57 protein-coding genes, 1 tRNA gene and 4 pseudogenes (2 of these 62 running past the window's edge) are annotated in these 57220 nt (G+C 50.4%); 30 read left to right on the top strand and 32 right to left on the bottom strand.

The genetic code is table 11. From position 1 onward, the window contains the following. The 6 genes from FD744_RS17515 to mrdA all read left to right on the top strand — a co-directional run. A protein-coding gene (locus FD744_RS17515; protein WP_160833663.1) for a TatD family hydrolase crosses the window boundary here: on the top strand, window positions 1-3 show its final stretch. Its footprint begins 774 nt before the window's first position; the window shows 3 of its 777 coding nt (coding positions 775-777); its start codon lies off the left edge, out of view; the stop codon is at window positions 1-3. 292 nt (window positions 4-295) lie between these two features. After that, window positions 296-1075, top strand: coding sequence for a deoxyribose-phosphate aldolase (deoC, locus tag FD744_RS17510; RefSeq protein ID WP_160868852.1), 780 nt, complete (start codon window positions 296-298; stop codon window positions 1073-1075). 79 nt (window positions 1076-1154) lie between these two features. After that, entirely contained in the window at window positions 1155-2477 is a 1323-nt protein-coding gene (gene deoA / locus FD744_RS17505; RefSeq protein ID WP_160868851.1) for a thymidine phosphorylase, read from the top strand. 91 nt (window positions 2478-2568) lie between these two features. Further along, window positions 2569-3792 (top strand): phosphopentomutase, encoded by a 1224-nt coding sequence (gene deoB, locus FD744_RS25380; protein WP_034828490.1) that lies wholly within the window; start codon window positions 2569-2571, stop codon window positions 3790-3792. 33 nt (window positions 3793-3825) lie between these two features. Further along, window positions 3826-4539, top strand: coding sequence for a purine-nucleoside phosphorylase (gene deoD / locus FD744_RS25375; protein WP_034828492.1), 714 nt, complete (start codon window positions 3826-3828; stop codon window positions 4537-4539). Between the two features lie 286 nt (window positions 4540-4825). Next, window positions 4826-6703 carry a penicillin-binding protein 2 gene (gene mrdA, locus FD744_RS17495; protein ID WP_160868850.1) on the top strand — a complete coding sequence of 626 codons (1878 nt, stop codon included), beginning with the start codon at window positions 4826-4828 and terminating at the stop codon, window positions 6701-6703. A gap of 101 nt (window positions 6704-6804) precedes the next feature. Here the strand turns inward: mrdA and FD744_RS17490 are convergent, their stop codons facing one another. The 5 genes from FD744_RS17490 to FD744_RS17470 form a co-directional block, all read right to left on the bottom strand. Further along, window positions 6805-7515 (bottom strand): GGDEF domain-containing protein, encoded by a 711-nt coding sequence (locus FD744_RS17490; protein ID WP_080748190.1) that lies wholly within the window; start codon window positions 7513-7515, stop codon window positions 6805-6807. Continuing rightward, window positions 7512-7898, bottom strand: coding sequence for a DUF1987 domain-containing protein (locus tag FD744_RS17485; protein ID WP_034828496.1), 387 nt, complete (start codon window positions 7896-7898; stop codon window positions 7512-7514). Before FD744_RS17485 ends, FD744_RS17490 begins: the two co-directional genes overlap by 4 nt. A gap of 7 nt (window positions 7899-7905) precedes the next feature. Beyond that, window positions 7906-8457, bottom strand: coding sequence for a SiaB family protein kinase (locus FD744_RS17480; protein ID WP_097118104.1), 552 nt, complete (start codon window positions 8455-8457; stop codon window positions 7906-7908). Window positions 8458-8467: 10 nt separating this feature from the next. After that, window positions 8468-9691 carry a SpoIIE family protein phosphatase gene (locus tag FD744_RS17475; RefSeq protein ID WP_034828500.1) on the bottom strand — a complete coding sequence of 408 codons (1224 nt, stop codon included), beginning with the start codon at window positions 9689-9691 and terminating at the stop codon, window positions 8468-8470. A gap of 102 nt (window positions 9692-9793) precedes the next feature. Next, on the bottom strand, window positions 9794-11116 hold the full coding sequence (locus tag FD744_RS17470) for a PAS domain-containing methyl-accepting chemotaxis protein (RefSeq protein ID WP_160868849.1): 1323 nt from the start codon (window positions 11114-11116) through the stop codon (window positions 9794-9796). A 194-nt stretch (window positions 11117-11310) separates the two neighbouring features. Here FD744_RS17470 and FD744_RS17465 point away from each other — a divergent pair. After that, window positions 11311-11386 (top strand) — tRNA-Phe (locus tag FD744_RS17465). 261 nt (window positions 11387-11647) lie between these two features. Here the strand turns inward: FD744_RS17465 and FD744_RS17460 are convergent. Both FD744_RS17460 and FD744_RS17455 read right to left on the bottom strand, forming a co-directional pair. Further along, window positions 11648-11890 (bottom strand): TIGR03758 family integrating conjugative element protein, encoded by a 243-nt coding sequence (locus FD744_RS17460; RefSeq protein WP_160868874.1) that lies wholly within the window; start codon window positions 11888-11890, stop codon window positions 11648-11650. A 27-nt stretch (window positions 11891-11917) separates the two neighbouring features. Further along, a pseudogene (locus FD744_RS17455) lies at window positions 11918-12208 on the bottom strand (RAQPRD family integrative conjugative element protein); the annotation flags it as partial. A gap of 102 nt (window positions 12209-12310) precedes the next feature. Here FD744_RS17455 and FD744_RS17450 point away from each other — a divergent pair. Then, a complete protein-coding gene (locus FD744_RS17450; protein WP_160868848.1) occupies window positions 12311-13111 on the top strand; it encodes a hypothetical protein in 801 nt (266 codons plus the stop codon). 128 nt (window positions 13112-13239) lie between these two features. Here the strand turns inward: FD744_RS17450 and FD744_RS17445 are convergent, their stop codons facing one another. The 3 genes and pseudogenes from FD744_RS17445 to FD744_RS17435 form a co-directional block, all read right to left on the bottom strand. Then, window positions 13240-13731: a type VI secretion system tube protein TssD gene (locus FD744_RS17445; protein WP_160868847.1), complete on the bottom strand. Its 492-nt coding sequence runs from the start codon at window positions 13729-13731 to the stop codon at window positions 13240-13242. Between the two features lies 1 nt (window position 13732). Continuing rightward, window positions 13733-14008 carry a hypothetical protein gene (locus tag FD744_RS17440; protein WP_160868846.1) on the bottom strand — a complete coding sequence of 92 codons (276 nt, stop codon included), beginning with the start codon at window positions 14006-14008 and terminating at the stop codon, window positions 13733-13735. Continuing rightward, window positions 13974-14492, bottom strand: a pseudogene (locus tag FD744_RS17435) (DUF2778 domain-containing protein). Before FD744_RS17435 ends, FD744_RS17440 begins: the two are co-directional and overlap by 35 nt. Before the next feature lie 482 nt (window positions 14493-14974). Between FD744_RS17435 and FD744_RS17430 the strand changes: the two are divergent. Continuing rightward, a complete protein-coding gene (locus tag FD744_RS17430) occupies window positions 14975-16156 on the top strand; it encodes a DUF2235 domain-containing protein (protein WP_160868845.1) in 1182 nt (393 codons plus the stop codon). 122 nt (window positions 16157-16278) lie between these two features. On the opposite strand, the gene FD744_RS17425 is transcribed toward FD744_RS17430, so the two are convergent. The 6 genes and pseudogenes from FD744_RS17425 to FD744_RS17400 form a co-directional block, all read right to left on the bottom strand. Next, complete coding sequence (locus FD744_RS17425; RefSeq protein WP_160868844.1) at window positions 16279-17499, bottom strand: nucleotidyltransferase domain-containing protein; 1221 nt, start codon at window positions 17497-17499, stop codon at window positions 16279-16281. 467 nt (window positions 17500-17966) lie between these two features. Further along, window positions 17967-18709, bottom strand: a pseudogene (locus FD744_RS17420) (TIGR03747 family integrating conjugative element membrane protein). Window positions 18710-18725: 16 nt separating this feature from the next. Further along, window positions 18726-20810, bottom strand: a complete 2085-nt coding sequence (gene traD / locus FD744_RS17415; RefSeq protein WP_160868843.1) for a type IV conjugative transfer system coupling protein TraD — start codon at window positions 20808-20810, stop codon at window positions 18726-18728. Between the two features lie 161 nt (window positions 20811-20971). Beyond that, window positions 20972-21478, bottom strand: a complete 507-nt coding sequence (locus FD744_RS17410; RefSeq protein WP_160868842.1) for an integrating conjugative element protein — start codon at window positions 21476-21478, stop codon at window positions 20972-20974. Continuing rightward, complete coding sequence (locus FD744_RS17405) at window positions 21475-22110, bottom strand: transglycosylase SLT domain-containing protein (protein WP_160868841.1); 636 nt, start codon at window positions 22108-22110, stop codon at window positions 21475-21477. Before FD744_RS17405 ends, FD744_RS17410 begins: the two co-directional genes overlap by 4 nt. Continuing rightward, window positions 22089-22616 (bottom strand): TIGR03759 family integrating conjugative element protein, encoded by a 528-nt coding sequence (locus FD744_RS17400; RefSeq protein WP_237449409.1) that lies wholly within the window; start codon window positions 22614-22616, stop codon window positions 22089-22091. The genes FD744_RS17405 and FD744_RS17400 overlap by 22 nt, the downstream gene beginning before the upstream one ends. 579 nt (window positions 22617-23195) lie before the next feature. Here FD744_RS17400 and FD744_RS17395 point away from each other — a divergent pair. The 3 genes from FD744_RS17395 to FD744_RS17385 are packed head-to-tail and all read left to right on the top strand — an operon-like array spanning window position 23196 to window position 26589. Beyond that, window positions 23196-24365 carry a dsDNA nuclease domain-containing protein gene (locus tag FD744_RS17395; RefSeq protein ID WP_237449407.1) on the top strand — a complete coding sequence of 390 codons (1170 nt, stop codon included), beginning with the start codon at window positions 23196-23198 and terminating at the stop codon, window positions 24363-24365. After that, window positions 24362-24838, top strand: coding sequence for a hypothetical protein (locus FD744_RS17390; RefSeq protein WP_160868838.1), 477 nt, complete (start codon window positions 24362-24364; stop codon window positions 24836-24838). Before FD744_RS17395 ends, FD744_RS17390 begins: the two co-directional genes overlap by 4 nt. Further along, window positions 24835-26589, top strand: a complete 1755-nt coding sequence (locus FD744_RS17385; RefSeq protein ID WP_160868837.1) for an AAA family ATPase — start codon at window positions 24835-24837, stop codon at window positions 26587-26589. The genes FD744_RS17390 and FD744_RS17385 overlap by 4 nt, the downstream gene beginning before the upstream one ends. 34 nt (window positions 26590-26623) lie before the next feature. Here FD744_RS17385 and FD744_RS17380 read toward each other — a convergent pair whose 3' ends face one another. The 3 genes and pseudogenes from FD744_RS17380 to FD744_RS17370 all read right to left on the bottom strand — a co-directional run bounded on the left by FD744_RS17380 (window position 26624) and on the right by FD744_RS17370 (window position 28451). After that, complete coding sequence (locus FD744_RS17380; protein ID WP_160868836.1) at window positions 26624-27115, bottom strand: STY4534 family ICE replication protein; 492 nt, start codon at window positions 27113-27115, stop codon at window positions 26624-26626. Between the two features lie 580 nt (window positions 27116-27695). After that, window positions 27696-28186, bottom strand: a pseudogene (locus tag FD744_RS17375) (Hcp family type VI secretion system effector). Between the two features lies 1 nt (window position 28187). After that, the gene (locus tag FD744_RS17370) at window positions 28188-28451 is read right to left on the bottom strand and encodes a hypothetical protein (protein WP_237449406.1); all 264 of its coding nucleotides are present in this window, start codon (window positions 28449-28451) and stop codon (window positions 28188-28190) included. Window positions 28452-29086: 635 nt separating this feature from the next. Here FD744_RS17370 and FD744_RS17365 point away from each other — a divergent pair. After that, window positions 29087-29254, top strand: a complete 168-nt coding sequence (locus FD744_RS17365) for a DUF4223 family protein (protein WP_072050557.1) — start codon at window positions 29087-29089, stop codon at window positions 29252-29254. Window positions 29255-29385: 131 nt separating this feature from the next. Here FD744_RS17365 and FD744_RS17360 read toward each other — a convergent pair whose 3' ends face one another. From FD744_RS17360 to FD744_RS17310, 12 genes are all read right to left on the bottom strand, one after another. After that, window positions 29386-29727, bottom strand: coding sequence for a hypothetical protein (locus tag FD744_RS17360; RefSeq protein WP_160868835.1), 342 nt, complete (start codon window positions 29725-29727; stop codon window positions 29386-29388). A gap of 87 nt (window positions 29728-29814) precedes the next feature. Continuing rightward, window positions 29815-30069, bottom strand: a complete 255-nt coding sequence (gene yfaE / locus FD744_RS25630) for a class I ribonucleotide reductase maintenance protein YfaE (protein ID WP_237449405.1) — start codon at window positions 30067-30069, stop codon at window positions 29815-29817. Beyond that, on the bottom strand, window positions 30066-31856 hold the full coding sequence (locus FD744_RS17355; protein WP_237449404.1) for a pyridoxamine 5'-phosphate oxidase family protein: 1791 nt from the start codon (window positions 31854-31856) through the stop codon (window positions 30066-30068). Before FD744_RS17355 ends, yfaE begins: the two co-directional genes overlap by 4 nt. Before the next feature lie 10 nt (window positions 31857-31866). Further along, entirely contained in the window at window positions 31867-32484 is a 618-nt protein-coding gene (locus FD744_RS17350) for a glutathione S-transferase family protein (protein ID WP_160868872.1), read from the bottom strand. A 345-nt stretch (window positions 32485-32829) separates the two neighbouring features. Then, window positions 32830-33330, bottom strand: coding sequence for a fimbrial protein (locus FD744_RS17345; RefSeq protein WP_160868834.1), 501 nt, complete (start codon window positions 33328-33330; stop codon window positions 32830-32832). Beyond that, window positions 33323-33871: a fimbrial protein gene (locus tag FD744_RS17340; protein WP_160868833.1), complete on the bottom strand. Its 549-nt coding sequence runs from the start codon at window positions 33869-33871 to the stop codon at window positions 33323-33325. The genes FD744_RS17345 and FD744_RS17340 overlap by 8 nt, the downstream gene beginning before the upstream one ends. A gap of 84 nt (window positions 33872-33955) precedes the next feature. Further along, on the bottom strand, window positions 33956-34726 hold the full coding sequence (locus FD744_RS17335; RefSeq protein WP_160868832.1) for a fimbria/pilus periplasmic chaperone: 771 nt from the start codon (window positions 34724-34726) through the stop codon (window positions 33956-33958). 51 nt (window positions 34727-34777) lie between these two features. Then, window positions 34778-37285, bottom strand: a complete 2508-nt coding sequence (locus FD744_RS17330) for an outer membrane usher protein (protein WP_373424429.1) — start codon at window positions 37283-37285, stop codon at window positions 34778-34780. A 20-nt stretch (window positions 37286-37305) separates the two neighbouring features. Then, on the bottom strand, window positions 37306-37854 hold the full coding sequence (locus tag FD744_RS17325; RefSeq protein ID WP_160868830.1) for a fimbrial protein: 549 nt from the start codon (window positions 37852-37854) through the stop codon (window positions 37306-37308). Window positions 37855-37930: 76 nt separating this feature from the next. Further along, window positions 37931-38470, bottom strand: coding sequence for a fimbrial protein (locus FD744_RS17320; protein ID WP_034823335.1), 540 nt, complete (start codon window positions 38468-38470; stop codon window positions 37931-37933). A gap of 534 nt (window positions 38471-39004) precedes the next feature. After that, the gene (locus tag FD744_RS17315; protein ID WP_160868829.1) at window positions 39005-40399 is read right to left on the bottom strand and encodes an MFS transporter; all 1395 of its coding nucleotides are present in this window, start codon (window positions 40397-40399) and stop codon (window positions 39005-39007) included. A 153-nt stretch (window positions 40400-40552) separates the two neighbouring features. Next, window positions 40553-41326: a hypothetical protein gene (locus tag FD744_RS17310; protein WP_160868828.1), complete on the bottom strand. Its 774-nt coding sequence runs from the start codon at window positions 41324-41326 to the stop codon at window positions 40553-40555. 430 nt (window positions 41327-41756) lie between these two features. Here FD744_RS17310 and FD744_RS17305 point away from each other — a divergent pair, with 430 nt between their 5' ends. From FD744_RS17305 to fabF, 12 genes are all read left to right on the top strand, one after another. Then, window positions 41757-42719, top strand: a complete 963-nt coding sequence (locus tag FD744_RS17305) for a LysR family transcriptional regulator (RefSeq protein ID WP_034823330.1) — start codon at window positions 41757-41759, stop codon at window positions 42717-42719. A 412-nt stretch (window positions 42720-43131) separates the two neighbouring features. After that, complete coding sequence (locus FD744_RS17300) at window positions 43132-44586, top strand: NAD(P)-binding domain-containing protein (RefSeq protein WP_160868827.1); 1455 nt, start codon at window positions 43132-43134, stop codon at window positions 44584-44586. Beyond that, window positions 44583-45065 carry a hypothetical protein gene (locus FD744_RS17295; RefSeq protein ID WP_160868826.1) on the top strand — a complete coding sequence of 161 codons (483 nt, stop codon included), beginning with the start codon at window positions 44583-44585 and terminating at the stop codon, window positions 45063-45065. Before FD744_RS17300 ends, FD744_RS17295 begins: the two co-directional genes overlap by 4 nt. Continuing rightward, window positions 45062-45628, top strand: a complete 567-nt coding sequence (locus FD744_RS17290; RefSeq protein ID WP_045814738.1) for a peroxidase-related enzyme — start codon at window positions 45062-45064, stop codon at window positions 45626-45628. The genes FD744_RS17295 and FD744_RS17290 overlap by 4 nt, the downstream gene beginning before the upstream one ends. 12 nt (window positions 45629-45640) lie before the next feature. Continuing rightward, window positions 45641-46378 (top strand): amino acid ABC transporter ATP-binding protein, encoded by a 738-nt coding sequence (locus tag FD744_RS17285; RefSeq protein ID WP_160833014.1) that lies wholly within the window; start codon window positions 45641-45643, stop codon window positions 46376-46378. Window positions 46379-46398: 20 nt separating this feature from the next. After that, entirely contained in the window at window positions 46399-47214 is an 816-nt protein-coding gene (locus FD744_RS17280; RefSeq protein WP_039327144.1) for a transporter substrate-binding domain-containing protein, read from the top strand. 79 nt (window positions 47215-47293) lie between these two features. Beyond that, window positions 47294-47983, top strand: a complete 690-nt coding sequence (locus FD744_RS17275) for an amino acid ABC transporter permease (RefSeq protein ID WP_197080186.1) — start codon at window positions 47294-47296, stop codon at window positions 47981-47983. Window positions 47984-47999: 16 nt separating this feature from the next. Continuing rightward, window positions 48000-48692 (top strand): amino acid ABC transporter permease, encoded by a 693-nt coding sequence (locus tag FD744_RS17270; RefSeq protein ID WP_034823323.1) that lies wholly within the window; start codon window positions 48000-48002, stop codon window positions 48690-48692. Between the two features lie 166 nt (window positions 48693-48858). Beyond that, on the top strand, window positions 48859-49401 hold the full coding sequence (locus tag FD744_RS17265; protein ID WP_160868825.1) for a helix-turn-helix domain-containing protein: 543 nt from the start codon (window positions 48859-48861) through the stop codon (window positions 49399-49401). Then, window positions 49398-50438, top strand: coding sequence for an HlyD family secretion protein (locus FD744_RS17260; RefSeq protein WP_160868824.1), 1041 nt, complete (start codon window positions 49398-49400; stop codon window positions 50436-50438). Before FD744_RS17265 ends, FD744_RS17260 begins: the two co-directional genes overlap by 4 nt. Beyond that, window positions 50435-51991, top strand: a complete 1557-nt coding sequence (locus FD744_RS17255) for a DHA2 family efflux MFS transporter permease subunit (RefSeq protein ID WP_237449403.1) — start codon at window positions 50435-50437, stop codon at window positions 51989-51991. Before FD744_RS17260 ends, FD744_RS17255 begins: the two co-directional genes overlap by 4 nt. Before the next feature lie 10 nt (window positions 51992-52001). Continuing rightward, window positions 52002-53276 (top strand): beta-ketoacyl-ACP synthase II, encoded by a 1275-nt coding sequence (gene fabF, locus FD744_RS17250; protein WP_160868823.1) that lies wholly within the window; start codon window positions 52002-52004, stop codon window positions 53274-53276. Window positions 53277-53342: 66 nt separating this feature from the next. Here the strand turns inward: fabF and uxuA are convergent, their stop codons facing one another. Next, window positions 53343-54407: a mannonate dehydratase gene (uxuA, locus tag FD744_RS17245; RefSeq protein WP_034823371.1), complete on the bottom strand. Its 1065-nt coding sequence runs from the start codon at window positions 54405-54407 to the stop codon at window positions 53343-53345. 294 nt (window positions 54408-54701) lie between these two features. Here uxuA and FD744_RS17240 point away from each other — a divergent pair, with 294 nt between their 5' ends. The 5 genes from FD744_RS17240 to FD744_RS17220 form a co-directional block, all read left to right on the top strand. Beyond that, window positions 54702-55448 carry a GntR family transcriptional regulator gene (locus FD744_RS17240; RefSeq protein WP_160868822.1) on the top strand — a complete coding sequence of 249 codons (747 nt, stop codon included), beginning with the start codon at window positions 54702-54704 and terminating at the stop codon, window positions 55446-55448. Between the two features lies 1 nt (window position 55449). Beyond that, the gene (locus FD744_RS17235; protein ID WP_160868821.1) at window positions 55450-56316 is read left to right on the top strand and encodes a class II aldolase; all 867 of its coding nucleotides are present in this window, start codon (window positions 55450-55452) and stop codon (window positions 56314-56316) included. Next, complete coding sequence (locus tag FD744_RS17230; RefSeq protein ID WP_160868820.1) at window positions 56297-56770, top strand: PTS sugar transporter subunit IIA; 474 nt, start codon at window positions 56297-56299, stop codon at window positions 56768-56770. Before FD744_RS17235 ends, FD744_RS17230 begins: the two co-directional genes overlap by 20 nt. Beyond that, the gene (locus tag FD744_RS17225) at window positions 56767-57051 is read left to right on the top strand and encodes a PTS sugar transporter subunit IIB (RefSeq protein ID WP_034823315.1); all 285 of its coding nucleotides are present in this window, start codon (window positions 56767-56769) and stop codon (window positions 57049-57051) included. Before FD744_RS17230 ends, FD744_RS17225 begins: the two co-directional genes overlap by 4 nt. 78 nt (window positions 57052-57129) lie before the next feature. Further along, window positions 57130-57220: the 5' portion of a PTS galactitol transporter subunit IIC gene (locus FD744_RS17220; RefSeq protein ID WP_160868819.1), read on the top strand. Its footprint extends 1268 nt past the window's final position; the window shows 91 of its 1359 coding nt (coding positions 1-91); it begins with the start codon at window positions 57130-57132; its stop codon lies off the right edge, out of view.

Raw genomic sequence — 57220 nt, 5'->3', positions numbered from 1 at the left:
TGATCTCCTCCCGACACAATCTGGATTTCCCGCGGTTTTGGCGGGTATTGGCTACAGTAATAAAATCGGCATTACCCTTTTCTGCCCTTTTTTGTGATAATATTCACAACCTGTATTGCGCCTGAAAACGGGTGTGCTGGCGGTTATTTGTTACTTGAATCACTAAATAATTGTATTCATATGACGAATTTTCTTTTTTCATGTGACATGAAGCGCAATTCATTCAGGTGTGGTTTGTTAGAATTATCACATTATCCGGTGGGCGTCGTCTGCCGGTCACCTTTTGGAGAGCATCATGACCGATCTTAAAGCGGCCGCACAACGCGCCCTGCAACTGATGGATTTGACCACCCTGAACGACGATGACACCGATGAGAAGGTGATCGCGCTGTGTCATCAGGCGAAGTCGCCAGCCGGTAACACTGCGGCCATTTGCATCTATCCGCGCTTCATCCCTGCGGCACGTAAAGCACTGCGCGAGCAGGGCACGCTTGATATTCGCATCGCCACGGTCACCAACTTCCCGCACGGCAACGATGACGTTGAGATCGCGCTGGCAGAAACCCGTGCGGCGATTGCATACGGTGCAGACGAAGTGGACGTGGTCTTCCCGTATCGCGCGCTGATTGCCGGCAATCGCGACATCGGTTTTGCGCTGGTGAAAGCCTGTAAAGAAGCCTGCGCCGCTGCCAACGTGCTGCTGAAAGTGATCATCGAAACCGGTGAACTGAAAGAAGAAGCGCTGATTCGCGCCGCTTCTGAAATCGCTATCGATGCCGGTGCGGATTTCATCAAAACCTCAACCGGTAAAGTGCCGGTTAACGCCACGCCAGAAGTGGCGGCGATCATGATGCAGGTGATTCACGATAAAGGCGTGCAGCAGCAGGTGGGATTCAAGCCTGCGGGCGGCGTGCGCACGGCGGAAGATGCCGCGATCTATCTGAAGCTGGCGGATGACATTCTGGGCGAAGGCTGGGCGGATGCGCGCCACTTCCGCTTTGGTGCTTCAAGCCTGCTGGCGAGCCTGCTGAATACGCTGGGCCACGCGACAGCGACCAGCAAAGCGGGCTACTGATCCCAGCCTCAGGGTCGCCATCAATGGCGACCCAAATAATGTTTGGTGCATTTCACAGCAATCTCCCGGGGAGGCAACCTTGTTCCTGCCACAAGAAATTATTCGAAAAAAACGCGACGGCCAGCCACTGAGCGAAGCGGAGATCCGTTTCTTTATCAATGGCGTGCGCGACAACAGCGTATCAGAAGGTCAGATTGCCGCGCTGGCAATGACCATCTACTTCCACGATATGAATCTTGAAGAGCGCGTGGCGCTGACCATGGCGATGCGCGATTCCGGCTCGGTGCTCAACTGGAAGTCGTTGAACCTCAACGGCCCGATTGTTGATAAGCACTCCACCGGCGGTGTGGGCGATGTGACTTCGCTGATGCTCGGCCCGATGGTGGCAGCGTGTGGCGGTTATGTCCCGATGATCTCCGGGCGCGGCCTCGGCCACACCGGCGGCACGCTGGATAAGCTGGAGGCCATCCCCGGTTTCGATATCTTCCCGAGCGACGATCGTTTCCGCCAGATCATCAAAGATGTCGGTATCGCGATTATTGGCCAGACCAATTCACTGGCCCCCGCCGATAAACGTTTCTACGCCACGCGTGATATCACCGCTACCGTTGACTCGATCCCGCTGATCACCGCCTCGATCCTTGCCAAAAAACTGGCGGAAGGACTGGATGCGCTGGTGATGGATGTGAAAGTCGGTTCCGGTGCTTTTATGCCGACCTTTGAAGCTTCGGAAAATCTGGCGCAGGCGATTGTTGGCGTGGCGAACGGCGCGGGCTGCAAAACCACCGCGCTGCTCACTGACATGAATCAGGTGCTGGCATCCACCGCCGGTAATGCGCTGGAAGTCCGCGAAGCAGTACAGTTCCTCACTGGCGAGGCGCGCAACCCGCGCTTGCTGGAAGTGACGATGGCGCTGTGCTCGGAAATGCTGATCTCCGGCAAGCTGGCCGACAACGACGCCGAAGCACGACAGAAATTGCAGAACGTGCTGGATAACGGTAAAGCGGCGGAAGTGTTCGCGCGCATGGTGGCGGCGCAGAATGGTCCGGTGGATTTCATCGAGCGGATGGATAGCTATCTGCCTGCCCCGACCCTGAGCAAAGCGGTGTATGCCGATCGCGCCGGGATTGTCAGCGCCATGGATACCCGTGCGCTGGGCATGGCGGTGGTGTCGCTGGGTGGGGGGCGTCAGCGTGCCAGCGACAGCATTGATTACAGCGTGGGCTTAAGTGACATGACCACGCTCGGCACGCAGGTTGATGCACAGCGCCCGCTGGCGGTGATTCATGCCGCGTCGGAAGCGCAGTGGCAGCAGGCTGCGGAAGCGGTCAAAGCGGCTATCACGTTGAGTGATAGCGCGCCTGCGGAAACGCCGGTGGTCTATCGCCGCGTCAGCGAGTAACGCTTCTTCGTGCCAGGCAGCGGCCATTCGGGTATACTGATCTGATCGCTTTTTTTTGACTTGTCATCGCGCCATTGCGCAGGAGACTTGCATGAAACGTGCTTTTATTATGGTTCTCGACTCCTTCGGGATCGGCTCCAGCAAAGACGCCGATAAATTCGGTGATGAAGGATCGGATACGCTCGGCCATATCGCCGAAGCGTGCTTCGAAGGCCGCGCCAATGAAGGTCGCGAAGGCCCGTTGCATCTGCCCAACCTGACCGCGCTCGGTCTGGGTAAAGCCGCTGAACTCTCTACCGGCCGCTTCCCGCCAGGCCTCGACGCCAATGCTGAAATCATTGGTGCCTACGCTTACGCCAGCGAACTGTCATCCGGTAAAGATACGCCGTCAGGCCACTGGGAAATCGCCGGCGTGCCGGTACTGTTTGACTGGGGCTACTTCAGCGACAAAGAGAACAGCTTCCCGCAGGAGCTGCTCGATGTGCTGGTAAAACGCGCCGATTTGCCGGGTTATCTTGGTAACTGCCATTCGTCCGGTACGGTGATCCTCGACCAACTGGGCGAAGAACACATGAAATCCGGCAAGCCGATTTTCTACACCTCGGCGGACTCGGTGTTCCAGATTGCCTGTCACGAAGAGACCTTTGGTCTGGATCGTCTGTATGAGCTGTGCGAAATCGCGCGTGAAGAGCTGACCAACGGTGGCTACAACATCGGCCGTGTGATTGCGCGTCCGTTTGTCGGCGACAAAGCGGGCAACTTTGAGCGTACCGGCAACCGTCACGATCTCGCCGTGGAACCCCCTGCGCCAACCATGCTGAAAAAGCTGGTGGACGAGAAGGGCGGCGAAGTGATCTCCGTGGGTAAAATCGCGGATATCTACGCCGAGCAGGGCATCACCCAGAAAGTGAAAGCTACCGGGCTGGATGCACTGTTTAACGCCACCATCGAGCAGATGAAAAAGGCGCCGGACAATTCCATTGTCTTCACCAACTTCGTTGATTTTGACTCCACCTGGGGCCATCGTCGCGATATCGCCGGATATGCGGGAGGTTTAGAGTTCTTCGACCGTCGTTTGCCGGAGCTGATGGCGCTGGTGAAAGAGGGTGATATTCTGATCCTCACCGCCGACCACGGTTGTGACCCAAGCTGGAAGGGCACCGAGCACACGCGCGAGCACATCCCGATTTTGATTTACGGTCCAAAAGTGAAGCCAGGATCGCTGGGTTATCGCGATACCTTTGCGGATATCGGCCAGACCATTGCGAAGTATTTTGGCCTGTCCAGCATGGACTACGGCAAAAGCCTGCTGTAAAACAGCCCACCAATTTTAAAAAGGAAAATAACCATGGCAACGCCTCATATTAATGCAGAAATGGGTGACTTCGCGGACGTGGTGCTGATGCCGGGCGATCCGCTGCGCGCTAAGCACATCGCAGAAACCTTCCTGGAAGATGCGGTTGAAGTGAACAACGTGCGCGGCATGCTGGGTTACACCGGGACGTACAAAGGCCGTAAGATTTCGGTCATGGGCCACGGTATGGGTATTCCATCCTGCTCGATCTACACCAAAGAGCTGATCACCGATTTCGGCGTGAAGAAAATCATCCGTGTCGGTTCCTGTGGCGCGGTGCGTGCCGATGTGAAACTGCGTGACGTGGTGATTGGTCTGGGTGCTTGCACCGATTCCAAAGTGAACCGTATGCGTTTCAAGGATCACGACTTCGCGGCGATTGCGGACTTCGACATGGTGCGTAACGCGGTTGATGCCGCCAAAGCGCTGGGTGTGGACGCACGCGTTGGCAATATCTTCTCTGCTGACCTGTTCTACACGCCAGATCCGCAGATGTTCGATGTGATGGAGAAATACGGCATTCTGGGCGTGGAAATGGAAGCGGCCGGTATTTACGGCGTGGCGGCGGAGTTCGGTGCTAAAGCGCTGACCATCTGCACCGTGTCGGATCATATCCGCACGCACGAGCAGACCACGGCGGCTGAGCGCCAGACCACCTTCAACGATATGATCAAGATCGCGCTGGAGTCGGTGCTGCTGGGGGATTAATCCCGTCTGTTTTGTTCGGTGCGCTTCAACGCGCACCTGACGAAACGCACCCGCGCACAGGGTCGTCATGGGTGGCGACCTTGTTCTTCTTCGCGCGAAATGAATCCTGCCATTTATCACCACCTCGTTACTCACCGCTCGGAATCAGCGAGACCACTCAGGGCGACCTGAACCTCTTCTCGTAAACATCTGACACACTTTTACCCAGGCTTGTGCATCTTCGTGCTGGCTCTAAAGCCATCTCTGCTTATCATTAGCGTGATAACAAAGAGACTAAGCCCCCCTGATGAATTTCCGTAATTTCGAAGCTGAAGAAAAACTGTTTGTCCGCCGTGCGCTTGTCGCTTTTGCTCTGGTCGTCATCTGTTTCATTATCCTTGGCGTTAACCTGTATCGTCTGCAGGTGGATCAGCACAGCTATTACCAGACGCGGTCCAACGAAAACGACATCAAAATGATCCCCATCGCGCCAACGCGAGGGTTGATCTACGATCGCAACGGTATTCCGCTGGTGCGTAACGTCACCTGGTACGACATCCTCGTGACGCCTTACAGAATCGACAATATGCAGGAAACGCTGAAGCAGCTGACGCCCATTGTCGACCTGACGCCGGAAGAAATTGAAACCTTCGAGCACGAACTCAAACAGAACAGCCGCTATAAGCCGGTCGAGTTAAAAGCAGAACTCACCGATGAGCAGGTGGCGCGCTTCTCCGTCAATCAGTTCCGTTTCACCGGCGTGGCCATCGACACCTATGAGGACCGTGAGTATCCCTATGGCGCCGATTTAGCTCATGTGGTGGGCTATGTTTCCAAGATCAACGATAACGATTTCAAACGCCTGAATGCCGAAGGCGTCGGCGAAAACTATGCTGCTGACCACAACATCGGTAAGCAGGGCATTGAAGGCTATTACGAGTCCATTTTGCACGGCAAAACCGGTTATCAGGAAGTGGAAGTGGATAACCACGGTCGTATTGTGCGCGTGCTGAAAGAAGTGCCGCCGGTTGCCGGCCAGAACGTCTATCTGACGCTGGATTTACATCTGCAGCAGTACGTTGAGAGCCAGCTCGCCGGCCAGCGTGCGGCGGCGCTGATTGAAGATCCGCGCGATGGCAGCGTGCTGGCAATGGTATCTGCGCCGAGCTATGACCCGAATCCGTTTGTAAAAGGCATCAGCTACAAAGCCTACAAAACGTTGCTGCAGGACAAAAATCTGCCGTTGATCAACCGTGTCACGCAAGGCCTGTATCCACCGGCCTCGACAGTTAAACCCTATATGGCGATGTCCGCGCTGCTGACCAAGGTGATCACCCCAAGCTTTACTATTTTTGGCGCGCCGACCTGGACCCTGCCAGGCACCGATCGTAAATATCGTGACTGGAAAAAGTCGGGGCATGGCACGCTGGATGTCACCAAGGCGATTGAGGAGTCGGCGGACAGCTTCTTCTATCAGGTGGCGTTTATGATGGGCATCGATCGTATTCACACCATGCTGAGCCAGTTTGGCTACGGCAAACCCACCGGCATCGATCTCAATGAAGAGTATTCAGGATTGCTGCCAAGTCGTGAATGGAAGCAGAAAGTGCATAAACACGCATGGTATCAGGGCGATACGGTGTCGGTGGGAATTGGGCAGGGTTACTGGATTGCGACGCCGATTCAGATGGTGAAAGCGCTGGTAGCACTGCTCAATAATGGCCGGGTGATTAATCCGCACCTGCTGGAAAAATCGCAGCGTGGTAAGGAACAACAGCTTTATCAACCTAAATTGCCGCAACCGCAAATTGGCGATCCAAAATCACCGTATTGGTCGCTGGTGCGTCACGCAATGTTCGGTATGGCCAATGCACCGAACGGCACCGGTTATAAGTATTTCCACACCGCGCCTTACGGCATTGCGGCGAAGTCGGGGACGTCTCAGGTGTTCAGTCTGAAGCAGAACCAGGTCTACAACGCGAAAATGATCCCGACGCGCCTGCGTGACCACATCTTCTATACCGCGTTCGCACCGTTTAATGATCCGAAAGTCGCAGTGGCGTTGATTCTGGAAAACGGGGGAAGTGAAGGGGTGACGGCAGCACCGTTGATGCGCAATATTCTCGATCACATCTTCCTGCCACCACCGTCTGAGCCGCCGGTAGAAACGGCGCAGAAAAATTAATTTGCGCGAGATCGCACCCAACGTCGCGGTGCGAATTATCGCGCGATCCTGAACGGTAATGCTGATCTCTGCGCTATAAATGCTGTCGCGACAAGGCTCTTCTAGCGGAAGAAAACCCGGTTGCGACCGTGGTTTTTCGCATCATATAGCGCGGCATCAGCATTGTTATACAGGGTTTCGAAATCAGAACCCGGTTTGCCGTAGCTCACGCCGAGGCTGGCCGTCACTAACTGACCCGGCAGCACCGCCAGTGGCGAGGCGTTCAGGGAGGCGTGAATCGCGCCCGCGACAATCACCGCGTCCGATAAACGGTAGTGCGGCAGCAGCACGGTAAACTCTTCACCGCCAATACGGCCAATGCTGGCATCTTCCGGGCAGTGCGTCTGAATACGCGACACCAGGCCGCAAATCACCTTATCGCCCATCGGATGCCCGAACTCATCGTTGATCTTCTTGAAGTGGTCGATATCGAGAATGATCAGCGCCGCCGGGCCATTGCTCAACGTATTCGTAATACGCTGAATGATGGCACCGCGGTTCCAGACAGCAGTGAGTGGGTCGTGGCTGGCTTTGTATTCCAGCTCCTGAGCCAGTTGATGCAGCTGCTCATTGACGCGGTTCAGCTCGCGTTCAGCACGGTCACTGCGCGAGATCATGCGATAGGTCTCGCGCATCAGGCGCTGATAGTGGCGATTAACGTTCAGCAACGCATTACGATAATCATCTGCACTGAGCGAGGTCTGAGCCGCAACATCCTGAGCGCGCGTTAGCACCTCGCTCTCTTCGCGAAACAGCTCATTCAGGTCCATCATGAGGCCATTTCCGCTCGCAGATTCACCTGCAGATCGGTAAAGTCCAGCGCCAGTTCCTGGCCGAACTCTTCAGACACATCATCTTCTTCATCAAAGAACCAGTTGAGTTCAACCTTCTGGCCTTTCTGCGCCAGCTGATTGAACAGATCAAACAGGCTGAACAGCATTTTGGTGCTGGAGCTGTTGAAATAGCGCAGGGCGATATTAGCTTCAATCTGGCCGCTTTGTGCGGGTTGCCAGCTTTCCAGCGCATCCAGCAACGGACGGTAGAAGGCGGCGGCGTTTTCCGGCCAGGATTCTCCGCGCAGGGAAAACTGACCGCTTTCGAAGTCAAAATTGACCTCGGGAGTGCTTTCTGTGGCAGCAATAACAAGGTTTTGCATAAACAATTCAATCCTGGTGAATGGTGGCTTTGAGCCAAAACGTGGCGTAACCACTGGACTCCAGCGGACGCAGTTCATACTCCAGCGGTTCACTGACATCACGGGCAAGTGTCAGTAATCCTATGTTGGCCCCTTTGCTTGTGGCAGGGCTCTCAGCTCGCAGACCTACGCGGTATGCTTGTTTGATCTCTTCATTGCTCATGGTACGCAGCAAATCCAGCCAGTAACGCAGCTGCTCACAGGCGACTTCATCAACCTGATTGCTGCTTTCCAGCACGTAGGTGTCGCCATCTACGCGCAGCGTAACGGTGCCGAAGCGAAAATCCTGCTCGGCGTGGTTCATGACGCGGCTATCCTGCGAATAACGCAGGATATTCTGTACGATTTCAACAAAGCTGGAGAACAAGCGGCGGCGCACTTTCACCGGTGCCTGCTGGTTCTCCAGAAAGACCTTAATCACCTCGCCCATGGCGGTGATGTTCTGCGGCGAGAAGAAGCCAGTATAGTGCAGTGCAACGCTTTCTGGCGGTACGCGGCTAAGGGTTGAACCTGAGTTCATAAGGTGCTCATTAATAACGGAAGCCAAACCAGGTGACGTCATCGCGTCGCGGCTGGTTGCCTTGCCAGTTGAGAAATTCCCGCTCAAAGGTCGCTGACAACTCGTCCATCGGCAGGGTTTGATATTGTGTTACCAGCGTCTGAATGCGCTTTTTGCCAAACATAATATGGCGTTCACCGCCGGGCTGATCGGTCACGCCATCGGTCATCACCAACAACATATCGCCGGGATGCAGCGTGCGTTGATGTTCCGGCCAGATGTAATCCTGCGGCGTATCGGTGTAACCCACACCGACGCGATCGGCCTTGAGCGATTCCGCTTCGCCAGCGGCCGGATGTAACAGCGCATGCATACGTGCGCTGGCCCAGCTGAGTTGATGTTGGTGAGTATCAAGGCGTAGCGCGATAGCATCACAGCCGTCATTGGAGAGCGACGTTTGCTGCGTGGCATTGAGCTGCCCAAGGGTTTGTTTAATATGACGATTCAGTGATTGCAGCAGATCGGACGGTGCCCGACGGTTTTTCTGCAGCGCGTTTTCCAGCGCGGATTGCAGGATCACCGTCATAAAGGCACCCGGAATGCCATGGCCGGTGCAGTCGGCAATCAATGCCAGCCAGCCGTGTTCATCCTGATGGAATGCATAATAGTCGCCGCCTACGCCATCGCGCGGCTGCCAGTGCAGGCACCAGTCATTGAGCTGCTGGGCCATTTGCTGTTTTGAACGATCAAGCATCGCGTCCTGAATCACGCGCGCGTAATCGATACTCTGCAAAATTTGTTGATGCTGTTGCGCCTGCAAATCGGAGACGGTGCGGATCAAATCGATCCCCAAACCGATGCCGATATAGCGGCCCTGTTCGGTCAAAATAAATCCGTCGGTGACCGATTTATCACCGGTTGCCACCACCTGATGCGCCACCTGATCCAACTCGGTATCGGCATCAATCACCAGCGGCTCTTTGTCCATAAAAGCGATGCAGCTTTTGCGGTCATAGAGTTCGCGGAAGAAAGGGCGCGTCATCTGTGACAGGAAGATATGGCGGTTGATCATGCCAAACGGCGTGCCGTTCTCGATCACTGGCAAACCGATCAAATCTTTGTGTTCAGTAAACAGAGCCATGACCGCTGTGTTGTCCATGGCTGGACTGACAAACGGCACCTCAATGCACAGCGAACGCGCACGGGAACGGCTCGACAGGGAGTTTAATCCTGCGCGTAAATCAGGCAGCTGCATAAGAATTATTCTGGCATTGATTAGGATTTATCCTAGATTACTGCACTGCCATGACAGTTTTATGTCACAGCAGTGCAATAGAAGAAGAGAAAGCAGGAAAAATTACTCTTCTTTCAAGGCCTCAGCCACATGACTGATGGCGCGCACCACTTCGCTGGAGCTGCCGCGAATCTCAGAGATCACGCCACCCGCTTCTTTGGCTAACACGACGCCATGATCGGCACGTTTCAGGTTCGATTCGATGCCTTTTAACGCTTTTTCGGCGAGAGTGTGATTATGCTGAACCATATTCTCGATCTCGGTAGTCGCGCGGTTGATGTTTGCCGCCAGCGTGCGCACCTCGTTAGCCACCACGGCAAAACTGCGACCGTGCTGACCCGCTCGGGCGGCTTCCACCGCGGCGTTTAGTGCCAGCAGGTTAGTCTGATCGGCAATGCGGCGAATGCTCTCGACAATCGCACCAATGCGGTCTGAGGATTCGCTGAGGTTACTGATATCGCCGGAAATACCGTGCAATTCGCCCGCCAGTTCATTGATGGTTTGCACACTGTTTTCAATCACCGTGGCACCGAGGCGTGTGCTCTCGCTGGTTTGCAGCGCCGTTTGATACGCCTGCTGTGCCGCCTCGCGCTCCAGATGGTTCTTCTCCACCTGCGCGGTAACATCAGTGGCGAATTTCACCACTTTGTAGAGTTCGCCGGCTTCGTTGAACACCGGGTTATAAGTGGCACGCAGCCACACGGTGCGACCCAGCTTGTTGACGCGCTCAAACTGTCCGGAGATATATTCGCCCTGATTCAGTTTGTGCCAGAAGCGGCGATACTCGTCACTGTTACGCATCTCCGGCGGGCAGAACTGGCTGTGATGGACGCCAATCACCTCATCGCTACGATAACCCATGGTTTTAAGGAAATTGTCATTGGTCATCAGCACTTCGCCTTTGAGGTTAAAGGCGATGACCGCCATCGAACGCTCAATGGCAGTAGTCATGGCGCGCTGCTCTTGCGCATCAATAATCCGTGCGGTGATATCACTCGCCAGCTTAACGATTTTAATCACCCGGCCGCTGCGATCCTGCACCGGCACATAGTTAGCCTCCAGCCAGATGGGACGGCTGTGTTTGGCAACGCGCAGGAATTTATCGCTGAAACCTTCGCCCCGGTTCAGGCGGCGCCAGAAATCGCGATACTGCGGGGATTGGACTAAATCAGCCGTACAGAACATGCTGTGATGCTGGCCGGCGATCTCCTTCAGCGTGTATCCCATGCGCTCCAAAAACAGTTCATTGGCGGTGAGAATGTGGCCTTCCGGCGTAAACTCAACCATTGCAATCGCCTCCTGCAACGAGCTGAGCGTGGCGCTGCTGCGAGCGCGCTTCTGCCACGCCAGGCGTGACATTATTCCCGATGTAATAGTGCTAAACATGGTGGACCTTATAATTGGAATTTGTCGTCAAATCGGTTATCGGCGGCTGTGGTTAAAAATTCACCACTAAAGTTGGTAGTTGCAGAATTTTTTTACCGGATGGTCTGAAGGTTGCTGTAAAAGCCAGCAGTCAGCGGATTTTTGCTGAAAAGCGTTTGACGGTGCGGCCTGAGTAGGGTTTAATGCGCCCCGTTGCCCGGATAGCTCAGTCGGTAGAGCAGGGGATTGAAAATCCCCGTGTCCGTGGTTCGATTCCGCGTCCGGGCACCAACATTCTGAAAACCCAGCCTTTATGGCTGGGTTTTTGCTTTTGTGGGTTTCCGAAATATCTTCAGGCATAAATCCAATAACAGTTCCCCATTTCATCCTCCGCGCTTTAATTATGCACAGATGTCTCCTCCCCCCGTTCGCAGCACAACCAATCGATAATCTGTCCTTATCCAGCCTCCATTTAAAGTGAGGCAAGCAACAAACTCTAATTTCATTGAACACTCCTCTTTGACGGGTAAAGGCACTTCGAAAATGTCTGCGTTAACTGGCGAACATCCAGATGCAGACGAGCAGTAAAGCCACAGAACGGATAACAAATCGGGAAAGCGCGGCATCCCTAACTTTGGTATTTGCCCAGCCATGCCAGACATCTACCGCCGCCCACGCTGCCCAGAGAAACAGCACGCATAGTAGTAGCCCAACAGACACCAGATACAGAACGCTAATATCGATGTTGCCGGATGCCGTTTTAAACGCGTTTATCTGTGCGGCGGTCATCGCCATAGCGGACGGCAGGCATTGCGTGTAGTCGCCGCTGACCTTGCCGTAATCCAGCGGCTGCGCACGTGAAGGCTGCGTGTGGCGGTCTATTCCTGCACGCATGGTGTTGAGGTCTTCATTGGCTTTCTTGTAGTCGAACAGGTAACGGCGGCGGTTATTGGGATCGGACTGCGCAGCGACGGTGCGGGCACGGTCGAGAGAGAGCTGGACTTGGTCGAGTAAGCGTTGGGTGGAGGCGAGTTCGTCGAGTTCGCTGGCACTAACATTTAGACTGATGACAAACAGGCTTACACTCAGTTTGATTAAACATTTATTTGTCATTATTGGCTTCAGAAATGTATCTTCGTAAACCAAACTTAGTTCTTCTTATCAATCGATTTGATAAAAAAATAATTATTAACTTAACAAGTTTTAGAGGTTTTAATGGACGGGTTAGCAGGAATGGTGAAAAAGGCAATGATTGAAAGTATTGAGAAAATACCAACAAATAAAGATAACGTAGATAAGTTTAAGAAGCATGGCGGAAGTGTTTTAACATTCTTGATAATGCACTTCATTTGCTTCCCCTTTGTGACTTGGTGCCTTCTTATTAATTACATGACTAAAAACTCCTTTTTTAGTTATGACATTATTTCAGAAAACTTTTTTGCTGTGTCTATCACTACAACTTTTCTGATGGCGATGCTTGGGTTCTTTTCTTTAGCACTGTGGGGTTGGGTTGGATATAAAATATTAGTATCAAAAGGTATCCTAAACCATGAGAAAGGAGCCAGCATTACTCTTCTCGTTGTGAATGCTTTTTTCATTTTCATCATAATTCTGCAGTGTTTTATAGCAAGTAATCGAAACATAGCATTATCAGCCTCGTTTCTTTCCCTGGCACTTATCATTTATTACAGTTACTATTTTTCATCCAGTTTCAGGGTAAGACTTGTAATGATAGGTTTTCTTGGAGGTCTTTCAGCATTCTTTATTTTTGTTTACGGCGATTTCTCAGCAGCTTTTTTCGGTAAAGCATTAAATATGTTCGGGCTAGGTGGGGAACGTAGAGTGAGTGTTATCTTTAATGACAGAAGTTATGAAAGCCATGATGGTAAACTCTTATTATTAACACCTGACTTTATATATTACGTTGAAAATGACAGAACCATAGTTGTTCCAATGCAAAGTGTAAAAAGCTTGGATATTCCACCTCTAACAAAATCAAAGAAAGACAACAAGTAATTACGGTGAAAGTAAAACTTGTCGCGCCGCAACCTCGAATGACCTGCTGACAACGTCGTACAAAGTCGAAATTTGTACGTCGTTGTCCTGCCTGTTTATAAACATACAGCAAGTAGCAATAGCCGTTACTATGCTGTAGGACGCTCATTCCATGCATCGGTGTACTGGATGTTGCTATCCACAATCCGCCACGTGATTTTCTCATACTGCAGACTGACGCTTTCCGTATGGTTCAGTTTGTCGTTGCCCGCCAGCTTCACGTTGGCTACGCCGCAGTTAACGCCGGTGACTTTAACGTTTTCCATCAGCACCGTGTAATAGCACACCTCTTGGCCTGCATCGCTGATGTTGTAGAAGCGAAGTTCAGCACTTTTTAGCGTCTGTCCGGTGGCTGCAGCCTTGTAGAGATAAGGCGTAGAGCTATCCACCTCTTTCTCAATCATCATTGATGAATGCTGACGAGTACCGGTGATTTTACCGTTAGACCCGTCAACCGGCAGGTTAATGCCGTGGCTCATGCCGATAATTTCAATGCTGCCTTCACGGTCGTGAACATCGACAGATCCTCGAATATCTGCGCCACCATCGTCTTTAAGCCACATATACGGGGGGATTGGCATTTTACTTGCTCCTTGTTTTTTTAATTAACTTCATGATTGTTAAGTAAACAACTGTAGTGATGGACATCACGATGACAAAACCAATGTAGAAATAGGCGTCGTAGAGGGTTTCGATATTGGATTCGCCGCTGATAAATATGGCAACCTTGCGGGCGAAGTCCTGAGAGACGTACGTCTCAGCACCACCGAGCGATCTGCCCACAACAAGCGTTATTAGTATGAAGAAAACGCATTTTGCGGTTCTACGGGCAAGTATTTGAGCTATTGGCCAGAACATCAATTAATCCTCGGGCCATAAGCGAAGGCTTGCTTGGTATAGACACCATTGCAGTGTTCATAAACGCTTGGCGGATTCGTGCATAATCGGAGTTATGGGGAATGGTGATGCAGCCTTCTGATATGGTTCCCGGATGAAGCCTGAATAATTCGCGGCGCACGCCTTCATACCATGTTTCATCGTCTATGGCTGAGTCCTCGCGGTAGAGTGCAAACTATTCACTTCGACCAAAGGCCACGCCGTTCACGTTTTTATTCCAAGTATCCTGTAGTTCAGCCTTACGCTTGCCAAAGAAACCACCCGCACCGCGATCAACAACCCAATATCTTCCCGGTGGCAACGGACCGTCACCCGGAACAGCGCCGCAGCCCCCTCGATTGCGGTAAGCGCCACCACCAGAGAACGCCATGAAAACGCCGACGCCATAGATGTTTAGCGGTGCGTAATCTGCGCCGTTCAGAATAAGTTTTCCATTCAAAGCCATAGCTCACCCCATATCCATATAGTAACTGTGTGTTATGGTGGGTGAGATTGCTTTTTAGGTCCAGTGATTATTGTGTTTATTATGTGAAGACATTTTTGACAGGTCATAGGTGAAGAGCTGACAGCTATGTACTATTCAGACTGATGAGGTGCTAATGCTGTGAAATTTTCTTTAAACTGATATGTCGTTATATGTCAGAAGCCGGGTACTCCTGATTATGCCTAGATCACATTCTGGATCAGGTTCAGAAACGATCGTCGCTAAATCTGCAATGCATTAATTGGCGGAGAGCAAGTCAGACGATCAGTGGAATTAGTCTTATTTTAAATCGCTAGATGAACGGTTTAATCTCCCAATGTTCTATAATATGAGATGCTCCTCGTTAAACAGGATAGTCATGTCTAAGGCGAATTCACTTAACATGCATTTAATAACCTGTTAGCAGTGCTCCTCCCCCTCTTTTCGAATTGTGAGGTTGTGATATGCGCCATTTGTTTGTATGTCTTGATGGTACGGGCAACAGCCCGGGGCAAACCGACATGGAGTACATCGTTAGGAATAAATCCCCGATGAGTACTGTCGAAAGCAACGTGCTAAAAATATGGTGTGCTTTGACCGGAAATAAAGAAAAATATAAGCCAGCGGATCTCATCAACAATGAGGAATATAAATACTATGGTCTGGTTTCTTCCCTAAAACTTGGTGATGAATATTTGGGTGAAGCACTTTATATAAATGGAGTGGGTTCTCAGGGTGATAAAGGAAAAATGAATTTTGAGGGTGCAACGGGCTCTGGGACAAGTGCACGAATTCTCGATGCGTACCGGTTTTTAGCAGAACGTTATACATCTGGTGACAGAATCTATCTCTTCGGGTTTAGCCGCGGAGCATTTTCAGCGAGGAGCCTAGCCAGTTTTATACATCATTTGGGTATGCCAAAGAGTAGAAGGATTATTCCTGAGAAGGAATTACCATCATTGTGGGCATCATACCGTGAAAACCGTTCTTACAACGGTGGACTATCCTCGTCTTTGACAGGGAATAACTCGGTAGAGATTGAGTTTCTGGGGCTTTGGGATACCGTAGGTTCATTGGCATTCCAGGACACTTTTAACAAATTTCACCAGATGTCGCCTAAAGGAATAAAGCATGTTCGGCATGCTCTCGCCCTCGATGAAGTTCGCCCGCATTTTTCACCGATGTATTGGAACAACTTAAATGAGTACGGACAGGTTGTTAAGGAAGTCTGGTTTTGTGGGGTCCATAGTAACATTGGTGGAGGATATCAGGTTGCGGGCCTGTCAAATATCTCCTATGTCTGGATGATCCGTGAGCTTGCCGAAGCCTCTGGGTTTCCAAGGGGGTTGGAAAAGGTGCCAGAATACTCAGCCGAGGCTTATGAACCAGCAGGTGAAATGCGTGACTCATATACAGAATTTTACGGTGGCCTGAAAATTGTTCTTGCTACCCTAAAAGGTGGAATGGAAGTGCGTAAAATCACTGAACGACAGACATTCCATCCCTCTGTGTTCGAATGGATGAAAATGGGTTGGTACAAACCAAGAGCCATCCTACAGGGGGGCGATCCAGTGACAATTGATTATATTAAAAAGTTTCTGATCAGCGCCGCTGACTGGCCTCTGGAGGGAGAATTATTTGAATAGTGCCATACATTTTCTTCCGCATTCGAATACACTCCGCTTTTAGCGGAGTGTATTATATGAATGATTGTTGATTTGATCTCACAATCATATCCTTACATGCTAGGCCACTAGTTTTCTTGTTATCAGTGATGATCCATATAATTAACATCTTTAAATGCATTGAAGTTACCAATCTCCTTGTTTATTTCAATTTCATAACTTAAACTCATACAGGGTATTTCAATGCCATTTAATGATAGTGAATCTTGGTTCTTTTGCCATTTCTTATTTTCAATCCAGCCTGATTCATTTTTGTTCTCCGGGTCTCCCATTATTTCAATGCTGATTCCTTTCAACTTAAAGGTAAAATAAAAAGATTTTATATTTTCTGATGTCGTCTTATATAACTTCCCGTTAGAGCCTGGGTTGACTAGTTTGCATATTTCATTGGCTCCCTTCTCAGTTGTTATTATATCAATATCGTTTGCATAAATTTGAACGCCGCGTAAATATCGATTTGCTCCTCCAGTAATACACCACTCCTCAGTAATACATTGAAATTTCGATGATAATTCCATAAGGGCGTCGATCAATTTTTTGCTTTGAAAATTATTTTTATTATAAAGCCGCATAATCCATGATTTTTTTACTTTGGAACCGTACTTCAAATAAATACTTTTGTTGATGCTGGGAGCTATGAATATTTCATGCTCATACTTTGAATAAACATAAGGCAAGTACTTTGAAGCATTACGGTTATTAATCTCAATGAAGTTGTCGATTTTTTTCATCTCATTATGGGCTCTAAAAAAACCATATGCATCTGAAAATAAATTATAAAAGTTATTAATGACCAATATTCCAAATATGGCACGACTATATTGAAACTCTAAGCCGTCAGTCAACGTTGTATACATAAGTAAAATAAAAAAAGTAAGCAGAAATATCGTCATCAAAAGATGGTATAATTTATACTGAAAAGCCTTGAAATATAAAATAGAGTTCCAATATGCATTTTCTTGGATAAGGAGTGTTAATTTATCAGCATGAACGCCATTGTTACTTTCCGCATTTCCATCAATATAAAGCCTCTCTCGATAAAAGTTCTCTTCGCCTATAACCCCTCTCAACATTTCTAATCTTTTGATTGATATGGCTTTGGTTGCATAATCAGAGCGATAATACATTGCGAACCAAGTTATTAATTGCATTAATAAGGTAAGTGTTGCAATGCCGTAGAGCCAAAATGCATTCAAAAAAATCCCACATATCGCTAAGCATGAAATTATTAATGTCAAATAGCTAATGAACTTAGATAAAAGATCAACTTTGTCAAAATAAAACCCACTATTCTTCAATTCCATTTTTTCTTCACGTTCAATAATTTTCTTTATTTTTACATAACGGTTGACAAAGTCAATCAAGTGTTTAAGTGTAGTTTGTTATTTAACATGTGAAAAATGAAAAATTGAGCTACCTTCTTTAGATCAACTTCCGCAATTTTTTAGCCTGCATTAGAAGATGTTGAGCTGTTTCGGCTCTGGCCTAAGAACTTACCATTACTAACTGCCCGATGATTAGCTCACCCGAGAGTTAGAAATGTCTTCATTAAATATCTGAGACCTTCTGCTTTTCACTCAAAGCATGCACAACTGCATTAATTTATCACCTAAAGCAATATCAAGGCTGCTTAGCTAATGTGATTGGATATATAGGGTCAAATCCACTAAGTGAATCGCTTTATCTTTAGAAAAGAAACTGCCGCGCCGCTTAGGCTGCTTGCCTGCTGACGACAGCGCACAAAGTCGAGCTTTGCACGCTGTCGTCCAGCTTACAAATACTTCTTGAATGAAGCAGTAAGCACCGCTAATGCCATTCCCAGCATCAGCGCCGCAGGCAGCAAAAGCAGGTTTGGGTACACCGCCGATGGCCAAGACAGATACACCATGCAGGGCACATAGAACGCGGGTTTAACGAAGCGTTTGGCATGGTGATATACAAAGCTGGATTCATACGCCGCGCCATAGCGCCGCAGATCTCGCCGCCCCAGACCATCAACCACAGCGACCAGCACCACCATCAGAAACAGCGGAATGGATAACACCAGAATCGTTACACGGATCAGCGTCACTACAGCAACATAAACCGTCGCCAGCAGATACTCCTGTAGTACCGATGCCAGCCAGCGGCTACCGGCACTCACCCCGGCAGCAACTGAATTGCCGCCGCTTTCCATTGCCTGATTTTGCTGAGCGATCCATCCCTGCAGGCCGCTATCGACAACCATCACTGATAAACATGAGTTACCCAGGCAGTGACCGCCACCGTTGGCTGTGACAGCAGCAGGCTGCGCGTAAACTCAGTGGAGAGATAGGCGCTCTCGATCTGCATCACCTGCTGGCTATGCGCCGCACCTTGTTCTGGCCAGAAGAAAGCAATGCCGACGTACTCCATTACCAGGCTGAAAAATAGCGATGCCAGCAGCATACCGATGAGCTTCCACGGCCATCCCCATAACAGATTAAACAGAAGGCCTGCTCTTTGGGCTGCTGCACGCGTGCTGGCGGTGCCGATGTGTTTGGTGGTGGCATCATTCACCTCCCGGCGGTTCTGCACCAGCAGCACCAGACCACCACGCTTCACTGGTGCGGTAATTACGGCGCATCTCAGCAGCGATCTTCTGCAGGCTTTCCGGCATCAAATCGGTTTTATCTGCCGCAGGCAGTGGCATGCGAATCTTCCACAGCTGACCGCCTTCCAGCAGAGCGAACGCCTGACCTTTGGGCAGATTGATGATGTCAGCCGGAGTGAGCATCGGCGTTTTCACCATACTCACGCGGTCCTGAGTATTGGAGGTGAAATCGGTGCCTTGCTCCTGGTTGGTGATATCGGTGTAACCCGAAACCAGCGTCTTGGAATACACATCAACTTCAGGCAGTTGGCTGGTTAGCAGCTCGGCGGTGCGGTTCTTACGCACCCGCAGCATGATTAGCGTGTTGAAATTGCCCGTGACCTGTGCAGCTTTAGCGCTGCTGCCAATGCGCGCCTCGATATCTGAAATCGTTTGGGTGTACGCCGTCACCTCGATGCCTGCACCGCCGCCTTTGTTAATCAGCGGGATGAACTCATCGCCCATCAGCTCATTGAATTCGTCGCAGTGCAGGCTGATTGGCAGCTTGCCGTCGCCATTCTCTGGCAGGCCATCGTTAATGCCGTGCTTATAGATATGGCCCGCGATACTCACCAAATCAGCAAACATGCTGTTGCCAACGGCAGCACCGACTTCACTGTCAGAAAGCGCATCCAACCCGACATAAACGATGCCGCGCTGGCGAATCACCTGTTGCCAGTCAAAAATCGGGCGCGGATCATCGAGGTCTTCATAGTCCGGTGAAAGCAGCGCCGCCGTTTTGCCGGTGGTGAGTTTCTCCAACAGCGGCAGCAATGAGGCGACGATTTTATCGAAGTAGGTTCGGTCATAACGCACTGCCGATCGCAGCCCTTCAAGGATGGGATCATAGAGCTTTTTACCGGCTTCAGAACTCAGCGCCAACTCCATTGCCCAGATGCGCGTGGCGTTTGATTGCCCTTGCATATTGCGCGGCAAATCCTTCTCCTTCAGCACATTGCTGCCATTCTCAATTTTGCTACGCAGCTCTGGCAGATGCTTATCAACCAGATGTTCCACGTAGCGCTGATAGAGCTCACCGATGTTGGTGACGTAGCGAAGGATCAGCGAGTAATCGGGGCGCTGGCCAAGCGCAACCAGCGCACGCGTAACGATGTTGACGAACCGCCAGGCGAACTCGCGGAACGCGGCGCTATTACCCTCTGCGCCCAATTGACCGGCAATGCGCGAAGCCACTTCCGACACGCGCCCGAAGTGGCCAACCGCGTTGTACCGCGCCGAGATCTCTGGCCAGCCAAGATGGAAAACGTGGAAGTCATCCTGACGACCCGCACGGTGCGCTTCAACCCACATGCGTTTTAGCAGATCGGCATCGCCTTTGGGGTCGAAGACGATGGTGATATTGCCGCGCCTAATATCCTGCGTAACCAGCAACTCTTCCAGCCGCGTTTTGCCCACGCGCGTGGTGCCAACGACTAACGTATGCCCAACGCGTTCGCGCAGATCCATAGACACATCGTGCTCATTCGGCTCAATACCGTGCAGCGCCGGATTGCCGCCAACCGGTGGCAGTGGGCGAACCGGATTCAGCGGCGTATCAGCTAAAATCATTGATGATAGCCAGGGCAGAGAATGCTCGCACGCGCGCTCAAGCCTGCGCGCGTACTGATGGACCTTAGCTGGCTGTACATATTTTTCGACTTCAGGACGACGCGTATCGAGCAGGCGCTGAGTATGTTTTTGCTGCCACAGAAAACCTTTCCCTAGGAACAGCCGGTGATTACTTACCGGCACCTGGCGGCTGGTCATCACATAGCGCGGCAAACGGCGCAGATTTCGGCGATACCTGATCACCTGGCATCCCTGACGGGCACGAACGGCGGCCAGCACCGCAAAGCCCGTAGCGGTGACATAACTCACCGAAGGCGACAGCGCGACAGCCCAGGGCGCTGCAACGCAAACATAGCTGGCGGTAGCGGCTACAAGCGTGGTGTTGAACTCCACTGCGGGACGTAGTAACGCTTCAATCACATAGCGATCGCTCATAGAAGTGACTCACTTTTGACAGGATTCAGACGTGCTGCGTGCCAAGTGATGCAGATTGCGCCAGCACCAGTAAGCACTCAGTAGGGCCAGAAAAAGGATGTAGAACAGAGGAAGGGTCATCAGAACTGCATGGGGCATTCCATGCAATCCGACGAATCCCATCACTGAGCTGAAACCTGCTGGCTCAGCGAGTGCTCGGTGATCAGCACCGGGTAATATTCCAAGTTGAGGCGACGTGCCAGATCGCTACCTGATACCGGTGCGAGCTGTAGACCGGGCGCAATCTGGCGCAGCTGCTGCAATGATGCCGAGCTGCTGACGTTCACCACCATCCCAACCGCACCACGTCGCTTGAGCAGTCCAGCGTTTCTCGATAGCCATTCCTGCGATTGAGCATCATCACCTACCAGAAACAGCGCACCAATTCCCGGAAGTTTCAGCGCACGCGGTTCGACGAAGCCGGGAGTGAGTTCAGGTGTTGCCACTGGCAACACTGAACCTTCACTGTAATCAGGTTGGATTGATTGCTGTTGCGGCTGAGGTTCAGCGTTAATGCCTTCATAGAACGGCGCTGTCGATTTGCCGCCGAGATCCGCGATAACGTTGAGTTCGGCATGTGAGATAAATGGCAACGCGACGATCGCGCCAGCCAGCATCAATTTATTCATTGCTGCCTCCGGGGTTCTGTCCAGATGATTTCGGTTGAAGGTGTTTGGTTACTTGCGAGGTTAGCGGGTGCCTGTGTTGCGATTGGACGAGGTTGAGCAGGCGTTAGTGAAGCCAGCTTTTGGCTGACAATCTGCCGATAGCGTGCTGCAGGTTTGCCGCCAGCCGGATGGTGATAGCAGCCAGCCGCTTTCAACCAACTGCCAGGGCTGCGTTCCCAGCACTCTCGAAGAATACGCGCCGCTGCGTTCAGGTTGATATATGGGTCAAACGCATCCCATGTTGAGCTGAAGCGATGGCCATTCCAGCCAAGATTGACCTGGGCGATACCAACATCGATTCTCTTAAGCGGATGGATTTTCATAAACTGCTGCAGCGCCTGCCAGGCAGCTTGTCTGCTTTCATAGCGGTAGCCTTTGCCCGCGACGTTAATTGTCCAGGGCCACGGTCGCGTGCCCTGTGGCAGCTGGCGTGATGATTCAGCCAGCGCCAGCGAATAGAGCGATTCAGCAGGAACGCCGTGTTGCAGTGCAACTTTCTGATAACCCGACGGAACGCTTTGCATGCTGGTTGATGCCTTAGAGCTGGCGGCAATCAGCAACAACGCGACGGTTAGAAGGCTGCGATATGCCATCCGCTTTCCCCCTGCTGGAGAAGAACCGGCATGATGCCGTTGCCGTAGCGCATCCAGCGGCCTGCATCGTGGTTCAGGGTGATACGGCGCTCGCGAACTTGTTCGGCGGGAATGCGGTGCTGTTGTGCCCAGTTACGGAGTTTCTGATCGTTGCCTTCACTATCGACAAGATAGATATCAACTGGACGTTTATCGGCAAGAACGGCGGATAGTCGGGCATCACAGCGTTGGCAATCTGCTTCGCGCACGAACAGCGCGAGACGACCGCCTGAGTCATGCGCGACTCCTGCGGCGTTGCCCATATTCACTGGTAGCATGTTGGGCATCAGGCGCTTCCAGGCTGCATCAACTTCGCGCTGGAATTTAAGCTCCTTTTCGGTGCGCTCGTACTCCTGTTTTACCCAGAGTTCGGCGTAGTGACGGCGTTCGGCGTCGTTGCGGGCTTCAATTCCTAGCAAACTGATTGGATCTAAGTGAGGACTTAGTTTTCCTCTAATTCCAGCCATTAATTTACGATACCGCTCGCTATCAAAATTATTCCCATCAAAATAAATATCCTGAAAAAGCAATTGTTTGTTATTTGCATAAGCAAGGTTAGAGTTGTTGGAATTTAAACTATCAGGTTCTTTGGATGATGTGATAAATGCCACTGAGATTAAGAGTACGAACAATATTGCTTTTGAAAACATAATTAACCTCCTTCATTAGGAAGTGAATAATATGCAATCCGCAAAGTGGGTTCAGTCAAATAATAGTAATTAGAATTTGAGCTTTTACCTAGCTGGAAATAACACCAATATGATTTAAAAACATTACGGATTTTTTAATTCATAAGGCCAATAAATTCATAATCATCATTAATGCACAAAACCCTCTCTCTTTCTGTGAATCACGAGAATTCATATAGATAATGATTAGCTATGAGATTAATCCATAAGTCCTTTTCATTTATCTAATGTGAGGGTAAGATGTTAATTCCAAAAAAAAACTAGCAATATAACTATATTTTTCAATTTGTTATGTTGAATCACTGCATTTTTTCTGTGTATTTTGAGTAGTTTGAGGCTGGAGGCTTGCCAAAACACATGGTTTTACATACAGTAGTGCCTAGAGAGCAAAATGGCCGAGACTCCTTTGGACGTTATCGAGTACAGGTAAGATCAGCTGCAGTTGCAGCTCTTCAAATTCTTTCCGGTGAGTCGATAGATCGTGTTTATTGTGATTTACATGATGATGTTGTTGTAAGGAAGGTTGATGAGAATGGAGTTGCTTACATTTTTTATCAAGTCAAGACGCGGGCTAAACTCAATCAAAATTGGACGCTACTTGATGTCTTTGGTATACACACAACTAAAAAAAATCATGACAATGGCAAAATTCGTGAAAGCTTTATAGGTAAAATGCTGCTCCATACTGTAAACTTCACAAATAATTGTGACTTAGTTGTATTTCAAACCAATATTCATAATGATGACAATATAGACGACCTTCTAGATGATGTTAAATCAGGAAAGTATTTAAATAAGTTCTCAAAAATACTTCTTGAGAATTTTAATTCTATCTTTAATGATTGCCTCCCCTCTACATTAAGTGATGATGAAATAAAATCAAAACTCTCTAAAATTAGATTTGAGAATGATGTTCAGTTCATTAAAACTGACACTTCATTATTTCTACCTATTGTTAGATCAAAGTTATATGAATATAGTGAAATTGAATTAACCCATATCGAATTGGATGATATAACAATAAAGCTACTGGAGCTAATTTCATCAAAATCAGAAGGTGTCATTACTCCATTTAATGAAGAAAATATAGAAAAATCTGCTGGAATATCTATCGATGATCTATTACCTCTTCTTAGTATATCTGAAGAAGCTTATAGAGAGATAATTAAAGGTCAAGATCCTAAAGCTATAAAGTCTACTTCGATTATTCAAAGAACTGTATTAACTGCAGGTGGAAACTTAGATGATGTAACATTTTGCTCTAAATGTAAAACTGATTGGGATATTTGGTATCGTACAAATCGCCATACTGTTTCCGAACTGGACTTAAGGGTAATCATCTCAAAAGCAAGAAATGTTTTAATAGACGTCAAGATGAAAAGCCCTGCAGGAATAACCTTAAGCTCTCTTCATCTACCCATACGAAAATTGTATGATGAACTGAATGCTGATGGATTAATTTTCGATTTAACTCATGAAAAATTATTTGGGGCTATTTTTTCAGAAATAATTAAGGATAGCGTATGAACTTCGATGCTTTTTTTCAAGAGGGAAACGGGAAGGATTTAATCATCCCTTTAAAAAATAATAGCACAAGGGTGGAGTCACTTGACAATGAGGCACTATTTCAACTGCCTCTCATCAGCATTATTATATTAGTTTTAGCTAAAGATCGAAGTAAACCAAGAATATCTGAATTAGGCCAATTGGTTGGAGAATGCATTGAAAAATCGTTCATTGGTTTTAAATCTTCAGATCAACATCTTGGATGGTCTGCAAATTTAAGAATAAGAACAGTCAAAGCAATAAATTTCTTAGAAAAATCAAATCTCATAATTATTAATAATAGGAAAGAAAAAGTTATAATTACTGAGCTGGGAAAAAAAGTAGTCGAAAGAGCTTTGAAATGGGATCATAACTTAGAATACAATTTAAAACTTATAGCAAGAACTTATAGAAATATTCGTGTTTCACGACAGTTAGATTTGGAGTTAATGTGAAATTAAAAAGCATAACAATATTTCCTAAAGGAAACAAAGGTCTTTCATCAGAGGAATACATACTAGGTGAGCATGTAACTCTATTATTTGGACCTAATGGAAGCGGTAAAACCCCATTAATTAAATCAATAAGTTATTGCTTAGGCTATCCCGAGTCATTCAGGAATGATATATACGACAGATGTAGTCATGCGATTCTCCGTGTCGAAATTAATAATCTTGAATATAAATTTAAGAGGTTCTATGAATTAACTCAGTTCAACTTGGAAGTAATAGAGCCCTTAGGGACAGTCCAAAATTTTTATGATGAGAAAACTCATAGCGAGTATATTTTTGATCTTTTGGGATTGTCTAGTGTAAATTTGGTGACGAATGGAAAGGAATTAACGCAGCCATATATGTCAACATTCCTACCTATATTTTATCTAGGCCAGGATGAGGGTTACAGTAGAATATACAGTGCAAAAAATAACTTTATTAAAGATCAATATGTCGAAATGGTGCGTTATGCACTAGGGATTGCACCTAAAAACTCTCCTCATCAGCAGAAATCTTTGAAGTTAGAAAAGCAAAAGCTTGACAGTCTCGACGAAAAAATAAAAAACTCCACTACTCATTATAAAGAGCTAAAAGATCGGACTTCATACATAACTAAATCACGCAATGAACTTGAGTTTGAACTAAATTCATTCACATCCGAATTTGAAAAAATCAAAACCAGTAAAGATAATGTTGGTCAAGCTGGTTTGATTTATAAAAAAATAATAAGAAGCATGCAGGGTGAAATATTCGATGTTGAACAAAATATATTAGATATAATTAAAAGGCAGCATTCGTTTGATAAAATAATATCTGATATAAACATTGAAATTGAAACTCTTTCATTGAATGAAAGAGCGAAAAGAATTTTTTTGTCTTTTGATGAAATTTGCGGATCGAGTAACTGTGGTTTGTTCTCCTCAAGCTCTGAGCAGTATGCGAAAAACTTATTGTATTTAAAAGACCAAATTAAAGACTTAGAAAGAAACAAGGCGCTGGATGAATCAAGGTTATCTCAGTTACATGAAAGAAAAAAAACATTAGAACGGACACTCCAAGAAGTTTTAGACGCTGATGATAATAACAAACAAGACGATGATGTTAAATCTTTGGTAGATTCAATATCAATAATAAAAGACAATGTATTTAATATACAAACTCAAATCAAAGAGATTGAAAGAATTTCCGAACTGGAAAGCAAACTGATTGAATTTCAAAATAATAGAGAGGATGTTATTGAATCAATTGCTAATCTCAAAAGCACAAACAGCACTCCGTTGGATATTCTTAAACTAAGAATCATTCTTAAAAACCTATATATTGATTGGCTGGACTGTATAAATACATCCAATATTAGTAAAGATATTAAGTTCGCAGAGGATTTTGTACCTGAACTTGGCAATGAAAAAATAATTCAACTTAGTGGAAGTACGCGAATAAGAGCTGTCTTGGCTTATCACGCAGCACTTATTGAAACTTTACTAAGAGAAGACAAGTGCCCATTGAAAATCCTTGTGTTAGATACGCCTAAGCAGCACGATATTGATAATGATGATTTAGATCGCTTCATGAATAAACTTAAATCATTATCCAATGAATTTGGACTTCAGGTGATATTTTCTACTACTGGATATCATTACAATGGAGATGATTTTGATAAGGAGTGGAACCCAACCTATCCAGGAGAAGAGCAACTGATGTATCTTTTCTAAATGGTTGAAGGCACTCAAGTGAGTGCCTTTAGTATCAGAAAGAATCATTCGCGTAATCTTTCTTTACATCAGTTCTGTACGGCGGAGTTGATTCTATTTTCTCCGCTTTATAAACCATAGCCTGACCAATCTTGATCCAATCGACTTTAATCAGTCTGGCTTTTAGGCTAACGCGCTGTTCGCCTGCATGATCACCTTTGTTGAGCGTGAATATGTCAGACGTCAGGTTACTGAGAGTAAAACCAAGTAGCACTTTCTGGTCCTCGTCTACGGCTTTCTGGCAGCGGCTTATAAGGTCCGTTGCTTCTTTACCGGCGACAGTGGCATCAAAGCGCACATAGGTAGGGTTGTCAGTGAGGCCGCTCAGCGCATTAATCACCACGCTGAGGAAGCTGCCAGTGAGGGTTTCAATTCTGCGAATGTTGCTCAGATAACCCAGGCCCTTGATGTTTAAATTGAAGTATTCCGCTTTGGTAGAAGTAGTGTTCGCGTTGTTTGCAGCGTTGTTGGTAGTGGTAGCAGTCATGATGTTTACTCCGGGAGTAGGAAATAGTGACGGAGAAACATTCATCCCTGACGGATAAATGCTTTCCGTCAGGAAGCGCGGATAGCTATGCCGCGCTGGCTGGTCAGTACAAAGAACCTCATCACATAGGTGAAATCCGCATTAAGAGGTTGAGCGGATCAACCACTGCAAAGCAGCACTTCTCTCAGGTTATGAAGTTTTAAATGGCAACCGCGTTAGCGTTTCTCTCAGGCCGCTGAAACATTGGCTGGTTGTTGAGACAACAACAATAATGCCGTTCCAGTGTCCTGCCGCTAAAAGCGGATGTCAGCGATAAAGTAGTTTTGCGGATAAGAAAATAAAAAAGCGCCAGCAATTGCCAGCGCTTAGGGCCTGCACGCAGACCGATGGTGTATTCGTTACTCCGGGAGTTGAAGCTCCGGCGCGGTTTTCACGGAGGGCGTGCGCCTTACAGACCAAATCGGATGTGCGGTGATTTGCCTGCCGAACTGATGATTTCTGTCCCCGTAAAAGGCATCCACTCATCCCGCAGTTGCTACGGATATTGCCGTAGCCAGCGGCTGCGTACGCAAAGCCAGCGTTATGCTGTAGGACGTTCGTTCCACGCATCGGCATATTGAATGTTGCCATCCACAATGCGCCAGGTGATCTTCTCATATTGCAGACTGACGCTTTCCGTATGATTTAGTTTGTCATTACCCGCTAGTTTCACGTTGGCCACGCCGCAGTTAACACTTGTGACTTTTACATTTTCCATCAGTACCGTGTACTAACATACCTCTTGGCCCGCATCACTAATATTATAGAAGCGAAGTTCAGCGCTTTTAAGCGTCTGTCCGGTGGCTGCAGCTTTATACAAATAAGGCGTGGAGCTATCCACTTCTTTCTCAATCATCATTGATGAATGCTGACGTGTGCCGGTAATTCTACCGTTTAATCCATACACCGGCAGGTTAATGCCGTGGCTCATGCCGATAATTTCAATGCTGCCTTCACGATCCTGAACATCAACAGACCTTGAATATCTGCTCCACCATCGTCTTTTAGCCACATATACGTAGGGATTGGCATTTTACTTGCTCCTTGTTTTTTTAATTAACTTCGCGATTGTTAAGTAAACAGCTGTAGTGATGGACATCACGATGGAAAAATCAATATAGAAATAGGCATCATAGAGAGTTTCAATATTGGATTCGCCGCTGATAAATACTGCGATCTTATCGGCGAAATCCTGAGAGATATACGTTTCAGCGCAACCGATCGATCTGCCGACAACAAGCGACAACAGTATAAAGAAAACGCATTTTGCGATTCTACGGGCAAGAACTTGAGCCATTGGCCATGACCTCAATTAATCCTCGGGCCATAAGTGAAGGCTTGCCTGGTACGGATACCATTGAAGTATTCATAAACGCCTGGCGGATAAGCGCACAGTTTTCACTGTTTAAAGCCAACTTTCTCTGAAGTGCCATTACCTATCCCTAATTAACATTCATGCAGTAACTGTAGGTAATGTTACATATGATAATTTTTTTGAGCCAGTAAGAATAATAATGTGTTTTCAATTTTGCGTAGTCGCCAACATTATTTGATCGTCTAAAGGCCATATTCGGTATGGATGCTGATTAATCCTTCACAACGAAATAACAAGGTTAAACACTGGTGTAGTCATTTTCCTAAAATTCCTGCTAACTCTTTAATTGATGATTAATATTATCAACCTGAAGGGTTTTCTGACATTAATAGAAGTTGTCAGGTTTTTACTACAAAAGTTTAATCAAAATATGATAACCATGAGATGGTTCGTCATGTTGTCTTTAGTTATATATTTAATTAATAATTTATCGCATAAGCGCTGTAAGGTTCTTATGTCCTGTTACTTGCTATTCTCAGCGATTTCTTGATTTTTAAATGCATGAGAACAGTAATTCAACATCTTCAAAAACACTTTTAACAAATGGACGCGTTATTATGAATAAGCTCATCAAGTTTTCAATTGCCGCTGCGGCAATCGCCTTGTTGTCTGGATGTACTGGAAGCGTATACAACAAAGAAAAGAACTGTGACTACGATTACTTGCTTCATCCGGCAGTATCTATATCTAAAATCATCGGTGGTTGTGGGCCGGTAGATAAATAAATTTTTTGTCATGCGCGGCTGGTTTGAAATCCAAACCAGCCGCGATATTGATAATCTTGTTCGGTTTTCTCGTCTTAATTTCACTTCAACTACAACGCCAATGCTTAAACCCATAAGTATTAGGCATGTCGCTAATAGTAATAAACCTCAAGGTAAGCATTATGCGTACCTGTGGCGGGCATACGATGTAACGTCAGTTGGCCGTGGGTTTCACCAGGTTTACCCCTGGCAGCGGTCATGTCGATCTTCGCGCCATCAGGTGTATAAGCCTGGCGTAATACCGCATTATTTCCCGGCTGACACTGAAACGTATACGGCGTACTGAGTGATGATGCCGACAGTGTTGGCTGAATGACCTGCGTTTTGCAACCTGACGGTTGAATGACGCCCGTGACGCGTAATTCAACACTTTGCGCGAGGGTCAGCCCGCTCGTGCACATGGATAGTAGTAACATCAGTGGTTGAATGCGCATCGTACTGCTCCGATTCAGGTGATGTTTCTGTTATCGGTTACTGTGCGTTATGACTTTAATTTGAATGTCGGGCAGTCGCGCACACTCCTAAATATCCAGATGAATCTCGTCAACGTCCCCATCCTGCTGGGCCGGAACCGCGCAGCAGATCAGCACCTCATCCTCAGCCACACTGGCACTCGGGCGGGTTGTGTAAGTGACTGCACCTCGCAGCAACCGGGTTTTGCAACTGCCGCAATGCCCTTCACGACAGCTGTATTCCGGGCTGAGGCCACGCGCCTCGGCCAGCTCCAGCAGCGAACCACTTTGCGGTGTCCAGCGCGCCTCTTTCAGCGACGTCATAAATTTAATCGGTACGTCGCTCGTTGCGACCGCTGGCAGCGCCAATTCGTGGTCCGCTTCATCTTTGTGACGCTGCAGCGACGAAGACCAAAAGCCTCCGCGTAAATGCGTTTGTCGGCGATATTGTAGCTGCGCAGCCCGTCATATAACGCCTGAGTAAATTGCGGCGGGCCGCACAGGTAAAAGTCGTAGTCGTTAAAGGGCAGCACCTGTGAAAGCAGCGCCATATCGATGCGTCCTGCGGCATCGTAATCGAATCCCTGTTCGGCACCGTCCGGTTGGCTTAACACGCGCACCATTTTGCATGCGCCCTGTGAGGCCGCCAGCAACGCATCCAGTTCTCGTACAAAAGGGCGTTCTGATTTGTTGCGCGCGGACTGGAAAAAGTAGGTCGGGCGCATGCGCTGTTTGCGGCGTCCTTCATAAACCAGATGGCGCAGCATCGCCAGCATCGGGGTGATGCCGACGCCCGCCGCCATCAACACCGCTGGGCGTGTCTCTTGCGCATCGATAGTGAAATCACCGGCTGGCGCACGGGTATCAATTCGATCACCAACCCGAAGATGTTCGTGCAGATAGCACGAGACCACGCCATCACGCTTGACGCTTATGCGGTAAAAACCGTCCGACGGCGCAACCGACAGGGTGTAGTGACGAATCAGCGGTTTGTCTGTACCAGGCAACTTCACGCGAACCGGCAAGTGCTGTCCTGCCTGATGTGGCAGCAAACCGGCGCCATCATCTGGCATCAGATGAAACGAGCGAATCGGCGCGCTCTCATCGACAATCTTCGTCACCCTAAAAGGCCGCCAGCGTCGCGCCAGTTCGCTGGCACGCAGGCGTTCGGCAGCCGATTGCCAGTCACCCGTCATCTCTGACGCCGGTGAGATACCGCCTGCTTCCGTTTCCCAGCGCAAGGCGAGGGCGGCATGACGACGCACGATGCGGCGCGGGCGGAATGTCCACAACCGTTCGGCGCCCTGGAATACAGCGATCTCCGGCGAGTCGAGGATCACGCTGGCATCGCCGGTCATCTGCAACGTATCGCCGCTGCGGTAATCCATAAACAGCATACCTGCTTTGCCGTTTTGCTGGATGTTGCCGAGCGTGGAGAAAAACAGGTTGCCGTTGAAATCGGGAATGGTCAGCAGGCCATCGTCATCGACTCTGACAAAGCCCGGCTTACCGCCGCGATGCGAGGCATCAACCTGATGCCCGGCATAGGTCGCGACGTAAAACGTATCGGCGGTGGCGATGGTGGTGCGGGCTGCCTCATCGAGCGTGCTCAACTCTTCAACCTCACCAATAGCAGGCTCATCGGGCGAACGATCAAAGTGGAAGTCGCGCAACTGAATATAGCGCGGGCAGTTGCCGAAACTCTGCTCGACCTGCACCCGAAAGCCGCCACCAATGGCGCTCAGCACGCCGTTCATGCGGTTGCGGCGACGGGTGTGCAACTCAATGCCGAGCAGGCCAACCGGAGCGCCATCAGTGAACCCGGCTGCAGTCGGATCGCGGGGATCCGGCTGGGCGGCAATATCCAGCGTGGTGGCATTGGGCGAGAAAATAAAACCGGGCTGGCCTTCCAGCAGCGTAACCCAGGCATCCCCTTGCGTATCCACGCTGCCCACCACGATAAAAGGCAATTGCGCGTAGAAGTCGCGGTGCTGGTCGGGCATATAATCGCGAATCACGCGCTGGCCGACTTCCGCCATGCGTTCGGCTACGCCCGCCTGTTGTTGCAGGGCTATTTCACCTGCATGCCATACCGGAAGTTTCTCGCCCATGATAGTTAACTCACGCGATGCTGCGCAGACCGGCAGCAGTTTGCGGGAAGGGAACAAAGCCGGGTAATGCTTCGATGCGGCGTAACAGCGCATTGACCGCCGGATAGCCGGAAAGATCCACATTGCCTTCCGGCGCACCGATCAGGTAGCTGTACTGCGCGATGTCCGCGATGGTTGGGCGATCGCCGACCAGCCATTCACGCCCGGTCAGATGTTGTTCCATCAGCGCCAAAATCGTATGCGCACGGGCGATCACTTCGTCAGGGTTGAACGGGCGGCCAAACACGGTAATCAAGCGTGCCGCACAAGGGCCATAAGCCAGTTCGCCTGCCGCCACCGATAACCAGCGCTGCACCTGCGCCGCGCCCAGTGCATTTTCGGGCAGCCACTCACTGCGGCCTGATTTTTTCGCCAGATAAACCAGAATGGCGTTGGAGTCGGAGATATACATGCCTTCATCTTCCAGCACCGGCACCTGGCCGAACGGGTTGATGGCGAGAAACGCCGGGGATTTGTGTTCGCCGTTAGCGAGATCAACATCAATCACCTCGTGTGGCAGGTCGAGCAGTGACAGGAACAGACGAGCACGGTGCGCATGACCAGAAAGCGGGAAGTGGTAGAGTTTCATCATCAATGTCCTTTAGTGGTGGCCGGGATGATCCCGAACCCTGTCTAAAGGTTGGCACAGCCTGTGGCGCGGCAGAATAGCCGGGTTTGCGAAGTCATTATTGCGGAAAATGGAAGAATGCAGAGCCGTGTTAATGCTGCTTTGAAATTGACTGGTGTTTGCAATTACTAATCCATGTGACGGCATCGCGTGCAATAGGCTTGCGAAGCATCGCTGCTAAGCAGTTTTCCGGAATGCGATGCCTTCACACGGAAACTTAATTACATTTATAGCCATTCCTCTGGATGTTTTTCAATGAAATTGAAAAGATTTAAAAAAGCTTCGTTAACCATACACATGTACCATCTACTGATATTCAACCGTCAGCATGGCTGTCGCAGAGAATGATCCCAGGCTAATCCCGCCGGTACTGTTTCTCACTAAGACCGCCGTTAAAACAGGCTGGTCAGGATAGGTAAAGTTGAACCAATCGTTGACGGGCACCTTAACGCCATCATATTTAAGCTCAATGGCCAGGTTATTTTTGTTAGTACTCAATAGGGTTGAGTTAAACGCAGCTCCCGTGCCTGAAAACTGCATTTTTAGCAGTTTTGATACCGTTGCAGGGCATTCAAGCGTGTACGATAGCGTTCTTTCGTAATTTTTCCCGTTAATCGTCGAAGCGAGAATACCTTTACCAAAATCGACAGCAATGTCGTTTCCTTTGTTGAGATCACAGGGCGGCGCGAGTACTTTAACTTTAACGGTGGCTCCCACAGAAAAAGCATATGCAGACTTAGTCGGAGCCAGGCTCATTAAGCATATGGCAGCACAAGTGTATGCAAATGGAGAGACCTGACTATTCATAGCTTAACCTGAAATTTATATTGGCAGAATAATTCCCGGCACTTAATTCTCCTCGGGTACGTTCCGCAGTAATGTAATAAACGACCTGACTATCATCAGGTTGCAATAACACTGGTTTGCCTCGTTGGCCAATAATAATATTATTGAATGATGCGTCCTTTAAACGTAATCCGATGCCCTTAACCCCCTGGGCCTGAAAAAGCTGTGGATTAGCCGCATCCTCTACGCCAGTGAAAGAAAACGACACAGCCGGTTGATGCGCGCTCCAGGCAACATTATCTCTCTCCCGTTGAGGGTCTGATGCATTACGTAAACAATCATGTAATTTTAGCGACACAGGAATTAATGGGCCCTGGTCACCGACATTATGGAAGTTTGCTGTCGTAATGTTACCTAAATCAATCGACTGGTCGGCTGAATGCATATCCAGATAGCATGCACTTTCAGTTAACGTCCCATAAACGCGCAATACACCAAAGTGGCTCTCAATTGTGCCATTTTTAAACACTGCTAATGCCAGCGGTGAAAATAATAATGCCATGATGGAAACGCATATGTGCAATGCCATGCATTTTTGAGTGGATTTCTTCTTAAACAAATTTATTCTCACATTCATTGTGCCAAATCATCCATTGTGTTGCGGATCCACATGACATTCGTTTCCCTTACAACTGAATATCAGCGAAGGCTGGCCACCGTAATCATTCACGTAAACTAAAACCGGGCTCTTACCCAAAGATGATGCACTTCCCCCCAGTGGAGCCTGACTGAAAGGAGGGATCATAATGGATTCAAAACCTTTAATAACGTTGCCTTCTTTCTTGGCGCTTGCACCAATCAGGGTAATGTAATAAGGAGTGGGATTTTTAACTGTATATTGGTCACCCGATTTTATTAATGTCATTTTTTCCTGAAAAGGCGTTGCATGCTGAGCCGCAGCGGCTTCGGCTAAATCTGCCGGACGATAGAAAAACTTGATCCGTGTTTGTAATGCAATCTGCAGGACATTAGGTTTGTCACTTTTAGGTGGGATCTCTCTTAAATTAAAGTAAAAGAGCGATTCACGATCGTTAGGAAGTTTTTTAAATGCCTCAGATGAGGTTAAAGCCTGAACTTTGACCTGGCTTTCTTCTTTCGGTTCGATACGTTGGATCGGAGGAACGACGATAAAAGGACTGTTATTTTCAAGTTTTTCGTCTTTATCATTCTCAAGCCAACCCTGAGCGAGATAAGGCAGCGATTCATTTTTGTTACTGACCGTTAAACTGACTGATTTTTCTGAACCCGGATAGATGACTCGCGTTCGGTCAAGAGAGACCGCTGCCACGGCAGATTGGATGCCAGCGCTGATTGTTAATGTGATAATGGCTGCTTTTTTAAATGTAAATTTTTTCATGAAAATTCATCTCTTAATTATAAAATTTTATCTTTATAAATGATTTCTTGATTAAACTTTAATGCAAGGAAGCAGTAAGTTTGTGGTTATTTCATGGCTTAGATTCAGTGGAGGCGTTATTGTGCACTGATCGGCATTGTTCCAGCGTACCGTCATTGCTTCGCCAGGCTGAATACCGCTCAGATAAACATTGCCATCATCATTGATAATGCCAGTTTCCTGATTTTTTAGATTAAATACGCTTGCGCCAAATGGCGGTGCTGAACCATCTTCAAGGCGGACCGTAGCGATGGCTTTTCCACCATGGGTGACATTGAACGTGCGGTAGCCAATAGCACCCTCAGTTAAAGTACCTTGTGAAACGGATTTCATTACCTCAATGTCATCAGCTAATTTATCGACGTTAATTCGGATGCTATTACGATAGTAACTATTAATATCCGTAATAACGGCTTTACCAAAATAGTTGGTGTTGATCGAGTGACCGTAGCCGGAAACAGGCACACCTGCAACGCCATCGGTATCAACTAACATACGTGTTCTACCCGCAACGCTGCTACTGTGAAATGCGCCACCCTTTGGAGTGAGGGTTGCACCGCCTTGCAGTGACACACCTAATGCTTGATATTGACTCTCACGGTAACTCACTGACGTGTTTAATTGGGCGAGGCTGCCTTTGTGCGTGTAGTAACCTCCGATATCAGCATCACTGTTAGCCACGCCAGCACTAATCTGATAGGAATCAGCATCACCAATACGATCATAATAACTCACGCTATTCAGGTTATTTCCTTTTGAGTAAGAGTTATTGTAACTGGCGGTGCCAGATTGCCCCCAAGGTAGTGATAATGACATATATACGCCTTTGTCATTGTTTTGACCCAATGCGCTTCGATATGCAGTTAATGACAGGCTGACATTTTTAAACTTCATCAAATCCATGTTTTTTGACAATGAGAAGTCATAGCGGTCATTTGCCTGCTGATTCCAATACGTCTGATGGTTGTAATTGAGATAAGTGGCAAGGTTTAGCGATTCAAATTGCTGGTTCAAAGAAACCGTATACATTTCTTTGCTGCGCCCGTTATCGACATTACCTTTTAAACCATTGAGGTAATCTCCCATCGAACGAAAACCATCATCCGAAAAACGATAGCCAGCGAATGATACCTGGCTACCTGTATCCTCGAATCGTTTGGCATAACTTGCGCGCCAGGCATTGCCTCTCTGCGTGTCACGGTTATGGTCTTTTAAATTTGAGACAGTGACATCTGTGGAAATTGCGCCCAGTGCAAGTAAGTCCCGGCCGACGCCAAGAGACAGGGCATGGTAGTCACCACCGCCCATTCCACCGGTGTACAGGGACCAACCATTACTGATTCCCCATGAAAGTTCGCCCGTCGCGAAGAGTGGCCCTTCAGTGTGATGTGCGAAATTTGAAGGTCTGCCTATTGAGGACTTGTATCTAATCTGTCCTGGGCGGGTCAGGTAAGGGATAGTCGCTGTATTGACCTGAAATTGTTCAATATTGCCATCCTGTTCTTCAATGCGGACATCAAGATTGCCGGAAACGGCGCTATCAAGGTCCTGAATGCGGTACGGGCCTGCCGCTACTTGCACCTCTTTAATGACGCGACCCTGCTGGCTGATGATGACTTTGGCGTTACTTTTCGCCACACCACTGATCTCAGGAGCATAGCCGCGGAGGTTCGGGGGCAGCATGTTGTCATCTGTCGCCAGACTTAAACCCGTGAAACGAAAGCCATCGAAAATCGATGAGTTCAGATAGTCTTCGCCCAGCGTTAATTTGGCACCCAGTCTTTTTATTGCCCTAAACGCATAAAACCGATTCCAGTCCCAGTTCTGCGGAGTTTGTGCGCCGCCACCTGCAGATTGATGGTCATATCGACCCTGCCAATCCGCACGTACGCGCCAGGCACCCAGATTGGCACCGGTCGTGCCATTACCCGATAAATTTGTATGACTTTTACTGCCTACCGCATTTTGCTTAATGGTCTGAAAATTGAGGTTATAGTCAAACAGCGCACCCGCTATGCCTTCTTCCCATCGTGCGGGGGGATCCCATGAAGAACTGCTATATTCCAAAAAAGCTTGAGGAATGTTGATCAGTAACGTTGATTTACCTAAATCAGCTCGCGTTGACATCCCTGCAACACTGTTCAGATTTAAGCATTCCCCGTGATGCCACCATTGAAGCTGCGAGGAGAACTTATCCTTCAAACCCAGAAGAGGAATGAGTTCCTGAGTGATACAGGCTAAGGTTTCATTTTCGTTTTCTTCAGAGGCATAGAAATTGACCACGCGTTCTGGCAGCGTGATTGAATTGATGTTTATTGCGAGAGTATATGCACCAGGTAAAATAAATCCCTTACGTGCAAACTGGCTAATGTCGATATTGCTACGATCTTTAAGATCCAGCACATCAGTATTGAACTGAATGTCTGAGCCAGCGAGCGTGCTTCTCGCTCCCAGGATGCAGGAAAAAAATACTAATATGCTTATTAATGAAATGGCAAATGCATGCCAAAAAAAACGCATCAGCATAATAGTTTCCCTTTTTAATTGTAATCTATTCTAAATCGAAGTGTTAAATGTAGGTCGCCTGAGCGAATGACGTCCTTGTTACCAATCAGGTTTAGTCGGTAGTTAAATTGCATATCACTGTTTAATTTGCTCTGACTCAGATGTTTTCCGGGAAAGGCTAGATTTCCATGGTGATCGCTAATCATCATTGCTATGCCGTTTGCAGAACCTGATACTTTAAAATGCCCCCCATCTTCCTCACCATCGAACATGAGTTTAATCGTGGTTATTTCAGCTTGCTGTGTGTCATTTTCAAACAACATGCAACCTAATAAAGCGATTGAGAAGAAGTGGTTTGGCCCACGACCTACTTTTATCATTTCGCTAACGGGATGGTTTCCGATATTTATCGTCTGGTCGGGCGAACCTAAACTAATACTGCAAGCGGCTCCAACAATGGACCCAGTAATGTGCACTTGTGAGATACTTTCACCCGCGGCAAAGGCACATTTCGCCAGCATCGATATAAGTATGATGGTCAGTAGAATCACGGGTTTAAAACTACTTGAAATCATACGCTTCAAAGATTCGTTCCCAGTTTATCCAGTTGAAAAAACCTGCGACAAAATCGCCGCAGGTTAAGGGGAGAGAAATGGCCGATTAGTTGTAGCTCAGCACAAAGTTCGCAGGCACCTGGAATGTGCCGGGAACGATGGTTGCAGTAGATCCACCACCCTTAACATTGGCGGTGAAGGTCAGGGTATTGCTGCCGTTGAATACTTGCTGGGCGGCAGTTGGGGTATTAATTTTCACTTTCTCACCGTCATTGGTGAACATCTGGATTGATGCACCTCGTGCGGTACCGCCGGTCAACGCAAGGCTTTCTGGATCATAGGAAGAGGTTGCACCGGTGAAGCGTGCAGTCACTTTGTCATTCGTACCGGCAGTGGCGATAACACAATCTTCCAGTTCGATTTTAAAAATCTGAGGGGTTGAGCTACCCGTGTTGCCACTGTCTGCCAGCAGCACGTTAGAAATGGCACCCAGCGATACAGTTTGATCTAATGATCCTGGGGCAATAGAACACGGAGAATCAATGATAGAACCGGTGAAAGTCACTTTACCTGTGTTTCCTGCAGCGTAGACAGAGGAAGCAGTAAACAGGCTTAATACGGACAGGGCGATAATACACTTTTTCATTTAATATCTTCCATTTTGTTTGCCGATGTTTTTATATTTAAAACATGGTATTCACTGATGCTTCATCAGAGGTGTAAGCGATGCATTACGCCTTTATATTGACGAAGTGTCAGTATTTGCACACTGCTATCAGGTGCTCCTTGAATATGCAGGTTAGAAACTGCACGATTCATTTTCGCTCAGCCTTATGATTCTTTTTATTGGCGTCGTTGGAAGGTATTATGAATAGCGAGCAATCTGATGAAAATAAGATTTATTTTCTGATGATGTAGTGAGTGAATGGGCTATTTGTCAGGGATGTATTACAAATGAAGTGATAAAAGGATAGAGGAAACAGGATGTCGATATTTTAATCTGAATAACCTATCGATCCAATTGCTGAAAACTATAACATCGCAAGATAGCATTTAATGTGAACAGCGTCGGAAATATTACGAGAACAGTTAATGATACTTATTAATAAGCCATGATTCTCCTGATGAGCTAGCCATGAATAAAGCCGCCCACGCATTATCCGCGCAGGCAGTTTTATTGTTAACGACTCAGCACCTGTGCTCCGGCATTTTTCTCCAGCCGCCAGACATCAAACAAGGACATCAGCACCAGCAAAGCTACACCCGCGAAAGCGATATGAATGTCATTCTGCTTAATGGTTGCATGTTCGTGCCACAGCATGGCTCCGCGTAAGAACAGGGCGGCCAGCGCAATGCCGGCGCTCATGCTGAACTGGAAGAAAATACTAAACACCACAGACGCATCACTCATTTTCGCTTGTGGCACATCTGCAAAACCCAGACTGTTGTAGCAGCTGAACTGCAGCGAGCGCGACAAGCCCCCGATAAACAGAATCCCAGCAATCGCAAAGTACCCAAGTGAAGGGCTGAGCAGCAGGCAGCCCAGCATTGCGGCCAGGCTGATGACGCCGTTCACCATTAGCACCCGCCGGAAGCCAAAGCGTTTCATCAGCCAGGTGGTCGCGGGTTTCATTGCCAGATTGCCGGCAAATACCCACAGCACCATGGCGCCTGCCTGCGCAGCACTCCAGCCAAATCCAAGCTGAAATAACAACGGCAACAGAAACGGAACGGCATTAATGGATGCGCGGAACAGTGATCCCCCGACAACGGCATTTCGGAAGGTATCAATGGTCATGGCACTGAACGGCAACAGCGGTTGCGGATGGTTGAAGCTGTGGCGATAGGCCAGCACACTGCACAATACGCCAAGTAACAGCAATGGAATGCCAAGGCTGAGATGCATTTGTCCGAGCGCTTCCAGGGAGATAATCAGCGCGGTGCAGGCGGTAGCGGTCAGCACGAATCCGCGCACATCAAACGGACGCGGTTGTTCTGCTTTAAACTGGGGCACCAGATAAACGGTGGCAACAATGGCGATAATGCCGAGCGGGATATTGAGCCAGAAGATCCACGGCCAATGTCCGTAAGTCACTATCAAGCCACCGAGCGGTGGACCGAGCACCGGGGCAATCAATCCTGGCCAGGTAATAAAGGCGATGGTTTTCACCATGTCCTTTTTTTCGGTCACACGAAGCACTACCATACGACCGACTGGCACCATCATCGCGCCGCCAATGCCCTGCAAAACGCGGCTTAACGTGAACATTGGCAGGGTATCGCTGAGCCCACACAGTATCGACGCAACAGTAAATACCAGAATTGCACAGGCAAACACCGTGCGCGCTCCGTAGCGTTCCGCTAACCAGCCGCTCATCGGAATACCCACCGCCACAGCCAGTAAATACGCACTCACACCCACGTTAAGCGCTACCGGGCTGGCAGCGAAATCGCGCGCCATTTGGGGAATAGCGGTGGTGATGACGGTGGCGTCGAGGTTTTCCATAAAGAAGGTGACTGCGACCAGCAGCGCGAGCAACAGGGGGCGGTTAGCTGGGATGCCATTCTGCGTCATAACGCCATTCCTTTCTCTTCCATGCGATTCAGGATTAGGGAGAGAATAGTTTCGGGCGCAATCGTTTTCTATGCAAGTTTAGCGATAAAAAACCCGGCAATTGCCGGGCCGTGAGGACAGGAGCTGATTAGATGCGGTCTCTTTACTTACGGCTCAGGGTAGGTTGATCACAATGGTGCCGCTGCCGCTCTTATCACCGGGCGTGGGATTTGTTGCCCTTAATGTTGAGGATACTGTATGGGTAGAGTTGCCGCTGGACAGATAAATAGAACCTGAGCTGCGCCCATCAAAAGTGAGTGTTGAAGTCACTCCGCCACCCAGGTTTATGGTACCGCCCAGGCTGCCGATAGTGGCTGAGGTGGCGCGATTACAGTATACATTGATAGAAACGCTATCCTGCTTTCCGTTCACTTTGTCAGCCTGCAGTGAGCCATGGTTGATGTTAGGAGATCCAGAGAATGAGCAGCTAGTTGGTACCGGGGGGAGAGAAACTGTGCGGCATGAAGTGCCCGGTTGGTTTCGATACTGAGCGCCAAAAGCATTTGTTCCGCCACCCACACAAATCGAATAGGGTGGGGCTCCTAAAGGTAAACTTGCGGTAAAAGAGGCACTAGCGGGATAATTGCGTAAAAAAGTAATGTTGGCATTTGACCAGGTATCGGTAGCGGGCATTCCGCCGCTGCCACTATGTAACGCATAGCGTGTTGTTGCAGTTGCTCCCGAGCTGTTCACTACCCAAATGCCGAATCCACAATACCTAACGCCACATCCAATGTGTGACGTGGAATTTCCACCGGATGCGCTGTAGCTTATTTCAATTCTGGAGGAACCAGCAGGAATTTCAGCGCGTGTAATACTGATCACTGCCTTCGCACTTAGAGAAATGAGTGAAAGAAATAACAAAATGAATACATATGAGACTTTCATATTATTCCTGGTGGTTAAGATAAGTCCGGAGAAATTGAAACTAAAAAATGTGCAAACTTTTTATTTCATTGGAGTAATAACGAGTAGTTGAATCTATAATGACTTTTTGATTGTAGTTTTTATTTTATTTTAAATATGTCAGTGGATGAGATTGTATATGTCATTATCACCCGCTATTTATGTAATGTATGCCCTACAGCTTGTTAATCCACTGCTTGCTAAACTCCGACTCCAATAGGCTGTGCTTAAATTGTGATTACCCGCAAAGACATTGCATATACTTCTCATTCGACACCTTGGCCTCACTCATTTTTAATGGGCATCGTTGGCGGTATTCATTGAGTGGCTAATTCGCGTAACTCTCACTATGATGGATTTTTTCCCGCGTGATTGTCGGGAACGATCAATGACTTAGGGAAGTAACCACGCGATGACTCTGTTAAACGACCTCGATCTGCGTCAGCTGGAAGCCTTCTCGGCGGTAATTTCAGCCGGCAGCGTGACGGCGGCCGCCAAAGCACTAAACCGCTCGCAGCCCGCCGTTTCCCGCCTGATTCAGGAGCTGGAGCAGTCGCTGGGTTATCCGCTGTTTATCCGCAACGGCCCGCGTATTCATCCCTCGGAAGAGGCGCTGCAGCTGCATCAGTATGTGCAGAAAGCACTGCTGTCGCTGCAACAGATCCGACTCCGCGCACAAGAGATTGCGCATCAACAGCATCGTCCGCTCAGTATTGCCGCCACGCCCGCGCTGGCCGCCGGGTTATTGCCGCAGGCACTGGCCGCACTCAATTTACAGAACAAAGTGCAAATCATCAGTGAGTCTGCCGTACAGACGGCACATGCGGTGATTACCGCTGAAGCAGACATCGGTTTGTGCAGCTTGCCGCTGGAGCATCATGCGGTGGAGTTGCACTGGATTGGGCAATCACAGTGCGTAATTGCGCTACCGGAAGAGGATGAACTGGCGGCACACAGCGCGCTTTCGCTGAGCCAGCTTGCTGGCCGCCGTTTGATTGCACCGTGGAGTCCGCAACGCCTGCGTAGTCGTTACGAAAAAGCGCTGAAGAAAGTCAAAGCGCCGCTGCTGGAAACTATCGAAACCAACTCATCGGCAAATATTCTGGGCTGCGTGCGTGCCGGATTGGGCGTGGCGATCCTCGAACCGGTCACCGGCTGGGGCATGCCGCTGGCCGGTGTGGCGATTCGTCCGATTCAGGAAGACATCCCTTACTTCTTTGGCGTGATCACGCCGCAAGGCCGGCAGATTTCCAGCGCTGCGCAGGCACTGGTGGAAGCGCTGGCAGACGCCGCTACTCAGCTGCTGCCAGGGTTTGAACGTCTGCCTGCCAGTGAACATCCGCGCATCATGCGAGTGATAAACCAGGAGTCATAGCGGGGCAATTGAGTTCATCCAACTGCATTAGCGCTTCAATTAGAGATGAAGCGTATCGCTACGCATCTGAACCGAATGCATTAGGCACGCAATAGCCCTATTACACTACAGCGGCAGGATAAAGTACCGCGGCTTCCTGACTTATCAGGCGCGATGAATCCCTTCATTTTCAACGCTTATAACTTTTTCGGCATAAGATATAAGAAATCCATTGGTCAAATCCTGAGCGAAAATCTTGACTCACATTTAGGGCAAGAGGATTATGCGAAAACTTTGCTCCTATTATGCGTATTGATGATTGTTAGCTACCTATTATGCGTTTTATGGATAATTAAAAAGGTAGGATCATCGGCGTGTTTTCATCGTTTTCGCTCGCTCTCAACGCGATCGCTGACACCAGGGAAATCTCTCTATGACGTATGCCGCCAAAGGTCTTGCTGCATTAGAAGCTCAGCTTCAGCAGGATCTGGAATTTCTGGAACTGCCCGCCAAATCCTGGGTACCGGAACGCACCTTTCAGAGTGCGCCGGTACGCGATGTAGTGGTGATTGGAGCGGGCATGTGCGGTCTGGCGGCACTCGCCAAATTACAGTTCACCGGCATCAGCAATGTGGTGGCTTATGACGCCGCACCCGCTGGGCTGGAGGGGCCGTGGATCACTTTTGCGCGTATGGAAACCCTGCGCTCACCAAAAACGCTGCACGGCCCGGCTCTCGGCCTCGCGCAACTGACCTTCCGCGCCTGGTTCACGGCGCAGTGGGGCAAAGAGGCGTGGCAGGCGCTGGACAAAATCCCTAAAGCGCAGTGGATGGATTACCTGATTTGGTACCGCAAGGTGCTGAATCTGCCGGTGCACAACAACGTGCGTGTCACCAGCATTGCACAGGCCGGGGATTTGATTGCGCTGGATTTGGAAGGTGCCGAAACCGAGCGTGTTTATACGCGCCGGTTGGTGCTCGCCACCGGACGTTCTGGCCTCGGTGGCTTCGCCGTGCCGGATTTCCTGCAGGGCATTGATCGCCAGTTCTGGGCACACTCCGCTGATGACATCGATTTCGCCGCCTTACAAGGCAAGCGCATTGCGGTGATTGGTGCAGGCGCCTCGTCGATGGATAACGCGGCCACCGCGCTGGAACAGGGCGCTGCTGCCGTCGATCTGCTGATTCGCCGCAAAGAAATGCCGCGTATCAACAAGATGACCGGCATTGGCAGTCAGGGCGTGGTGCACGGCATGCATCAGTTGCCGGATGCGTGGAAATGGAAATTTGTCGATTACACCGCCGCGACGCAAACGCCACCGCCGCGCTCTTCCACTCTGCGCGTATCACGTCATGAGAACGCGCGCTTCTTCCTCGATTGCGGCATTAACGCCGTTAAACAGGAAGAAAACGGCCTGCTGATTGAAACCACCCAGGGCGCACTGCACTACGACTTTTTGATCGCCGCCACCGGCTTCACCAACGATTTCCACGGCCGCCCGGAGTTTGCCGCCATTGCGCCGCATATTCGCAGCTGGTCTGACGGTCGCTATCAACCTGAGATGGGCAATCCGCGCCACAGCCTGCTGGAAGCGCCGGATCTCGGCCCTTCATTCGAGTTCCGCGAACTGACGCCTGATGCCTGCCCGATGCTGGCACACATCCACTGCTTCAACGATGCCGCCATGCTGACGCACGGCAAAGTCTCCGGCGACATTCCTGCGGTAAGCGCCGGTGCCGATCGCCTGGTGCGCGGTATTACCGCCTCGCTGTTTGCCGAGGACGTCGAGCAGCACTACGCCAACTTACAAGCTTTTGACACCCCTGAATTACAGGGCGATGAATGGGTGGATTCAACCCCGTTACTAAAACAGGAGAACGCGTTGTGAGCGACGCTATTGATCAAGCAGCTGGATTAACACCAGATGAGGCGTTGTATCAGACGCGCCGCCTGCGTCCCGAATTTGTTGAGGGCGCGGAAGCGTGCCGTGTGTCAGTACTCGCGCCGGAAGAGGATCAGGGTTTACCTGCGGATCTGCGTCTGGCACTGGCGCAGCGTATGGCGGTGTTGAACTACGATGCGCCGCTGCAACGTGATTACCAGGCGCAGCTGGCGGCGTTAAATCCGTCTGAAGCCTTGCTGGCGCTGGCCTCAGGTTGCGCCGTAGCGGAAGAGCCGCTGGCCACGATTGCGCGCCATGCTGACATGGTCACGCAGCAGCCGATTCAGGCTACCGAACAGCATATTCGCTTGCTGGAGCAGGCCGGTTTGAGCAACCCGCAAATTGTTGCGCTCTCTGAGCTGATCGCCTTTGTTAACTTCCAGACGCGCGTGGCGGCTGGCTTACGTTTGATGAGGTCCGCATGATTCCGTCGGTAAATCTCAAGCCGCTGCACTGGCATCCGTACATCACGCCAGTCGATGTAGAACAGGCGACACCGGCGCAGCTCGATGCGATGAAAGTCACGCCGTCCAACAAGAAGATCTCCGAGTACGTGCGCACGCTGGTGCACGATCCCGAGAGTTACACCGCACGTACCGGGCTGTTCAACGCCATTATGTATGTCGAAGGTGGCCTCGATCGTGCCGATCGTGAGCTGGGCGCGCTGGGGGCTTCGATCGTCAACGGCTGCCGTTATTGCGCGGTGGTGCATGCGCGACGTCATGCACAGTTAGCTGATAGTGACGCCGTGGTCAGTGCCATCTATTTTGATAGAGCGGATGTATTAGGTGAACGCGATGCGGCGATCTACCGCTTTGCCCGCCGTTTATCGGTTACGCCTTCTGAGGCCACACCGGAAGATGTGGCGGCACTGCGTGCCGTCGGCATGAACGATCAGGAGATTATCGATCTGATCCACGCCATCGCCATTTTCGGCTGGGCCAACCGTCTGATGCATGTGCTCGGCCATGCTGACCTGAACAAATAAGGGCTGCACCGGATGTTAGAACTCAACAATATTACGCTCTCGTACGGCAGCAATCCGATCCTGAAAGGGGTTGATCTGTCGGTAAAACGCGGCGATGTGGTGTCGATCATCGGGCCAAGCGGCACCGGGAAAACCACGCTGCTGCGCTGCATTAACTATCTGGCGAAGCCGTCAGCCGGGACCATTCAGCTGGATCAGATCCGCATGGATTATCAGTCACCGGATAAAGCGGCGATCCAGGCGATCCGTCTGCGCACCGCCATGGTGTTCCAGCAGTTTAACGTGTTCAAAAACATGACGGTGCTGGAAAACGTGATGGATCCGCTGATCGTCATCCAGCGTAAAACCAAACAGCAAGCGCGCGACATCGCTGTGCAGGAGCTGGAGCGCGTAGGCCTGGGGGCCAAGCTCGATCACTATCCGTCGCAGCTGTCTGGCGGCCAGTTACAGCGCACCGGTATCGCCCGTGCTTTGGCGGTGCGTCCGGATGTGATGCTGTTTGATGAACCGACCTCATCGCTCGATCCTGAGCTGGTGGGTGAAGTGCTGAAAGTGATTAAAGACGTGGCGTCATCCGGCATTACCTCGCTGCTGGTGACGCATGAGATGCAGTTCGCGAAAAGCATTTCGAATCGCATCGTGTTTATGGATCAGGGTGTCGTGGCCGCGCAGGGCAGTCCGACAGAGATGTTTGATAACCCAACCCTGCCGCGCCTTGCACAGTTCCTCAGTTCAGAACGAGCATTCTAATAATTAAAGGAATCAAAGACATGCCTGCAATCAAAACCACATTACGTCGCCTGGCCGCGCCTGGCATCATCGCCCTGGCTCTGATCAGCGGTAACAGCTTTGCTGACGCGGTACGCACCATCAAAATCGCCACCGCTGCGGAATCCAAACCGCTGTCATGGGGCGCGATCGGTCACGAACCTCAGGGTTACGAGCCGGACGTGCTGAAAGCCATCAACGCCAAACTGCCACAGTACAAGTTTGTGATGGAAGGCGCGGCGGATATCGCACAGGAAACGGGCCTGGTGACCGGCAAGTACGACATGGCGACCGGCGGTTACTATAAAGCGCCAGCGCGCAGCAAACAGTTCCTGATTCCGGATGCACCGATCGGTGCCAGCCTGATGAAGATCTACAGCCGCAGCGATAGCAATATCAACGGCATGAAGGATCTGGTCGGCAAGAATATCGTGCCGGTGACCGCAGGCGGCGGCGTGTATAAATTCGTCACTCAGTGGCAGCAGGATAACCCGAACGACAAAATCACCATCAAAGCGTCCAGCGCGGGCGTGCCTTACCCGGATCGCCTGAAAGAAGTGCAGAACGGGAAATACGATGCGCTGATCCTGCCTTCAAACCTCGGTGAGCAGACGGTGATCGACAACCAGAAGCTGGCGATCAAAGCCAGTGAGCCAGTGGTGATCAACAATACCTATGTACTGATCCACCGCTCTGCCGAAAACCAGGCCCTGAACGATGACGTGAACAAAGCGCTGAAAGAACTGAAAGACGACGGCACGCTGGATAAGCTGGCGCAGAAGTGGTTTGGCGAAGAAGTCACTAAGTACATGAAGTAATAGATTCACTGCGCCCGGTGCTGAGCCGGGCGCATGCTGTCCTTTTTAGCAGGAGTGTTTCACCGTGAATCTATCCTCCATGATTCCAGAACTGCTGTCGGCGCTGCCACTGACGCTCGGCATCATGTTTGTCGCGATGATTGCCGGGTTCTTTCTGGCGCTGATCGCCACCGTTTTTCGCGTGCGCCGTATTCCCGTGATCAGCCAGCTGGCCGATCTCTACGTTTCCTATGCGCGCAGCGTGCCCGTGGTGCTGCAGCTGTTTGTGGCCTTCTACGGCATGCCGCTGATCACCGATAATTTCGGTTTTGGTGACTTCTTTACCGCCAATGTGGCGGCGATGATCGGCCTGAGCCTGTATCACGGCGGCTATCTGTCGGAAGTGATGCGCCCGGCATACCTTGCGGTGGAACGGGGTCAGCACGATGCCACCGACAGCCTTGGCTACAGCTTCCGCCAGAAAATGCTGCGGGTGATTGGCCCGCAGGCGGTGCACTTTGCGCTGCCGGGTTACGGCAATGCGATTATCTATCTGATTCACAACGTGGCGCTGGTGATGTACATCGGTGCGGCAGATGTGATGGCGACCGCGCACCTGATTATGGAACGCGATTACAACCAGTATCAGTTCGGCACCTATCTGGTGTTGGCCGTGCTCTATTCACTGCTGTGCGGTGTGGCGTGGCTGGTTATCCGCTTCTTTGAACAACGTCATGCGAAGTACAGCTCGAAGTCTGCACCGCGCGTGAAGTTCACCACCAGCGTCTGAGTCGGGGAGACAAACCATGTTTGATGCTGAGGTTTTGCTGCCGGATTTCTGGAGCATTCTCGATGCGGTACCGGTGACGCTGCTGATGGCGGTGACGGTGTTTATCTGTTCGACGCTGTTGGGCGGGTTGTTTGCCTTTATCGAGCATCGCCGCATTCCAGTGCTGCGCCAGCTGGTGATCACTTACAAAATCGCCTTCAAAGGCGTGCCGATGGTGGTGGTGATTTTCCTCGCCTATTACGGCTTGCCACCGGCGCTGCACTTTGTTGCCACGCTGTTTGGCGTCGAGGTGAATGCCCATTCACTGCCGAACTGGGTGATCATCATTGTGGCACTGAGTGCCTGTGTCGCGGCATTCCAGGCCGAAGTGTGGAAAGGCGCGCTGAACTCGTTCGACAGTGGACAATCCGATGCAGCCTTATCACTCGGCTACAGCGGTGGACAGCTGTTCCGTCGGGTGATGTTCCCGCAGATTATCGTGGCGGCGATCCCCGATCTGGCGAATGCGTTTATGGTGATCATGAAAGCCCTGTCGCTGGCGTTTGCGATTGAAGTGGTGGATATCTTTGCCCAGGCGCAGCTGACGGCAGCGCTGAATTTCTACTACCTCGAAGCCTTCCTGATTGCGGTGGTGTTCTACATGGTGATTGCGTATGTGGTCACTAAGATCGCCGACAAGATTGAGGCGGCGCTGCGCGTGCGCACCTAGAGATGGCTAAGTTGTGATGAAACGGCAGCCCAGTGTGGCTGCCGTTTTTTTTGGCAAATTCGCGCTTCACCATGAACACTCCTTGCTATCATTATGCAAGTCACTTGCAAAATGATAGTCACTCTGCAACAGTATGCCGCATAAGATCCTTTGCGGAATACCCACCATGAAAAACGAACCGCTCTATCAAATGGCCTGCCCGATTGCGCGCAGCCTTGGCCGTGTCGGCGATGGCTGGAGCATGCTAATCATGCGCGATGCGCTGGCCGGTTTTACCCGTTTTGACGAATTCCAGAAAAACAGCGGCGTGGCGCCGAACATCTTGTCGCGCCGCCTGAAAGAGCTGGTGGAAGATGGTTTGCTGGAAAAGGTGTGTTACAGCAACACGCCGATGCGCTTCGAATATCACCTTACGCCCGCCGGACGTGATTTGCGTGGCGTTATCCTGGCGCTGGCCGAGTGGGGCAGCACTCACTTCTCGCCGGAGGGAAGGCAGATGCAGCTGGTGGAAACCGCCACCCAGCGTCCGGTGAAACCGCAGCTGGTCGATAGCGAAAACGGCCAACCGCTCACCAGCGATAAATACCAAATGGTGCCCGGCCCTGCAGCGGCACCGATCATGCACTATCGCCATGATTATTTGCAGAAAAAACGTGCGGGTGACGGCACGCTGAAGTTCTCTCCCCCTGTTACAGAGAAACAGCCATGACCCGCACGCGTAAAAAATCCGCTCTGCTGCTGGCAGTGGCGATCGGCGGTTTAGCGGCGGCAGGTTATGGCTACTATTGGTGGCACACCGCGCGCTTTATGCCTTCCACCGACGATGCGTATGTTGGTGCAGATATCAGCGCCATCTCTGCCAAAGTGTCGGGCTACATCCACACGCTGGCGGTGCAGGACAACGCGCAGGTGAAAAAGGGCGATCTGCTGGTGCAGTTGGATAACCGTGATTATCTGGCGGCAGTGGATCAGGCGGCGGGGGAAGTGGCCGCACAGCAGGCCGCGTTAAGCGATATCGCCGCCACGCGCCAGCTGCAACTTGCCACTATTGCGGGCACGCACGCCTCTCTGCTGGCAGCGCAGGCGGTAACACTGAAAACCACCTCCGATCAGCGCCGCTACAGTGCGCTGGCCAGTAGCTCCGCGGTCTCACAGCAGATCCGCGATCATGCTCAGGCCGATTACCATCAGGCGATGGCGGAAGAGAGCAAAACCCGCGCCGACAAAACCGTTGCCGAGCGCCAGTTGCAGGTGCTGGATGCCCGTGAGCAGCAGGCCAAAGCCGCCTTAACTCAGGCACAAGCGGGGCTGGCGATGGCGAAGCTCAATCTTGAATACACTGAAATCCGCGCCCCCTTTGATGGTGTGGTGGGCAACCGTCGGGCCTGGTCAGGTTCTTATGTCAGCAGCGGCACGCAGCTACTGTCGCTGGTGCCGGCGCAAGGGCTGTGGATCGATGCCAACTTCAAAGAGAGCCAGCTGGCCAATATGAAGCCGGGGCAGGTGGCTCGCATCGTCGCGGACGTGTTACCCGGTCGCACCTTTAATGGCCACGTTGGCAGCCTGTCGCCAGCCACCGGTTCACGCTTCAGCATTCTTCCGGCAGAAAACGCCACTGGCAACTTCACCAAAATTGTCCAGCGCGTGCCGGTGCGCATTGTGCTGGACGGCGACGCGGCGGTGCTGGGTCTGTTACGCCCTGGTCTTTCCGTCACGGTGACGGTGGATGAGAGAAGCGCGCGATGAGCAGCGTGGCTGCACCGCTGATGGCACCGGCGGAGATGCCGGTCAGCAAGAAGGTGTTCGCCTTTGCCACCATGTGCATCGGCATGTTTATCGCCTTGCTGGATATCCAGATTGTCTCCGCCTCATTGCGGGATATCGGCGGAGGGCTCTCGGCGGGTGACGACGAAACCGTGTGGGTGCAAACCAGCTACCTGATCGCGGAAATCATCATCATTCCACTTTCCGGCTGGCTGGCGAGCGTGATGTCCACACGCTGGCTGTTTGCCGTCTCCGCCTGCGGATTTACGGTAATGAGTTTGCTGTGTGGCTGGGCGTGGAATATTCAGAGCATGATCGCCTTTCGCGCCTTGCAGGGATTGGCGGGCGGCTCGATGATTCCGCTGGTGTTCACCACCGCCTTTGCCTTTTTCCAGGGTAAGCAGCGGGTGATTGCCGCCGCCACCGTAGGGGCGCTGGCTTCATTAGCGCCGACGCTAGGGCCCACGGTAGGCGGTTGGATCACCGATAACTTCAGCTGGCACTGGCTGTTTTACATCAACATCATCCCTGGTATCTACATCACCATTGCGGTGCCGCTGCTGGTTAGGATCGACTCGCCGAATCCCGAGTTACTGCGCGGTGCGGATTACTTCAGCATTGTCTTGCTGGCGCTATCACTGGGTTGTCTGGAGTACACCCTGGAAGAGGGGCCGCGCTGGGGTTGGTTTGACGACAGCACCATCACCACCACGGGCTGGATCGCATTGCTGTGTGGCGTGCTGTTTATCTTCCGCACGTTAAACCACGCCAAGCCGATCATGGATCTGCGCGCGTTAAAAGATCCAGGCTTTAGCCTCGGCTGTTATTTCTCGTTCATGGCTGGCGTGGGGATCTTCGCCACCATCTATCTCACGCCGCTGTTTCTCAGCCAGGTGCGCGGCTTTAGTGCGCTGGAGATCGGGTTAGCGATCTTCTCCACCGGCATTTTTCAGATCCTATCGATCCCGCTTTATGCCTGGCTGGCGAACCGCGTCGATCTGCGCATTTTGCTGGCGTTTGGCCTGATGAGTTTTGGTGTATCGATGTTTTTCTTTGTGCCGATTACCCATGAATGGGGCGCAAAAGAGCTGCTGTTTCCGCAGGCGTTTCGCGGCATGGCGCAGCAGTTTGCGGTGGCGCCCACCGTGACGCTGACGCTCGGCAGCTTGCCACCCGCGCGACTAAAATTAGCCTCAGGACTGTTTAATCTGATGCGTAATCTCGGTGGCGCTATCGGCATTGCGCTGTGCGGCACCGTGCTGAATGACCGCACCAATCTGCACTTCAGCCGCCTGGCCGATCACCTCAACAGCGCCAGTTTGTCGCTCGGCGACTATCTGCAATCGCGCACCGCAGCCCTGATGTTTAACGGACTCAGCCCGGATGCGGCGCACACGGCGGCGCTGCAATCGCTGGCTTCACTCACCCTGCGCGAGGCGCGCACGCAGGCTTTTTCGGACGCATTCTGGCTGATCATGGTCGGATTTTGTATCGCTGCGCTGCTGGTTCCTTTGATGAAAAAGCCCGCAGCTTAAGGAGTTATCGATGAAACGTATTGTGATTACTGGTATGGGGATGGTTTCCCCGCTCGGCTGCGGTACAGAAGCGGTGTGGCAGTCACTGCTGGCAGGGAAATCCGGCATCAGCGCCTTACCGGACGAGATGGTGCAGGACATCAGCTGCAAAGTGGCGGGTCAAGTACCCACGCTGGAACAAGATCCACAGCATGGCTTCGATCCCGAGCGCGTGATCGCGCCAAAAGATCGCAAGAAAATGGATCGCTTTATTGAGTTTGCGCTGGTGGCGGCGCATGAAGCGCTGACGCAAGCTAACTGGTTCCCACAGGATGAGGCGGATCGCCAGCGCACCGCGACGGTGATCGCCACTGGTATTGGTGGTTTCAACGAGATCGCCAACGCGGTTGAAACCACCGCCAATCGTGGTCCGCGCCGCTTATCGCCGTTTACCATTCCCTCCTTCCTCGCCAATCTGGCGGCGGGACATGTGTCGATTGCCCACGGTTTTCGCGGCCCGATTGGCGCCCCTGTCACGGCGTGCGCGGCGGGTGCGCAGGCGATTGGCGATGCGGCACGATTGATCCGCAGCGGCGAGGCGGACATCGCGCTGTGCGGCGGCACCGAGGCGGCGATCCATCGCGTCAGTCTGGCGGGCTTTGCGGCTGCGAAAGCGATGTCAGGCGGATTTAACGATCATCCTGAACAGGCATCTCGTCCGTTTGATCGTGATCGCGATGGCTTTGTAATGGGTGAGGGCGCGGGTCTGCTGGTGATTGAATCTCTGGAACATGCACAGGCACGCGGTGCGACACCGCTGGCGGAGCTGGTCGGCTATGGCACCAGTGCCGATGCCTATCATCTCACCGCCGGACCGGAAACCGGTGAGGGTGCGCGTCGTGCGATGGAAACCGCGCTGGCGCAGGCGGGCATCACCCCAGCAGAGGTGCAGCATATCAACGCTCATGCCACCTCCACGCCGGTGGGTGACAAAGGCGAGCTGGCGGCCATTCGCACGCTGTTTGCGGACAGCAATGTGGCGATCACCTCGACCAAATCTGCCACCGGGCATTTGCTGGGTGCCGCGGGCGGCGTGGAGGCGATCTTCTCGATCCTGGCACTGCGCGATCAAATCGCACCGCCCACGCTCAATCTGCTAAATCCCGATGAAGCCGCTGCCGGGCTGAATCTGGTGGCATTGAAACCTCTGCCGATGGCGATGCAGTATGTGCTGTCGAACGGCTTTGGCTTCGGCGGCGTGAATGCCAGCCTGCTGTTTAAGGGGTGGGATGAGGTTTTCCGTTAACGTGCTGGGAAGACTGACGGCAATAAAAAAGGCCGCTGTTATCAGCGGCCTGGAGGGCAGGGTGAATTAGCGCTTTTCCAGCGCTTCCCACAGACCCATAAGGTAAGTGGTGCCGAGTGCGCGGTCATACAGACCGTAGCCCGGACGTCCGGTTTCGCCCCAGATAAAGCGGCCATGATCGGAACGAATGTAGCCATCGAAGCCGTTGTCGTGCATCGATTGCAGCACCTTGTACATATCCAGCGAGCCATACTCAGTAGGATGTGCGCACTCGTAGAAATCTTTGTCCTGAATAATCTTGATGTTACGTACGTGCGCAAATGGAATACGTTTGCGGCGTGAGAACTCGGCCAGAATACCGTACACATCATTCTGCGGATCTTCCGCAATCGATCCGGTACACAGCGTGATGCCGTTAGCCTCTGAATCCACCACGTTACAGATCCAGTCGAGGTCTTCGCGATTCTTCACAATGCGTGGCAGACCGAAGATCGAGTACGGTGGATCGTCAGGATGGATCGCCATCTTCACGCCCACTTCTTCACATACCGGGATCACCGCTTTCAGGAAGTAAGCGAGGTTTTCACGCAGCTTGTTGTCGTCAACGTCTTTGTATTGCGCAAACAGATCCTGCACTTTCGCCAGACGCTCTGGCTCCCAGCCTGGCAGCGCGAAACCATTCGAGTTGCCCAACACTTCCTGCACCACTTCGTCGAGGCTCTTATCGATGCCTTTCTTCTCGAACGCCATGGTGAGTGAGCCGTCTGGCAGCACGTAGTTCATGTCGGTCTTCATCCAGTCAAATACCGGCATGAAGTTGTAGCAGATCACTTTCACGCCGACTTCAGCGAGGTGACGAATGCTCTGCTTGTAGTTCTCAATATATTGATCGCGGCTCGGCAGGCCGATCTTGATGTCGTCATGAATGTTGACGCTCTCGATCACTTCCACCGTCAGACCGGCGGCATGTACCTGATCAACCAGTGCTTTAATCTTATCTTTCGGCCAGGTTTCCCCGACCGGCACGTCATACAGCGCGCCGACTACGCCACGTACACCCGGCACCTGGCGTATATATTCCAGCGAAACTTTATCTTCTTTGGGACCAAACCAACGCATTGTCAGTTGCATAATCTCATCCACCGTCATCGTGTTGCTGCGATAACTGTTAAACTACCATTCTAGTAAACATGATCACAGCATCGACTAACGAATATCTGTTGATCCGCGTCACAGAACACAATTTCTCCATCGGAAGTACAGTGCACAGATTTCAAGTGAGATACAGATCACACTTTATTGTCACAGATCCGGTACGCGAAAACGTGACTGTCCTCGATCCCTCGCCAGACGCAATTCCCTACTATAAGCCTCGAAGTTGTACATGATTGTCCATAGACAACTCTGAATGTTCAGGTGCGCGCCATGAAAACATTGAGTAAGAGTTCGCAGGTCCCGCTCTATCAGCAGGTAGTGGAGTGGATTCGCGAGAGTATCTATACCGGCGATCTGGTGGAGGATGACCGCATTCCTTCGGAGTTCCAGATCATGGATATGCTTGACGTCAGTCGCGGTACGGTGAAAAAAGCCGTGGCGCAGTTAGTCAAAGAAGGTGTGCTGGTACAAGTGCAGGGCAAAGGCACCTTCGTTAAGAAAGAAAACATTCGCTATCCATTGGGGGAAGGGTTGCTCTCTTTCGCCGAGTCACTGGAAAGCCAGCAAATTAATTTCAGCACGCAGGTGATCGCCACGCGGGTTGAACCGGCCAACCGTTATATTGCCGAAAAATTACGCATTAAACCGGGGCAGGAAATTCTTTATCTGGAGCGGTTACGTTATATCGATGATGAAAGAGTGATGCTGATTGAGAATCGCATCAATATGGAACTGGTACCCGGCATTGCCGAGGTGGATTTTAATCACAATAACCTGTTTCCCACCATCGAACGATTATCGCAACAGAAAATACGTTATTCCGAAAGTCGCTATGCCGCGCGCTTAATCGGTAATGAACGCGGACATTTTTTGGATATCAGTGAGGATGCGCCGGTACTGCATTTAGAACAGTTGGTGTTTTTCTCACGTGAATTGCCGGTGGAATTCGGCAATGTCTGGTTAAAAGGGAATAAATATTATTTGGGCACCGTTCTGCAACGAAGAGAGGTAAGCTGACATGCCATTAGTCAACGGTCATCAATTTATTCGTCAACTGGAAAATAAGCGCGTGCTGGCCGGCGCCTTTAATACCACCAATCTGGAAACCACGCTCGGCATATTAAATGCGATTGAACGCAGTAACGTGCCGAATTTTATTCAAATCGCGCCCACCAATGCGCGTCTGTCCGGCTATGACTACATCTATGAAATGGTGCAGCGTCGCGCCGCACAGATGGATGTGGCGATCAGCCTGCATCTCGATCACGGCCGCAATATGGATGATATCCGCCAGGCGGTGCGTGCCGGATTTACTTCGGTAATGATCGATGGGGCTGCGCTGCCGTTTGAAGAGAACATCAAGCTGACGCGTCAGGCTGTGGAATTCTGCCAGAACTACAACGTGCCGGTGGAAGCTGAGCTGGGTGCGATTCTGGGTAAAGAAGACGATCACGTCAGCGAAGCGGATTGCAAAACCGACCCGCAGCAGGTGGTGGAGTTTGTGCGCGAAACGGGCTGTGACCTGCTGGCGATTTCGGTCGGTAATGTGCATGGACTGGATGATATTCCGCGTATCGATCTGCCGTTGCTGGCGGAAATTGCGCAGATCACGCCCATCCCGCTGGTCATCCACGGCGGTTCCGGTATCGCGGACAGCATCTTGCAGCAGTTTGTTAATCATCGGGTGGTGAAAGTGAACATCGCCAGCGACCTGCGCCGTTCCTTTATCACCAGCGTCGGTCACGCATGGCAGAAGAATCACAATGAAGCCAATCTGGCGGCAGTCATGTCCGATGCGCGTCAGGCGGTGGAACATGAGGTCTACCACAAGATTCTGCGTTTGAATGATATCAGTGAGGCCGCGTATGCAGGGGATCCAGTTTAAGCCGCACTATGTGCAGCACCTCAATGAGGGGCTGAGTGTCGATCAGGTGATTCGCCAACTGGCACAGCCGCTGGTGGAGGAAGCGCTGGTGGTCGCAGATTTTGCCGAGCATGTGCTGGCGCGTGAGCAGGACTTCCCCACCGGCTTACCAACGGAACCGGTTGGCGTAGCGATTCCGCATACCGACCATCGCCATGTGCGCCACAACGCCATCAGTATCGGCATTCTGCCGCAGCCGGTGACCTTTGCCGATATGGGCGGCGAGCCAGAACCGGTGCCGGTACGCGTGGTGTTTCTGCTGGCACTGAGTGAAAGTAATAAGCAATTAAATGTGTTGGGCTGGATTATGGAACTGATTCAGGATAGCGATTTTATGCAGCAATTATTGCAGCTTAACGATCAGCAAATTTATCAACGCATCACAGAAACCATGACCGAACGAGGTGAAGTATGAGCCAGACGATTTTATTTGTATGCGCTACCGGCATTGCCACATCGACTGCCGTGACAGAGAAAGTCATGGAATATTGCCAGGAGCACGGTCTTAATGTGAATTACTCGCAAACCAACGTCGCCTCTTTGCCCAATAATACCGACGGTGTCGCTCTGGTGGTTTCCACCACTAAAGTGCCATATGAATTAGATATCCCGGTGGTTAACGGCTTACCGATTATTACCGGTGTAGGCGAAGAAAAAGTGCTGGAAAAAATTGTCGAAATTTTGAAAAACCAATAATTACTTATTTATTTAATCCGATTGCCATAATAGGGCGCTAACGCCAGGTACGTTTACGCCCGTCATAAGGGGTCTGCCATGAATGAAATCGCTCATAGCCTCTACACCGTGGTGCAATATATATTGGGTTTTGGCCCAACCGTATTATTACCGCTGGTGCTGTTTATTC

The organism is Pantoea sp. Taur (assembly GCF_009830025.1).
GTDB classification, from domain to species: domain Bacteria; phylum Pseudomonadota; class Gammaproteobacteria; order Enterobacterales; family Enterobacteriaceae; genus Pantoea; species Pantoea communis.
This window is presented reverse-complemented; position numbering and strand designations above follow the sequence as displayed.

Excerpts from the sequence above, each read along its gene's own strand:
- deoC (WP_160868852.1), top strand. The coding sequence starts at position 296 with ATGACCGATCTTAAAGCGGCCGCACAACGCGCCCTGCAACTGATGGAT.
- deoB (WP_034828490.1), top strand. The coding sequence starts at position 2,569 with ATGAAACGTGCTTTTATTATGGTTCTCGACTCCTTCGGGATCGGCTCC.
- deoD (WP_034828492.1), top strand. The coding sequence starts at position 3,826 with ATGGCAACGCCTCATATTAATGCAGAAATGGGTGACTTCGCGGACGTG.
- mrdA (WP_160868850.1), top strand. The coding sequence starts at position 4,826 with ATGAATTTCCGTAATTTCGAAGCTGAAGAAAAACTGTTTGTCCGCCGT.
- FD744_RS17490 (WP_080748190.1), bottom strand. The coding sequence starts at position 7,515 with ATGATGGACCTGAATGAGCTGTTTCGCGAAGAGAGCGAGGTGCTAACG.
- FD744_RS17485 (WP_034828496.1), bottom strand. The coding sequence starts at position 7,898 with ATGCAAAACCTTGTTATTGCTGCCACAGAAAGCACTCCCGAGGTCAAT.
- FD744_RS17480 (WP_097118104.1), bottom strand. The coding sequence starts at position 8,457 with ATGAACTCAGGTTCAACCCTTAGCCGCGTACCGCCAGAAAGCGTTGCA.
- FD744_RS17475 (WP_034828500.1), bottom strand. The coding sequence starts at position 9,691 with ATGCAGCTGCCTGATTTACGCGCAGGATTAAACTCCCTGTCGAGCCGT.
- FD744_RS17470 (WP_160868849.1), bottom strand. The coding sequence starts at position 11,116 with ATGTTTAGCACTATTACATCGGGAATAATGTCACGCCTGGCGTGGCAG.
- FD744_RS17460 (WP_160868874.1), bottom strand. The coding sequence starts at position 11,890 with ATGGCGATGACCGCCGCACAGATAAACGCGTTTAAAACGGCATCCGGC.
- FD744_RS17450 (WP_160868848.1), top strand. The coding sequence starts at position 12,311 with ATGGACGGGTTAGCAGGAATGGTGAAAAAGGCAATGATTGAAAGTATT.
- FD744_RS17445 (WP_160868847.1), bottom strand. The coding sequence starts at position 13,731 with ATGCCAATCCCCCCGTATATGTGGCTTAAAGACGATGGTGGCGCAGAT.
- FD744_RS17440 (WP_160868846.1), bottom strand. The coding sequence starts at position 14,008 with ATGTTCTGGCCAATAGCTCAAATACTTGCCCGTAGAACCGCAAAATGC.
- FD744_RS17430 (WP_160868845.1), top strand. The coding sequence starts at position 14,975 with ATGCGCCATTTGTTTGTATGTCTTGATGGTACGGGCAACAGCCCGGGG.
- FD744_RS17425 (WP_160868844.1), bottom strand. The coding sequence starts at position 17,499 with ATGGAATTGAAGAATAGTGGGTTTTATTTTGACAAAGTTGATCTTTTA.
- traD (WP_160868843.1), bottom strand. The coding sequence starts at position 20,810 with ATGAGCGATCGCTATGTGATTGAAGCGTTACTACGTCCCGCAGTGGAG.
- FD744_RS17410 (WP_160868842.1), bottom strand. The coding sequence starts at position 21,478 with ATGAATAAATTGATGCTGGCTGGCGCGATCGTCGCGTTGCCATTTATC.
- FD744_RS17405 (WP_160868841.1), bottom strand. The coding sequence starts at position 22,110 with ATGGCATATCGCAGCCTTCTAACCGTCGCGTTGTTGCTGATTGCCGCC.
- FD744_RS17400 (WP_237449409.1), bottom strand. The coding sequence starts at position 22,616 with ATGGCTGGAATTAGAGGAAAACTAAGTCCTCACTTAGATCCAATCAGT.
- FD744_RS17395 (WP_237449407.1), top strand. The coding sequence starts at position 23,196 with ATGGTTTTACATACAGTAGTGCCTAGAGAGCAAAATGGCCGAGACTCC.
- FD744_RS17390 (WP_160868838.1), top strand. The coding sequence starts at position 24,362 with ATGAACTTCGATGCTTTTTTTCAAGAGGGAAACGGGAAGGATTTAATC.
- FD744_RS17380 (WP_160868836.1), bottom strand. The coding sequence starts at position 27,115 with ATGACTGCTACCACTACCAACAACGCTGCAAACAACGCGAACACTACT.
- FD744_RS17370 (WP_237449406.1), bottom strand. The coding sequence starts at position 28,451 with ATGGCTCAAGTTCTTGCCCGTAGAATCGCAAAATGCGTTTTCTTTATA.
- FD744_RS17365 (WP_072050557.1), top strand. The coding sequence starts at position 29,087 with ATGAATAAGCTCATCAAGTTTTCAATTGCCGCTGCGGCAATCGCCTTG.
- FD744_RS17360 (WP_160868835.1), bottom strand. The coding sequence starts at position 29,727 with ATGCGCATTCAACCACTGATGTTACTACTATCCATGTGCACGAGCGGG.
- yfaE (WP_237449405.1), bottom strand. The coding sequence starts at position 30,069 with ATGACGTCGCTGAAAGAGGCGCGCTGGACACCGCAAAGTGGTTCGCTG.
- FD744_RS17355 (WP_237449404.1), bottom strand. The coding sequence starts at position 31,856 with ATGGGCGAGAAACTTCCGGTATGGCATGCAGGTGAAATAGCCCTGCAA.
- FD744_RS17350 (WP_160868872.1), bottom strand. The coding sequence starts at position 32,484 with ATGAAACTCTACCACTTCCCGCTTTCTGGTCATGCGCACCGTGCTCGT.
- FD744_RS17345 (WP_160868834.1), bottom strand. The coding sequence starts at position 33,330 with ATGAATAGTCAGGTCTCTCCATTTGCATACACTTGTGCTGCCATATGC.
- FD744_RS17340 (WP_160868833.1), bottom strand. The coding sequence starts at position 33,871 with ATGGCATTATTATTTTCACCGCTGGCATTAGCAGTGTTTAAAAATGGC.
- FD744_RS17335 (WP_160868832.1), bottom strand. The coding sequence starts at position 34,726 with ATGAAAAAATTTACATTTAAAAAAGCAGCCATTATCACATTAACAATC.
- FD744_RS17330 (WP_373424429.1), bottom strand. The coding sequence starts at position 37,285 with ATGCGTTTTTTTTGGCATGCATTTGCCATTTCATTAATAAGCATATTA.
- FD744_RS17320 (WP_034823335.1), bottom strand. The coding sequence starts at position 38,470 with ATGAAAAAGTGTATTATCGCCCTGTCCGTATTAAGCCTGTTTACTGCT.
- FD744_RS17315 (WP_160868829.1), bottom strand. The coding sequence starts at position 40,399 with ATGACGCAGAATGGCATCCCAGCTAACCGCCCCCTGTTGCTCGCGCTG.
- FD744_RS17310 (WP_160868828.1), bottom strand. The coding sequence starts at position 41,326 with ATGAAAGTCTCATATGTATTCATTTTGTTATTTCTTTCACTCATTTCT.
- FD744_RS17305 (WP_034823330.1), top strand. The coding sequence starts at position 41,757 with ATGACTCTGTTAAACGACCTCGATCTGCGTCAGCTGGAAGCCTTCTCG.
- FD744_RS17300 (WP_160868827.1), top strand. The coding sequence starts at position 43,132 with ATGACGTATGCCGCCAAAGGTCTTGCTGCATTAGAAGCTCAGCTTCAG.
- FD744_RS17290 (WP_045814738.1), top strand. The coding sequence starts at position 45,062 with ATGATTCCGTCGGTAAATCTCAAGCCGCTGCACTGGCATCCGTACATC.
- FD744_RS17285 (WP_160833014.1), top strand. The coding sequence starts at position 45,641 with ATGTTAGAACTCAACAATATTACGCTCTCGTACGGCAGCAATCCGATC.
- FD744_RS17280 (WP_039327144.1), top strand. The coding sequence starts at position 46,399 with ATGCCTGCAATCAAAACCACATTACGTCGCCTGGCCGCGCCTGGCATC.
- FD744_RS17275 (WP_197080186.1), top strand. The coding sequence starts at position 47,294 with ATGATTCCAGAACTGCTGTCGGCGCTGCCACTGACGCTCGGCATCATG.
- FD744_RS17270 (WP_034823323.1), top strand. The coding sequence starts at position 48,000 with ATGTTTGATGCTGAGGTTTTGCTGCCGGATTTCTGGAGCATTCTCGAT.
- FD744_RS17265 (WP_160868825.1), top strand. The coding sequence starts at position 48,859 with ATGAAAAACGAACCGCTCTATCAAATGGCCTGCCCGATTGCGCGCAGC.
- FD744_RS17260 (WP_160868824.1), top strand. The coding sequence starts at position 49,398 with ATGACCCGCACGCGTAAAAAATCCGCTCTGCTGCTGGCAGTGGCGATC.
- FD744_RS17255 (WP_237449403.1), top strand. The coding sequence starts at position 50,435 with ATGAGCAGCGTGGCTGCACCGCTGATGGCACCGGCGGAGATGCCGGTC.
- fabF (WP_160868823.1), top strand. The coding sequence starts at position 52,002 with ATGAAACGTATTGTGATTACTGGTATGGGGATGGTTTCCCCGCTCGGC.
- uxuA (WP_034823371.1), bottom strand. The coding sequence starts at position 54,407 with ATGCAACTGACAATGCGTTGGTTTGGTCCCAAAGAAGATAAAGTTTCG.
- FD744_RS17240 (WP_160868822.1), top strand. The coding sequence starts at position 54,702 with ATGAAAACATTGAGTAAGAGTTCGCAGGTCCCGCTCTATCAGCAGGTA.
- FD744_RS17235 (WP_160868821.1), top strand. The coding sequence starts at position 55,450 with ATGCCATTAGTCAACGGTCATCAATTTATTCGTCAACTGGAAAATAAG.
- FD744_RS17230 (WP_160868820.1), top strand. The coding sequence starts at position 56,297 with ATGCAGGGGATCCAGTTTAAGCCGCACTATGTGCAGCACCTCAATGAG.
- FD744_RS17225 (WP_034823315.1), top strand. The coding sequence starts at position 56,767 with ATGAGCCAGACGATTTTATTTGTATGCGCTACCGGCATTGCCACATCG.